33 protein-coding genes and 1 pseudogene (1 of these 34 running past the window's edge) are annotated in these 57671 nt (G+C 68.4%); 12 read left to right on the forward strand and 22 right to left on the reverse strand.

What is annotated here, in order from left to right; genetic code table 11:
* Nucleotides 1-11 precede the first annotated feature (11 nt).
* Nucleotides 12-1139 (reverse strand): hypothetical protein, encoded by a 1128-nt coding sequence (locus LLH23_06710; protein ID MCE5238167.1) that lies wholly within the window; start codon nucleotides 1137-1139, stop codon nucleotides 12-14.
* Nucleotides 1140-1254: 115 nt separating this feature from the next.
* Here LLH23_06710 and LLH23_06715 point away from each other — a divergent pair, with 115 nt between their 5' ends.
* Together LLH23_06715 and LLH23_06720 are read left to right on the forward strand one after the other, a co-directional pair.
* Entirely contained in the window at nucleotides 1255-3345 is a 2091-nt protein-coding gene (locus LLH23_06715; protein ID MCE5238168.1) for a hypothetical protein, read from the forward strand.
* 105 nt (nucleotides 3346-3450) lie between these two features.
* The gene (locus tag LLH23_06720) at nucleotides 3451-4461 is read left to right on the forward strand and encodes a M28 family peptidase (GenBank protein MCE5238169.1); all 1011 of its coding nucleotides are present in this window, start codon (nucleotides 3451-3453) and stop codon (nucleotides 4459-4461) included.
* Here LLH23_06720 and LLH23_06725 read toward each other — a convergent pair.
* From LLH23_06725 to LLH23_06740, 4 genes are all read right to left on the reverse strand, one after another.
* Entirely contained in the window at nucleotides 4458-5531 is a 1074-nt protein-coding gene (locus tag LLH23_06725; GenBank protein MCE5238170.1) for a Gfo/Idh/MocA family oxidoreductase, read from the reverse strand. The genes LLH23_06720 and LLH23_06725 overlap by 4 nt on opposite strands.
* Nucleotides 5532-5648: 117 nt before the next feature.
* Entirely contained in the window at nucleotides 5649-6617 is a 969-nt protein-coding gene (locus LLH23_06730; protein MCE5238171.1) for an alpha-ketoacid dehydrogenase subunit beta, read from the reverse strand.
* Between the two features lie 188 nt (nucleotides 6618-6805).
* Complete coding sequence (locus LLH23_06735) at nucleotides 6806-7825, reverse strand: thiamine pyrophosphate-dependent dehydrogenase E1 component subunit alpha (protein MCE5238172.1); 1020 nt, start codon at nucleotides 7823-7825, stop codon at nucleotides 6806-6808.
* Between the two features lie 27 nt (nucleotides 7826-7852).
* Nucleotides 7853-8863 carry a zinc-binding dehydrogenase gene (locus LLH23_06740; GenBank protein MCE5238173.1) on the reverse strand — a complete coding sequence of 337 codons (1011 nt, stop codon included), beginning with the start codon at nucleotides 8861-8863 and terminating at the stop codon, nucleotides 7853-7855.
* 159 nt (nucleotides 8864-9022) lie between these two features.
* Here LLH23_06740 and LLH23_06745 point away from each other — a divergent pair, with 159 nt between their 5' ends.
* Together LLH23_06745 and LLH23_06750 are read left to right on the forward strand one after the other, a co-directional pair.
* A complete protein-coding gene (locus LLH23_06745; GenBank protein ID MCE5238174.1) occupies nucleotides 9023-9520 on the forward strand; it encodes a hypothetical protein in 498 nt (165 codons plus the stop codon).
* Between the two features lie 76 nt (nucleotides 9521-9596).
* A complete protein-coding gene (locus LLH23_06750; GenBank protein ID MCE5238175.1) occupies nucleotides 9597-10172 on the forward strand; it encodes a rubrerythrin family protein in 576 nt (191 codons plus the stop codon).
* 78 nt (nucleotides 10173-10250) lie between these two features.
* Here the strand turns inward: LLH23_06750 and LLH23_06755 are convergent, their stop codons facing one another.
* The 10 genes from LLH23_06755 to LLH23_06800 form a co-directional block, all read right to left on the reverse strand.
* The gene (locus tag LLH23_06755) at nucleotides 10251-11381 is read right to left on the reverse strand and encodes a PQQ-binding-like beta-propeller repeat protein (protein MCE5238176.1); all 1131 of its coding nucleotides are present in this window, start codon (nucleotides 11379-11381) and stop codon (nucleotides 10251-10253) included.
* Nucleotides 11382-11453: 72 nt separating this feature from the next.
* Nucleotides 11454-11873 (reverse strand): carboxypeptidase-like regulatory domain-containing protein, encoded by a 420-nt coding sequence (locus tag LLH23_06760; protein ID MCE5238177.1) that lies wholly within the window; start codon nucleotides 11871-11873, stop codon nucleotides 11454-11456.
* Nucleotides 11874-11942: 69 nt separating this feature from the next.
* On the reverse strand, nucleotides 11943-25622 hold the full coding sequence (locus LLH23_06765) for a carboxypeptidase regulatory-like domain-containing protein (protein MCE5238178.1): 13680 nt from the start codon (nucleotides 25620-25622) through the stop codon (nucleotides 11943-11945).
* Nucleotides 25623-25947: 325 nt separating this feature from the next.
* Nucleotides 25948-32388 carry a carboxypeptidase regulatory-like domain-containing protein gene (locus LLH23_06770; GenBank protein ID MCE5238179.1) on the reverse strand — a complete coding sequence of 2147 codons (6441 nt, stop codon included), beginning with the start codon at nucleotides 32386-32388 and terminating at the stop codon, nucleotides 25948-25950.
* A gap of 243 nt (nucleotides 32389-32631) precedes the next feature.
* A complete protein-coding gene (locus tag LLH23_06775) occupies nucleotides 32632-33201 on the reverse strand; it encodes a methylated-DNA--[protein]-cysteine S-methyltransferase (protein MCE5238180.1) in 570 nt (189 codons plus the stop codon).
* A 201-nt stretch (nucleotides 33202-33402) separates the two neighbouring features.
* Nucleotides 33403-34449: a hypothetical protein gene (locus LLH23_06780; GenBank protein MCE5238181.1), complete on the reverse strand. Its 1047-nt coding sequence runs from the start codon at nucleotides 34447-34449 to the stop codon at nucleotides 33403-33405.
* Between the two features lie 89 nt (nucleotides 34450-34538).
* Nucleotides 34539-35942 (reverse strand): dihydrolipoyl dehydrogenase, encoded by a 1404-nt coding sequence (lpdA, locus tag LLH23_06785; protein ID MCE5238182.1) that lies wholly within the window; start codon nucleotides 35940-35942, stop codon nucleotides 34539-34541.
* Nucleotides 35943-36121: 179 nt separating this feature from the next.
* Complete coding sequence (locus LLH23_06790; GenBank protein ID MCE5238183.1) at nucleotides 36122-37219, reverse strand: hypothetical protein; 1098 nt, start codon at nucleotides 37217-37219, stop codon at nucleotides 36122-36124.
* Between the two features lie 159 nt (nucleotides 37220-37378).
* Nucleotides 37379-38686 carry an alcohol dehydrogenase catalytic domain-containing protein gene (locus LLH23_06795; protein MCE5238184.1) on the reverse strand — a complete coding sequence of 436 codons (1308 nt, stop codon included), beginning with the start codon at nucleotides 38684-38686 and terminating at the stop codon, nucleotides 37379-37381.
* A 46-nt stretch (nucleotides 38687-38732) separates the two neighbouring features.
* Nucleotides 38733-39662 (reverse strand): NAD-dependent epimerase/dehydratase family protein, encoded by a 930-nt coding sequence (locus LLH23_06800; protein MCE5238185.1) that lies wholly within the window; start codon nucleotides 39660-39662, stop codon nucleotides 38733-38735.
* A 191-nt stretch (nucleotides 39663-39853) separates the two neighbouring features.
* Between LLH23_06800 and LLH23_06805 the strand changes: the two genes are divergently transcribed.
* The 3 genes from LLH23_06805 (at nucleotide 39854) to LLH23_06815 (ending at nucleotide 41334) form a co-directional block, all read left to right on the forward strand.
* Nucleotides 39854-40156 carry a TatD family hydrolase gene (locus LLH23_06805; protein MCE5238186.1) on the forward strand — a complete coding sequence of 101 codons (303 nt, stop codon included), beginning with the start codon at nucleotides 39854-39856 and terminating at the stop codon, nucleotides 40154-40156.
* A complete protein-coding gene (locus tag LLH23_06810; GenBank protein ID MCE5238187.1) occupies nucleotides 40122-40673 on the forward strand; it encodes an amidohydrolase in 552 nt (183 codons plus the stop codon). The genes LLH23_06805 and LLH23_06810 overlap by 35 nt, the downstream gene beginning before the upstream one ends.
* A gap of 67 nt (nucleotides 40674-40740) precedes the next feature.
* Nucleotides 40741-41334 (forward strand): DUF1559 domain-containing protein, encoded by a 594-nt coding sequence (locus tag LLH23_06815; protein ID MCE5238188.1) that lies wholly within the window; start codon nucleotides 40741-40743, stop codon nucleotides 41332-41334.
* A 98-nt stretch (nucleotides 41335-41432) separates the two neighbouring features.
* On the opposite strand, the gene LLH23_06820 is transcribed toward LLH23_06815, so the two are convergent.
* Nucleotides 41433-42731, reverse strand: a complete 1299-nt coding sequence (locus LLH23_06820; GenBank protein ID MCE5238189.1) for an MFS transporter — start codon at nucleotides 42729-42731, stop codon at nucleotides 41433-41435.
* Nucleotides 42732-43179: 448 nt separating this feature from the next.
* Here LLH23_06820 and LLH23_06825 point away from each other — a divergent pair, with 448 nt between their 5' ends.
* The 5 genes from LLH23_06825 to LLH23_06845 all read left to right on the forward strand — a co-directional run bounded on the left by LLH23_06825 (nucleotide 43180) and on the right by LLH23_06845 (nucleotide 49828).
* A complete protein-coding gene (locus tag LLH23_06825) occupies nucleotides 43180-45375 on the forward strand; it encodes a TIR domain-containing protein (protein ID MCE5238190.1) in 2196 nt (731 codons plus the stop codon).
* Nucleotides 45376-45489: 114 nt separating this feature from the next.
* On the forward strand, nucleotides 45490-46896 hold the full coding sequence (locus LLH23_06830; protein ID MCE5238191.1) for a hypothetical protein: 1407 nt from the start codon (nucleotides 45490-45492) through the stop codon (nucleotides 46894-46896).
* 119 nt (nucleotides 46897-47015) lie between these two features.
* On the forward strand, nucleotides 47016-48749 hold the full coding sequence (locus LLH23_06835) for a M48 family metalloprotease (GenBank protein MCE5238192.1): 1734 nt from the start codon (nucleotides 47016-47018) through the stop codon (nucleotides 48747-48749).
* A 45-nt stretch (nucleotides 48750-48794) separates the two neighbouring features.
* On the forward strand, nucleotides 48795-49529 hold the full coding sequence (locus LLH23_06840; protein MCE5238193.1) for a metallophosphatase family protein: 735 nt from the start codon (nucleotides 48795-48797) through the stop codon (nucleotides 49527-49529).
* Nucleotides 49530-49567: 38 nt separating this feature from the next.
* Nucleotides 49568-49828: a hypothetical protein gene (locus LLH23_06845; GenBank protein ID MCE5238194.1), complete on the forward strand. Its 261-nt coding sequence runs from the start codon at nucleotides 49568-49570 to the stop codon at nucleotides 49826-49828.
* Nucleotides 49829-50001: 173 nt separating this feature from the next.
* Here the strand turns inward: LLH23_06845 and LLH23_06850 are convergent, their stop codons facing one another.
* From LLH23_06850 to LLH23_06875, 6 genes and pseudogenes are all read right to left on the reverse strand, one after another.
* Nucleotides 50002-51699, reverse strand: coding sequence for an NFACT family protein (locus tag LLH23_06850; GenBank protein MCE5238195.1), 1698 nt, complete (start codon nucleotides 51697-51699; stop codon nucleotides 50002-50004).
* 174 nt (nucleotides 51700-51873) lie between these two features.
* The gene (locus LLH23_06855) at nucleotides 51874-52281 is read right to left on the reverse strand and encodes a PaaI family thioesterase (protein ID MCE5238196.1); all 408 of its coding nucleotides are present in this window, start codon (nucleotides 52279-52281) and stop codon (nucleotides 51874-51876) included.
* Nucleotides 52282-52907: 626 nt separating this feature from the next.
* A pseudogene (locus LLH23_06860) lies at nucleotides 52908-53087 on the reverse strand (DUF1559 domain-containing protein).
* A 129-nt stretch (nucleotides 53088-53216) separates the two neighbouring features.
* A complete protein-coding gene (locus tag LLH23_06865; protein ID MCE5238197.1) occupies nucleotides 53217-55973 on the reverse strand; it encodes a hypothetical protein in 2757 nt (918 codons plus the stop codon).
* A gap of 77 nt (nucleotides 55974-56050) precedes the next feature.
* Nucleotides 56051-56509, reverse strand: a complete 459-nt coding sequence (locus LLH23_06870; protein MCE5238198.1) for a single-stranded DNA-binding protein — start codon at nucleotides 56507-56509, stop codon at nucleotides 56051-56053.
* A gap of 280 nt (nucleotides 56510-56789) precedes the next feature.
* On the reverse strand, nucleotides 56790-57671 hold the 3' end of the coding sequence (locus LLH23_06875; GenBank protein ID MCE5238199.1) for a hypothetical protein. It continues 1398 nt past the right edge of the window; only the last 882 of its 2280 coding nucleotides appear in the window; the start codon falls outside the window, past its right edge — the gene reads right to left on this strand; the stop codon is at nucleotides 56790-56792.

The raw sequence follows: 57671 nt of genomic DNA on the forward strand, positions 1-57671 counted from the left end.
GCCTCCAGGGGTCAAAGACGGCCTACCGCGCACCACTCCCGTCGGAGCGCCGCCCGAGCAAGATGTCTGACTCTGTCAAAGTGCCCCGGTTCCAATATACAAGGGGTGAGGACGCCGTTGCCGTTCACGAGCTGACACAACGTCTGCGCCCCATACAGGAACCCCTCCCGGCCCTGCGCCTCCATCACCACGCCGGCCTTGCCCACCCGCAGCCGGTACCCCTGCGCGTTCCGCCAGGGGGCCTGCTGCTTCGCCGGCCACGTCACCAGCTTCACGGGCAGCCCCGTCTTGCAGGGCCAGCCTAGCCGCTCGCGCACGATCATCTCGACGGTCGCCACCGCCTGCTTGCTGCCGGCGTCGCCCACGATCTTGAAGTCCTTGACCGGGATCTTCTCTCCCGTCAGCTTCGCCTGCTGTGGCGTGGGGATGATCGAGATGCCCTTGTCGCGCAGGAGCTTGCACAGCGCCAGCTTTTCCGCGCGCACACGCTGCTGCCGGGCCGCCTCGGCCGCCAGCGTCTGCAGTTGCGTCCGCGCGGCGGCGCTGTCAGTCGTGACGGTCACATTGTCCCACTCCGTCTGCGCCGCGGTGTCCGGCGCCTCGTCTACCAGGATCGGCGTCGTCTCTTTCCCCATGTCCTCGACGGCCACGTCGCCGCTGTCCCACAGCAGCTTCTCGCCGCCCCTCTGCTTCACCGTGTACCGCAGGCTCGTCGCCGTCAGCGTCACCTGGGCGTGGTACCACTGGCCCGCCTCGATGATCTTGGGCGAGCTGCCGCGTGCCTTCCATTCACTGCCCTGCCGCGTATGCAGGTTGATGCCGCCGCCGGGATGGACATACGCCATGTACCAGTGCGTCGAGGGCGAGGCCGAGGCGAACTCCGCGCCCTGTGACCCGAACGCTACCGGCCGAAAGTCATACTCGATCGTCCACGTGGCGCCAGGCAGGGGCAGCGGACCGATTTCCAGCCCACTGCGTTGCCACCCGGCCTGCGACCGCGTGCGCAGCACGCCGTCGGCCACCGCGGTGTCGCCCACGCATCGGAACCCGACGCCGGGCGCTCGCGCGAAGTCGGCCTGCAACGCCGGCTCGGCCAGCGCGGGACTCACAACCACCAGTGCCAGAACGAGACGCCACATGGCTCATGCTCCCTTGTCATTGCGTCCGCAGGACGCTCTGCCGTGGGTACCACTTCCTCTTCCCACGCCCGCACCCCTTGTTGACGCCACCGCCGGTTCGTGGTAGACCAGTACCATGTCAGCCACCCGGACTGTCCCGTCCTGGCAGGTCCTCGACGAGGCCGGCGAGCCGATGGCCGCGGCCTTCCTCGCCCACGCCGGCGACCCGCCTCTGCTTCGCTTCTGCCATGCCCTCAAGCGCTACTACGAGACCTGCCCCCTGCCTGCCTACGGTGGCGAGGCGCTCCATCCCTGCAGCGGCCCCCTCTACGGCGCCAGCGAGCTGATCCAGTTCCACTACTCGGCCAGCATGTGCTTCAATTGCGAGGCCCTGCAGCGCCGCCTGGGCGCGGAGGAGCGCCCCGAGGTCGCCGACGCCCTGCGCGACTTCGAGGCCGCCATCGCGGGCTACCCCGGCGTCGGTGGCTACACCCACAGCATCATCAACTACGGCCGCATCCTGCGCGAGGGCCTCAACGCGTACCGAGAGCGGGTCGTGGGAGCGGTCACCGACCGCGACCTGACTGCATCCGACGCAGCTTTCTACGAGGCGATGCTGGTGCTCCTCGACGGCATCGCCACCCTCCACCGCCGCACGGTCGAGCACCTGGATAGTCGCGTCCCCGCAGCGCTCCGCGATGCGCTGGCCCGCGTCCCCTTCGGGCCCGCGACCACCTTCTATGAAGCCATCGTCGCCACCAACTTCCTGTTCTACCTCGATGGCTGCGACGACCTCGGCCGCTTCGACCAGGACCTGTGGCCCTACTACCGCGACGACCTCGCCGCGGGCCGCGTGACCCATGACGAGGCCCTGGTATGGGTCCGGCAGCTCTTCGCCAACGTGGACACCACCTTCTCGTGGAACTGCGCCATCGGCGGCGCGGCGGCTGACGGGTCGGAGGGCAGCAACGCCCTCACGCTGGTCTGCCTGGAAGCCGCCAAGGGCCGCCGCCGCCCCAATCTGGCGCTGCGCCTGCGCCGCGACACCCCGGACGCCGTCTGGGATCAGGCGCTCGACACGATCTCGGGCGGCACGGGCATCCCGGCCCTGTACAACGAAGAGGAGTACGTGCGGGCCATCAAGCTGGCCGACCTCGGCGTGGCCGACGCGGACCTCCCGCACTTCGCCTTCGGCGGCTGTACCGAGCTGATGATCCACGGCCGCTCCAACGTCGGCTCGCTCGATGACACGTTCAACCTCGCGCTCTCCTTCGAGCACAGCCTGCACCGCCATCTGCTCGACTGTCCCACCTTCGGTCAGTTCATGGCGCGCCTGAAGGAGGACCTCACGACCGACATCGTCGCTATGTGCGACCGCGTGAGTGCCAACCAGAAGTCCAAGGCGCAATGGCAGCCGCAGCCGATCCGCACGCTGCTGATTGACGACTGTCTGGACGAGGCGATGGAGTTCAATGCCGGCGGCGCGCGCTACAACTGGAGCGTCATCTGCATCGCCGGCCTGGCCAACACCTACGACTCGCTGGCCGCGATCAAGCAGATGGTATACGACGAGGGCGCCGTGTCGGCCGAGGAGCTGCTCCAGGCCCTGCGGGACAACTTCGCGGGCCACGAGGAGCTGCGACAGCGCCTGCAGCGCTGCCCGCACTATGGCAACGACGATCCGTTCGTGGACGACCTTGCCGTGGAGGTCAGTACCCACGTCTTCCGCGAGTTCATGGGGCAGACGCCGTGGCGCGGCGGACGCTTCCTGGCCTCCTGCCTGATGTTCGTCACGTACGGGATCTTCGGCGCGCAGGTCGGCGCCACACCGGACGGTCGCCTCGCGCAGACCCCGGTCGCCGACTCCGCCGGCGCGGTCCAGGGACGCGACATCTCCGGCCCCACAGCCCTGCTGCGCTCAGTGGCGAAGGTGCCGCATTTCCTGGCCCCCGGCACGCTCGTCATTAACATCCGGTTCATGCGCCGCCTGTTCGACGACCCGGCCCTGCGCGACCAGCTCAAGGCCCTCGTCCGCACCTACTTCGACCTCGGCGGCATGCAGCTCCAGATCAACGTCGTGGACCAAGCGGTGCTGCGGGCGGCCCTGGACGATCCCGACGCCCATCGCGACCTGATCGTGCGCGTCGGGGGCTACTCGGAGTACTTCCACCTGCTCTCACGCGATCTGCAGGAGTCCGTCCTCGAGCGCGTCGAGCACGGGGCGTAGGCCCGGACACGCTCCCCGAGGTTGACACTCACCCGCAGAATCCCTATCCTATCCGCTGGGGGGGCTGATCGAGCCTGGGAACCTGGCCTGTCCGGAGTCTCCATCGTGGTTACGCTATTCCCGCGGCGCCCTCGTCTCTTAGCCCTGTCGCTCCTGTTGTTGCTGGCGCTATCCCCCCTCGCCCATGCCGATTCCATTCTGGCCTGCGTGGACCAGGTCAGCGTGGACAGCTACAGCGACTACCTGTACAACTACCTCTACACCAGCGATGGCGACAGCCGTGAGAGCGGTGCCGCGGGCTACGCCGGCGCCCAGCAGAACATCTATAACCTCTTCTCCTCCTTTGGTCTGGACACCAGCCTACAGAGCGGGAGCATCAGCGGCACCTCCTACACCAATGTCGTCGGTGTCCACTACGGCACCACCAACCCCGACCAGATCTACGTCATCGGTGCGCACTACGACTCCGTGGGGAACCCCGGGGCGGACGACGATGCCAGCGGCGTGGCCGGCGTGCTGGAAGCCGCGCGCATCCTCTCCCAGTACAACTCCGCTGCCACCATCGTCTTCGTGGCCTTCGACTCCGAGGAGGATGGGCTCATTGGGAGCCAGGGCTATGTCAGCTCCATCGCCGGGGCGAATGTCATGGGCATGGTCGAGCTCGACATGATCGCCTACAACCCCGCCGGCACCTACAACGACTACGCGCGCATTTATGGCGACAGCGCCTCCAGCGCGTGGAAGAGCGCCCTGGCCAGCGCGCTGACCACGTACACGAGTCTCACCGTCAGTGTCATGGGGGAGATGGACGCCAGCGACCACGCGTCCTTCGAGGCGGCAGGCTACGACTCTGCGCTCCTGATCGAGTACAACGCTTCCTCCAACCCCTACTACCACAGGCCCACCGACAGCGTAGACACTGCTGGTTACATTGACACCCTCTACGCCACCCAGATGACCAGTGGCGTCGTGGCCCTGATGGCCGACGAGGCTGGCACTTTCGCCCCAGAACCCACGACGACCGCGCTCATGGTCTCGGCGCTGGTGGCGCTCGGAGCCCGTGTGCGCGGCCGCCGCCGCGTCAACGTCACTGTTCTCCGCTTCCCGGGGAGCTAGCCGCCTATCCCCTGCCAGTACTCCTCCTCATACGGCAACGCCAGCGTCTGTCGCTGCGCCGACGAGTGCTCGCTCGTCTCCAGCACGCCGATCACCCGCCGCCCGAACTCCCCGGACACCGGCACCGGGCCGCCCCGCAGCAGATGGTTCGCCACGTCCTGCCAGTAGTTCACCCAGTCGGACTCGAGGTACGGCACCTCTTCCTCCTGCCGCCCCTGCGCGCCCATCGTCACGACCTTCAGGCTCCCGCCCGACGGCCCGGTGATCATCTGCTGATAGCCCACGTTCCCGCCCGCGCCCGTGTCCAGCACCCCGCCCTGCGTCCCCAGGATCCGCCACAACGGCTTGCCCACGCTGGCGATGTGTGACCACAGGATGTCCGCCACGCACCCGCCCTCAAAGCGGATGACCGCCCGCGTCTGATCCTCGTTGGTCATCTGGTGCCACACGAGCTTGTGGAAGTACCCGTCCACGCTCACCACGCGCTGGGGGATGAGATTGAGCACCCAGTCCACCGCGTGCGGCCCCCAGTAGAAGAACCCGCCGCCCGACTTCGCCTTCTCGGTGTACCAGGCCAGGTTCGGCTTGCCGAAGCCCCCGGCGCTCAGCTCGATGTGGAACACCTCGCCCAGCCGCCCGCTCCTCACGATCTGCTCGATCAGCCGGTAGTTGCCGTCATGCCGCCGGTTGTGATGCACCGACAGCATCTTCCCCGCCTCCCGCCCCGCCTCCACCATCGCGGTCGCCTCGCCCACGTTCAGGCACATGGCCTTCTCGACCACGACGTGCTTGCCGGCCTCGAACGCCGCGACCGCTACCGGGCAGTGCGTGAAATGCGGCGTGACGATGGAGACCAGCTCGATCTCCTTATCCGCCCACACGTCCTCCAGGCGGTTGTACGTGCGGATGGCCGGGAACGCCTCTTGGGCCGCGGCCGTCCGGGCCGGGTCGAGGTCGCACACCGCCACCAGGCGCAGCTCCGGCGTCGCGTCAATCCACGCCGAATGGGCCCAGCCGAAGTTGTGCTGCGGCCCATAGCCGATCACGGCACAGCCGATAGGTGCTTGCATGCCATATCCTCTGGTCGTCGCCGTTGTCGTTCCCGTGTCCGTTGTCGTTCCCCTCTCCGGAGCCCAGCCTCACCGGGCGAGGGAGAGGGGTAGGGGTGAGGAGCCGTGCCTTTGTCGCTACTGCTTCCACGCCACCAGCCGTCGCACCGCCGCCATGATGTCCTCCACCTGCGGCAGCACATGGTCCTCCAGCGGCGGGCTGTACGGCATCGCCACCGGCTTGGCGCCCAGCACCGTGGCCGGCGCCTGCAGCGGCACGAACCGCTCGGCCACGCGCCGCACAATCTCTGCCCCCGCCCCGCCCCGTTCGGGCGCCTCATGCACCACCAGCAGCCGCCCCGTCTTGGCCGCCGAGGCCGCGATCGTGTCCACATCCAGCGGCACGAGCGTCCGCGGGTCCACCACTTCGACACTGGTCTCGTCCGCCAGCGCCTCCGCCGCCTGCAGCGCCTTCGTCAGCGCCCACGAGTACGCCACCAGCGTGAGGTCGGTCCCCTCCCGCTTCACGTCGGCCTGCCCCAGCGGCACAATCCACTCGCCCTCGGGCACCTGCTGGCTCTGCGGGTGCAGCAGCCGGTGCTGGATGTAGATGACCGGCCCGTCGTCGCGGATGGCCGCCTTCAGCAGCCCCTTGGCATCGTACGCCGTCCCGGGCATGGCCACCTTCAGGCCCGGCGTGTGCATGAACCACGCCTCGAGGCTCTGGCTGTGGTGCCCGCCCTCGCGCGTCCCGCCGCCCGCCGGGGTCTTGATGACCATGGGCACATGGAACTCGCCGCCGGACATCAGGGTGATCTTCGCGGCCTGGTTGCAGATCGGGTCCATGCAGCAGGTCACGAAGTCGCAGTACATGATCTCGACCACAGGCCGCAGCCCCGCTGCCGCCGCGCCGGTCGCCAGGCCGGTGAAGCCCGACTCGGAGATGGGCGTCTGCCACACCCGCCGCTCGCGGTACTGCGCCCACAGGTCCTCGCCCGGGTCACGCACCGGCCCGATGTCCTCGCCGATCAGAAACACGCGCTCATCGCGCGCCATCTCCTCGCGCAACGCCTCGCCGACTGCCGCCGCATACGTGATCTCTCGCATCGCCGTGTCGTTCTCCAATAGGTAGTCACAAGTCCCGGTCGTCGTCGTTGCCGTCGCCGTTCCCCTCTCCGGAGCGTAGCGAGGGAGAGGGGTAGGGGTGAGGACGCCGTTGCCGTTGCCGTTGCCGTCGCCGTTGCCCCTCCCCCGTGGGGAGGGGCCGGCCCGCAGGGCCGGGGGTGGGCCGCCGTTCAGAACGCGAACCGCTCCACCTCATTCGCCTCCGGCAACGGGCTGCTCACCGCGAACGCTTCCGCCTCATCCAGCTCCTCCCCCACCTGTGCCTCCACCCGCGCCACGTCTGCCGGCTCCAGCTTCGCCTTCAGCAGCTCAATCGGGTCGCGCTGCCGCCACTCCGCGCACTCGTCGGGGAAGGCGTGATCGCTCTCGGCGCCGCAGTGCCCGTGGAAGCGATACGTCTTGGCCTCGATGAAGGTCGGCCCGTCGCCGCTCCGTGCCCGCCGCACGGCCTCGCCGGCCACCTCGTACACTGCCAGCACGTCCTGCCCGTCCACGATGGCCCCCGGCATCCCGAAGCCCTCTGCCCGCGGCGCGAGGTCCGGCAGCGGCGACGAGATGCGCTGCGGCGTCGTGGCGGCATACAGGTTGTTCTCGCACACGAACAGCACCGGGAGCTTCCACAGTGCGGCGATGTTCATGGCCTCATACAGCGTGCCCTGGTTGGCCCCGCCGTCGCCGAAGAAGGCCACCGACACGCCGTCCTCGCCCCGGTACTTGGCTGCGAAGGCGGGCCCCAGCGCCAGCGGAATCTGCGCCCCGATGATGCCGTTGCCGCCCAGGAACCCCTTGGCCGGGTCGAACAGGTGCATCGAGCCGCCATAGCCGTGCGAGCACCCGCCGCTGCGCCCCATCAGCTCCGCCAGCGCCCCACGCAGGCTGCCGCCTTTGGCGATGAAATGCCCGTGCCCGCGGTGGGAGCCCGTCACATAGTCATCGTCGCGCAGGTGCGCGCATACCCCTGTGGCCACGGCCTCCTGCCCCACGTACAGGTGCACCGCCCCGCCGATCATCCCCGAGCTGGCGAAGTCGTAGAGCGTGCTGGTCAGCAGCGCGGCCGTGCGGTCGCTCTCGCGTCGCCCGCCCAAGTTGGCGTACGCGCTGTAGTTGTAGTACTTGCCCAGCCGGTGCTCGAACCCCCGGATGCGCAGCATCGTGGTGAGCAGCCTCAGCATCTCGCTCTGGTCAGGCATCATCGTCATTCCTCTCCCTGATTCCGGTCAGACCTGCTCCCAGTCGAAGACCACGCCGACGGTCGCGCCGCGGTCGTGGAGCAACATCTTGTATACCTCGGCAGCCTCCTGCGGGCGGAAGCGGTGGGTGATGAGGTCGCTCACCCGCATCTGCCCGCGCCGCACGTAGTCGAAGAACAGCCGCGCCATGTTCTTGCGCGTCCAGAAGTGGTGGTCGGTCTCATCCGGCGGCGGGTCGCCACTGAAGGCCCCGATGATCCGCAGACCCCGCCAGAGGAAGTCGTTGACCAGCCGCTGCTGCGAGGGCGTGCCGGTGTCGCCCAACAGGACGAGCCGCCCGAAGCGCCGGGCCAGCCGCTGGGCCGGCGCGAACACCTCCGGGTTGCCCGTCACATCGTAGACCACATCCGCCAACCGCCCGCCCGTGAGGTCGGCGAGGGGCTCGCGCGCGGCGTCAGCGCCCATGCACAACGTCGCCGTCGCCCCGTGCTCTGCCGCCATGGCCAGACGTCCCTCGGACAGGTCCACGGCGATGACCTCGCGCGCCCCCATCAGCCGCGCGTACTGCACCACGAGCTGCCCCAGGATCCCCAGCCCGACGACCACGACGGTGTCACCCAGCTCATGCTCGGCCTTGCGGATCGCGTTCTGCACCACCGTGGTCAGCGCGTAGAAGGTGCCTTCCTCGTCGGTGACGCCCTCCGGCACCGGCAGAAAGCTCTCCGCCGGCCCCCACGCATACTGGCTATGCCGGTGGAAACTGGCCACGCGGTCCCCGGGGCGCAGGTCGGCGACACCCTCCCCCACCGCCTCGACCACACCCGCATGGCTGTAGCCGGCGGCCCACGGGTACTGCACCATGCGCTCCCAGTTCGTGCCGGGCTCGATCAGGTGGGCGTAGGCAATGCACTCGGTCCCGGTGCTGATCAGCGTCTTCGTGGTGCGCACCAGCACCTCGCCCCGGCCCGGATCGGGCACGCGGACCCTCCGCAGCTCCACCGTCTGCGGGCCCGTGAAGAAGATGGCGAGCGACTCCATGCCGTCGTTCCTCTCACTGCCCGCCGCCGGCGCAGTCCTCTCCGGCCGACGGCGGTGCAAACGGCGCCCTCTTCTCCGCCTGTCCGGATGCACCTCCCGGCAGGACTCGGCTTTTTGCGCGTGGAATTGCCTTCCACTACTGCCCTCACGGAGCCATGGATGCACCCGATCAAGCCCTGCAACCCGTACACTGCCCGTCCCGCCGGCCAGGCCCTCTACCGTCGCGACCTGCACGTCTTCAAGATCTACTACGTGGACATCGTCGGCCGCAGCCAGCCCGAGCGCTATGAGTGGGATCGCTGCGGGCGCAGCCGCGAGGCCCTCCTCGAGGCTCTCACCGACGCCGACATCGAGGGCGTCGGCTTTGTCGCGTCCTTCCCGCACATCACCAAGGTCTTCCGCTTTGCCCCCTCGGCCGAGACCATCATGCACGTCCGCGCCTTCAACACCGCGGACTTCGCCGAGATCAACCTCCAGCGCGAGGAGGGCTACCTGGAGTTCGCCTGCTACGCCGAGGCTCTCATCGCCGCCGACGAGTACCGCTTCTGGGCGGAGGCTGATTCCGTCGCCGCGTACCTCGAGCAATGGTCGCCCTGGGCCGAGGCACCGGTGCGGGATCACCAGAAGCTGGCGCGGTACTTCACAGCGAATGGGTAAATATGTTATTCTTCGCGGACCACGATACGCTCACAATCTCAGAGCTGCCACTAGAGGCTAACCGAGGAGGACAGACATGGCCAGTCTGAAGGGCTCACAGACCGAGAAGAACCTGCTCGCCTCATTCGCAGGCGAGTCGCAGGCGCGCAACCGCTATACCTACTTCGCCAGTGTCGCCAGGAAGGAAGGCTACGAGCAGATCGCGTTCCTCTTCGAGGACACCGCCAACAACGAGAAAGAGCACGCCAAGGTCTTCTTCAAGTACCTCGAGGGCGGCGACGTGGAGATCACTGCGGCCTACCCCGCCGGTGCCATCGGCGACACGCTCGCCAACCTCAAGGCCGCTGCCGCGGGCGAGAAGATGGAGTGGGGCACCATCTACCCGGAGGCGGCCCGCGTCGCCAAGGAAGAGGGCTTCACCGACATCGCCAGCTCGTTCACCCAGATTGCCGCCGTCGAGGCCGAGCACGAGGCCCGCTACAACATCCTCGCCGAGCGCGTGGAGAAGGGCGGGGTCTTCTCGCGCCCCGAGCCCATCAAGTGGCGCTGCCGCAACTGCGGCCGCGTCATGGAGGGCAAGGAAGCCCCGCAGCTCTGCCCGGCGTGCAAGCACCCGCAGGCCCACTACGAGCCGTTCTGCCCCAACTACTGAGCGCCCCGGCGCCGAGAACGCAACGGGCCTCCCGCCACATGGCGGGAGGCCCAATCTCTTCTCCAGGGAGCGCCGCGCCTACTTCAGGCACACGACCCGGCCCCCCTGCACGCCAATGTACAGATGTCCGTCCACCAGCGCCGGGCTCGAGAACATCTTCCCCTCCATGGCCAGCGCCTGCGTGATGGTCCCGGTGTCCTTGTCCACGACACAGAAGTTCGCGTCGTGCGTCCCGAGCAGCAGCACCCCGCCTGCCAGCACCGGCGAGCTGTCCGCGACGCCGCCCAGCCGCCGCTTCCACATCTCCACCCCGTCGCTCAGCCGCAAGGCCAGCAACTCCGTGTCGGACAGGTAACCGCTCACCACCGCGAAGTAGACGTTCGTGCCGTCGCACACGGGCGTGTGCATCACCGACGAGGCCCGCTTGCAGGACCAGACCTCGTTGCCGGTGTGACGGTCCAGCACCAACAGGCAGCGGATCTCCGGCGGCGATAGCGCCGTCGGCGACATCACCGGCACGATCAACTGCTCCCCGACCACGCACGGCGCCGCGACGATCCCGCCCGCTACTTTGGTGCTCCACGCTGCCTTGCCGTCGCTGCCCGCCCGGGCGACGACGTTGCCCGCCTCGTCCCCCAGGTACACCAGGTCGCCGGCGCTGGCGGCGCCGGCGCTCACACCGCCCTGCTCGCGCGTCCGCCACAGCTCCTTGCCGTCCGCCGCGCTCAGGCACCGGAACGTCCCGTCCATGCTCCCGCAGTACACCCGGTCGCCCACGACCAGCGGCGACGCCACGACGGCCCCACGCGTCCGCACGGTCCAGAGCCGCTTGCCGTCGGCGAGGCTGAAGGCATACAGGCAGCGGTCGGCCGAACCCACAAACAGCCGGTCGCCCGCCACTGCCGGTGAGGACATCACGGCCCCGCCCGTCTGCGCGCGCCACACAATGGCGCCGTCCGCGGCGCTCAGGCACACCACGGCTCCGCCTGCCGTGCCGACGAACACCCGCCCGCCGACGACCGCCGGCGATGCATCCACGCTCTCCTCGTCCGCCGCCACGCTCCACGCCACCTGCAGGTTCCGCGGGGCCCACGTCTCACCGGACACGCCCGAGCGCGCCCCATCGCGGTGGAGCGTGGGCCAGTCCTCCGCCGGCAGCGGAGTGATCGCGAGGAGCATCAAGCTCAGTATGGGCAGCAGACGTGTCATGGGCCTCTCGACGGCGCGACGCCGCCCGGGCTAGGGACGGCGTCGCAAGCTTCCCCCCGCCGGTAGTCGGTCCTATCCCGGCGGATCCGGCACCCCATCGTCGGTGACGAGGATGTTCGGGATGGTTGTCTGCGCGTTGGTGATGACAGTGACCTCAATCGGGTCGGTCGTCGCGCGCTCGAAGCCGAGGTCCTCGTCTATCACAACCTCGACGTCATACGTCCCGGCCGGGACGTTGGTGATGGTGAAGTTCCCATCGCCATCGGTTGTGCCCGAGGCTACGAGCGCCGCAGTGGCGTCCTGCGTCCGCAGTTCGATCACGACGCCGCCCAGGCCGACGTTGTCGTCAATGCTGATGACGCTGCCCCGGACCGTTCCGCCCGTCACCACTTCGCCGCCGCCATCGTCATCGCCGCCACCACAGCCGGCGAGGAGTCCGAGCGCCAGCAGCGCCACGATCGCCCAAGTTAGGAGTGCGACCCGCTTCATCATGTCACCTCGTGGTATTGCGTAACCATCTCGGGCGGGGCCTCAACCGACGAAGCCCCGCCCGTTCCCGTTCTACCGCGTGACCCGCACCTGGGTCATCGTCCGCACGCGCTGCCCCGTATCCGTCACGGCCTCAAGCTGCAGCAGATACAGGCCGGACGGAACCATCGTACCGTTGGCGGCACACAGGTTCCACAGCTCGGTCTGCACACCCGCCGTAACCGCCTTCTCCGTTACCAGCTGGCGGACGCACCGACCCGCGATGTTCAGCACCCGCACGTTCATGCTGCAGGCCCGGGTGACCGTGTAGGTCAGCGCGACGTTGCTGCCGCGTGTCTGGGCCGCGCTGGCCGTCACCGCCAGGGCGCCGATGGTGCGCGGCGAGACCGTCAGCTCGAAGGTCCGCTCGCTGCTGTCGCCGCTGCTGCGGTACGCGTAGCTCGGCACCGTCCGGGCATAGAGCGTCTTGCCCGTCTGCTTGTCGGTCAGCAGCACCTGGTAGCCGTTCGGCACGTTGCTCAGGTCCGGTAGCGTCACCGTCACGTCGGCGTCGGCGACACTGCAGGCCACGACGAAGGCGAAGGTCTGCGACCCCAGGCTCGAGCGCACATCATGCGCCAGCTTCGCGCCCGAGCTGTCCGTGAAGTACACATCCACGGTGTGCGACAGGGCCGGCGGATTCTCCACGTTCTGCGCGCCGTCCGAGCCGGGCACCACACCCGCCAGCGAACTCGAGTCCGCGCGGCTGCCCGCTCGGGCCACGATGGGCAACGTCCAGCCACCGTTGAGGTCCGCCTGCGTGGGCTTCATGCTGCTCTTGTCCGCGGCCGTGCCGGCAGTGGCGGCGACTGTCAGCGATACACCGCTGCTGGTCGCGCGCACCCAGGCACCCTCCCACCCCAGGATGCTGCTCCGGGCCGCGCCCAGGCTCGCATCCGACGACACCATCTGGTAGCTGCCGGTGGTGTTGTCGTACACGAAGGCGTAGTTCTTGACGGCATCCGACACCGTCGGGATGAAGTTGCTGAACTTGACCGGCTGCGACAGCGGGTTCGCGATCATGTTCCAGCCGTTCGTGAGCCCGATGCTCGTCGAGCTGCTGGTCGGAGTACCGGACACACGTAGCGTCCTCACGCCGGCGAAGTTCACGAAGAACCCGCGCCCTGCCCGCACCTGGACCGCCGAAGCCGTCGGGTCGTTCTGCGCCACCAGATACTGCGGCGGGATGGCCGCCGGGTTCCAGCGGTAGCAGATCTCGCCATTCGTCGGGTCGAGATCGAACACGTGCATCGGGTTCGTATCCAGTGGCAACCCCGGCACGCCGATGAAGTTCAGCCCCGCCGGGAACGTGCTGCTCATCTCGATGTTGGCCGTGAAGTCCGCGGTGGTGGTGGTGGGCGGTACCGTGACACTGATCGTGGCGCTATCGCTGTCGTCGGCATCCACGATCTGGTAGCCGTCCCTCGCCGCCGAGACGGTGTACGTTCCGGCGCGCAGACCCGCTACGACATATGTCCCGGCCGCGTCGGTGACGGTGCTCTTCGTCCCGCACGTGATCTGGACACCCTCCACCGCCGCGCCGGTGTTGTCCTTCACCTGGCCGCCGATCGAGAAGGTATCGGCCACCGCCTCGAAGTCCACCCCGGTCAGGTCCGCACTGATGATCTGCGCGGCCTTCGTGGCCGGCTGGAAGTGGTAGTTCTTCAGGGCCGGCGTCACCGTGTACGTCCCGTTCGGCAGGCCCGCGATCCGGTACGTGCCGTTGGCGTCGGTGGTGGCCGTCAGCCCGTTGCAGGTGACTGTCACGCCGGCCACGGCCGTCGTGCCCTCCTTGATCGTTCCGGACAGCGCGTACGTCTGCAGCGCGCCGGTGAAGCTGGCCACGGCGTCATCCGGCCCCAGCGTGACCGAGGCCGTCGTCGGCGTGAACACATACTCCGCCCGCGCCGGTATGACCACATAGTTACCGGCCAGCAGTCCGCCGATACGGTACGAGCCGTTCCCGTCGGTCGTCGCCGTCTGGCCGCCCGCCGTCACTGTCACGCCGGGGATGGCGACGCCCGCGGCGGTCGTGATGATACCCGACACGTTGTACGTCGGCGCATCCGTCGTGCGGAAGCTATAGGTCATGTCCGTCACGTTCCCGACCCGGTCCTCGGCGTACAGCCGCACCGCCACGTCAGTCGAGTACGCGAAGTCCGTCGACGGGTTGTAGCTCACCGCCATGGTGGTCGGGTGATCGGAGTCTGCCGGCACCTTGACGATCGTCAGATCGGCGCTGCCGGTCACCTCCGACCCCGCCACCCACAGGCGGAACGAGGAGGCCACGATGCCCGCCAGCGAGTCACTCAGTCGGAAGGACACGTTAGTGTTGATCGGGACGCCCACGGCGTTCCGCGCCGGGTCGAACAGGTCGGCCGTCACCGCACCGGCGTCCACCGCCGTGTTGAAGCTCCAGTTCACCGGCCCAGTGCTGTTTCCGGCGTTGTCGAAGCCCGTCGCCGAGACGGTGTACTGCGAGTTGTAGAGCAGGTCCGTCGTCGGGTTGTACGTCGCCCGCCACCCGTCCGTCAGGGCCGTGAAGGTCAGGCTCGACGACACGTCGGTCCCGTTGAAGATGAGCTGCGTCGCGGCCTGGTTGATGCCCGAGCCGCCGTCATGCAGCGAGAACGAGATGTTCGTCGTGACAGGCACATTCGTGGCGTCCGCCGTCGGGGCCCGATCGTCCAGTGTCGGCAGCACCGTGTCCGTGACCGTCTTGAAGCTCCACGGACTGAGGGTGTCGTTGACCAGCAACTGGTTCCCATCGAAGTCCTTGACGTCCACCCACACTTTGACCGTCGCGTTCCACGCGAACGCCGCGCTCGGCACCACCGTGACTTGGTAGGAGTACTGGTCGCCGGTCAACGTCGGCGTGGCGTGCCCGATCACCGTGGTGCCCTGCCACAGCGTGACCACCAGCGTGCTCTGGTCTATGCCCACGCCGGGGTCATCCAGGCTGAAGGTGATCGGCGTGTTGCGGGCAACCTCGGTCGAGCCGGGCGCCGGGCTCTGCGCGGCGATCGTCGGTGCCGTGCTATCGCGCGTCACGATGCTCTGGGACGTGACCGCCGTCCGCTCGTTCGGCACCTCGTCGAACGCGGTCACCGCAATCCAGTACGTCGTGTTCGGCGCCAGCGCCGTGCCCGACGGCAGTTGCGTCACGGTCAGCGTCTGCGTCCCGGCCGCGAGGGCGGGCAGGGCCGTCAGCCCGGCGGTGGTCGTGAACTGGCTGGTGCTGATCCACACATGGTAGCCCGCCACGTCCACTTGCTTATCTTCGGAGTAGCTCGTCCAGTCCACATGGACTGACCGGCCGTGGATCCCGCTGGTCAGGATCGGCAGCGCGTTGACGGCTGCCGGTGGCGTGGTGTCCACGATCCCGGCGGCGTCGGTGCCCGTGTCCGGCGTCGGGTTGCCGCCGTCGTCCGGGTCGGTGTACGTCAGCGTGACCGTGTTGCCCGAGGTTCCGGCGATGGCGTTCAGCACCCCGTCGCCGCTCGCACCGGCGCGGCCCAGCGACTGAATCGAGCCGTGGAAGTTGCCGGTGGCGACATTGGTCTCGGTCAGGACGACATCCTCGGTATCACCGTTCTGCTCCGTCACGGTAACCGTCACGGTCTCCCGCGTCGCCAGGTCGAGGTTCTGATCAGCGTCGATCACCTCGATCCAGATCACGCTACCCTCTTCGTACTGCGTGACGTCCGCGCTGTGGCTGTCCATCAGCCGCACGCGGCTCTTGACGCCGATCGTCGGCCCGGTCAGCCAGTCTGCAGCCAACGCCGGCAGGCGGATGCCCGCCTGGCAGGTGAAGGCATGGTGGTGCGCGCCCAGGCCCAGCGTCGAGCCCGCCACGCCCACGACGTACTGGATGCCGTTTGTGGCGTCGTTGTCGGCCGCGTTGACCTTCCGCATGTCCAGCGGCCCGACGCCGTTGTCGAACGTGCACCGCACCCAACCGGGGGCGTCGTTCTCGGCGTCCCTATACGTGACGTAGAGCTGGTAGTAATCGCCCAGCGCGCCGTACGGCTGCACGACCTGCGGATCCTCCAGCGTCGGCATCTGGTTACCCTTATCCAGGTAGAAGTTCTGGATGGCGCTCCAGCCCGATACCGCGCCGTCATTGTCCACCGTCCGCACGTGCCAGTACCACATCGTCCGGTCCGTCAATGCCGCCGTCGGCGTGACCTGCGTCACACCATCAGCCGTGGTGTACTGGTAGGACACCGTGGCGAGTGTCGGCGAAGTGGACAACTCGACGATGTAGTGCAGTGTCCCGGCTGTGTCGTCCGGATCGGCGTCCGTCGCGGCAATCCAGCTCATCAGCGGCGTGTCGTCGCTGACCTGCTCACCATCAGCCGGGTCGAAGCCGGAGTCCGGCGCCGCCGGTGCCTGGTTGGACAGGTTGATCCAGAAGGTCTGTACGTCGCTCCAGTCCGAGGTCGCGCTCTGCGCGTCCACCGACCGTACGCGCCACCAGTACTGCGCGTTGTCCGCCAAGTTCACCGTGCAGACAGCCTGCATCACGTTCACGAGCGTCGTGGCCGTGAACACATACGGGCCGTTCGCCAGGTCCTCCTTGTTGTTGAGCTGCACCTCGTACTTGAGCGTGTCAATGGTGTCGTTCGGGTCGGGGTCCGGTGTCGCCGGCATGCTCCACGTCAGCGTCGGGTTGGCCGTGTTGATCGGCGGCCAGCTCACCGGCGTGAAGACGGCGATCGGTGCGTACGGCGCCCGGTTCGCGATGACGTGGAAGTTCTGCACCGCCGACCAGGCGGACAGCGCCCCGGCCGCGTCCTGCGTCTGCACGCGCCAGTAGTAGGTCACGCCCTCGGCGAGCCCACCGGCGGGAGTGCACTCGATGCTCGTCTGCCCGTAGGCCGTCGTCGCCCTGAAGGTCGGGCTGCTGAAGTCGCTGTTGTCGTCTACCTGCAGGTTGTAGCGCAGCACGTTCGCCGTGTCGTTGGCGTCCGGGTCGGTGCCCGCATTCCAACTCATGGTGGGCGTGCGATCCGATACGCCGATACCGCCCGCCGGCGAGAAGCCCGACGTGGGTGCATTCGGCGCCTGGTTCGCGCCGACCACAAAGGTCTGCGTAGCGCTCCAGGCTGCGGACACCAGCCCGCCGCTATCCACCGTCCGCACGTGCCAGTAGTAGGTGGTGCCCGTCGTCAGCGCGTTGGCGGCCGGCACGGTGACCGTCACGATGCCATCTGCCGTCGTGACGCTGTAGAAGTACGTCCCCGCCGGCGCCGGGCTCGGGAAGGTGTTGTCGCTGGACAACTGCACCTCGTAGTGCAGCGTATCCGGCGTATCCGTCGGGTTGGGATCGGTTGCGGCATTCCACGACAGGTTCGGCGTCGTGTCGCTCACGTTGACGCCGCCACTGGGAACGAACCCGCTCAGCGGCGCGTCCGGCGCGTTGTTGGAGGTGTTGAGGTTGAACCGCAGCGTCGTGCTCCAGGCCGACACCGCGCCATCGTTGTCTATCGCCGCCACGTGCCAGTACCACGTGGTGTTGTCGGTCAGGGCGCTCGGCACATCCAGGAAGGTGCGCCCCGCCACCGCCACGTTGTAGGTGTAGGCCACCGTCGCGAAGTTGTCCTTCGACAGCGCCACGCGATAGGTCAGCGTCGTCGCCGGATCGCTCTGGTCCGGGTCTGTCGCAGGATCCCACGACAGCCGCGGCGTGGAGTCGTTCACACCCGACTGGTCAGCCGGTGAGAACCCTGACGTGGGCGGGTTGGGCGCATCGTTGCCCGTGTTGCACCAGAAGTCCTGGATCGCGGTCCAGGCCGACGTCAGCCCTTCACGATCCACTGCCCGCACACGCCAGTAGTACTGCGTATCGTCCATCCACGTGCCAGCCGGCACGACCAGGTACGCCTCACCCTCGGCCGTCTGCCCGCTGTAGACCAGCGTCCCGGAGAAGTCCGTGGAGCCGCTCACCTGGACATCGTACTTGATTGTGTCAATCGTGTCCGAAGCGTTCGGGTCCGGCGGGCTCGGCGGGTTCGGATCATTCCAGGTCAGCGTCGGCGGACCGACCTCGATCCCGCCGCTCGGGGTGAACGTCCCCAGCGGTGTCGCCGGCGCCTGGTCCGTCACGATCCGGAAGTTCTGCGTGGCCGACCAGTTCGTGGCCTGCAGGTTCTTGGCGTCCATCGCCTTGACGTGCCAGTAGTACGTCACGCCCACCGGCAGCGTCGTCGTCACCGTGATGCTCGGGGTCGTCGGATCAGCCAGCGGCAGCGTCGTCAGGGCCGGTCCGAACTCCGGTGACCGGAAGTCGGCGTTGTTGTCCACTTCCACGGTGTACCGCATCGTCGCGGCCGTGTCATCGGCGTCCGGGTCCGGCGGCGAGGCGGCGCTCCATGCCAGCACCGGCGTCCGATCCGTGATCGTGCTGCCGCTTGCCGGGTCGAACCCGTTCACAACCTGGTTCGGGGCGCGGTTCGTCACGACCGTGAACTGCTGACCGGCGCTCCACGCCGAGTACAGATTGGTCGTGTCCACGGTGCGGACACGCCAGTAGTAGGTGCTGCCCTGCGTCAGCGGGCTGCTGGCCGCAACGTATACATACGTCTGCCCGGCCGGCGTCAGTCCGCTCGTCCAGTAGTACGGCGTCGTCGCGAACGTCGCGCTCGAGGCCACCTGCACCTCGTAGCGCAGGGCGGCAGCCGTATCGGCCGCATCAACGTCGGTGCCGGCCGTCCACGACAGCAGCGGCGTTGTGCTGCTGACCGAGGCGCCTGTCCCCGGCGTCAGCCCGGTCGGTGTCGTCGGCGCGTTCGCGGTGCTGTTGACAAACAGCGCCTGCGCCGGGCCGTAGCCCGACGGCGTGCCGTCATCGTCTATCGTCTGGACCCGCCAGTACCACTGCACCCCGTCCGTCAGCGTCCCGCACTGGACCGACGACACGCCCGGCGCCGTGGTGTAGGTGTCGAAGAGCGGATCGAAGACGTTCGACCGGCTCACCTGCACCTCGAAGTGCACACCCACCACCGGAGCCGCGGTCACTGCCCCGTCGAACGGATCCGGGTCGGGATCGGTGCTGTTGTCCCACGATAGCAACGGCGTCGTGTCGTTGGTCATCGAGCCGCTCGGCGGATTGAAGCCCGTGGTCGGCGCCGTCGGCGCATTGTTGCCCGTGTTGACGTAGAAGTGTGTCAGCGTTGACGTTGTCCACGGCGAAGTCAGCCCGCCGTCGTCAACCGTGCGGATGCGGTAGTAGAAGTGACCGTTGTCCGGCAGCGGGGTCGTCACGTCCACATAGGTCTGGCCACCCACCGTGGTGACCGTCGCGAAGGCATACGGGCCGCTGCTCAGGTCTGGGTCGGCCTTCACCTGGATCTCGTACGTCAGCGTCGCGGCCGTGTCGTCGGTGTTCGGGTCCGTGCCGGCATTCCACTGGATGCGCGGCGTCGCGGTCGTGATCTCCTCACCATCGCTGGGGTCGAACCCGGACGTCGGCGCCGCCGGCGCCTGGTTCGCCACGATCCGGAAGTCCTGCGTCGCCGACCATGCCGTCGCCGCCAGGCCCTTGCGGTCCACCGGCAGTACGCGCCAGTAGTACCGGACGCCCACGGTGAGCGTCGTCGTCACATTGATGGTCGTGGCCCCCGTCGCCGTCGTGCCTGTGAACTCGGGGCTCGTGAAGGCGGAGTTGTCGTCCACCTGCACCTGGTACGTCATCGTCGCCGCCGTGTCATCGGCATCCGGGTCGGGCGGGGTCGCCGCGTTCCAGGTCAGGTCCGGGTTCGGTTCGCTGATCTGCTGCGTCCCCGTCGGCGCGAAGCCGGTCGTCACCGCATACGGCGCGCGGTTGGCGACCACCGTGAAGGTCTGCGTCGTGCTCCAGCCCGAGCGCAGGCAGTTCTTGTCCACCGTGCGCACGTGCCAGTAGTAGATCGTCCCGGCTGTCAGCACCGGCGTGGCCGGCACGTCCACATACGTCCGCGCCGCCGTCCCCAGTCCGCTGGCCCAGTAGTACCCCGGCGTCGCCGTGAACGTGTTGTTGCTGGACAGCTCCACCTCGTAGCGGAGCTGCTCGACCGGGTCCTCGGTGTCAGCGCCGGGGCCCCACTCGAGCCGCAGCGCGTGCGTGGCGTCCGGGCTGATGCTGCTGCCGGTCGCCGGTACGAAGCCGCTGGTCGGCGGTGTCGGCGGGTTGTAGTCGCTCCGCACCCGGAAGTGCTGCAGCGTGCTCCAGGTCGTGGACCGCGCCCCGTCGTTGTCCACCGCCTTCACGTGCCAGTACCACCACACGTTCTCCGTCAGCGGCGTGGTCACGGCCAGCGACGGACGTCCCGCCGCGGCCAGCGGGCCGGTGGTGTACGTGTATTGCGGCGTGGTGAAGGAGCCGTCCGCGTTCGTCGCCGGCGCGGCGCCCCCGATCGCGCCTGACGCCAGTTCCACCACCCACGATACGCCCACGATCGGTGGCGTCGCCGCCGCGTTCGTGTACGCGCCGTCTGTGATGTCCACGTCCGGATCGCGGCTATTGTCCCACGACAGGGTCGGCGTCGAGTCGTTCGTCGTCGCCTCCTGGGCCGGATCCCAACCCGTCGTCGGCGGGCTGGGCGTGTCGTTGATGCTGTTGACCCAGAAGTCCTGCACCGCCGACCACGCCGACTTCAGGCCCTGGTCGTCCACCGACCGCACCCGCCAGTAGTAGTGCGTGTCATCTACCAGGCTGACCACGCCGTTCACCGTCGCGGTCAGCGTGTTGACGGCCGTCGTCGTCTCGAACGTGAACGTGGTCACCGTCGCCAGGTCCGCGCTGGTCGCCAGTTGCACGTCGTACTTGATGTTGGCCAACCGGTCCGACGGGCTGTCCGGGTCCGGCGTCCCCGGCATGTTCCACGTCAGCACCGGGTTCGCGCTGAAGACCTCCGCCGACCCGCTCGGGGCGAACGCAGCGACCGGCGTAGCCGGCGCCCGGTTCACCACCGGCGTGAACGACAGCGTGGCCGACCACGCCAGCGAGGTCGCCCCTTGGTCGTCAACTGTCTGAACCCGCCAGTAGTAAGTCACCCCGACCTTCAGCCCCGCGCTCGCCAGCACGTCCGTCGTGGTGACCCCATCTGCGCCGGCGGCGTTCCACAGAGGACTGCTGAAGTCGTTGTTGTCGTCCACTTGCACGACGTAATGCAGCGTGCCGGACGGGTCGCCCGGATCCGGATCGGTCGCCGCCGTCCACGACAGCCTCGGGGTCGGCGTGTCCGTCGCGTTCACCACCGTCACCACGGTGCCGTTCGCCGGGTCGAACCCCGTCGTCACCGCGTTGGGTGGGCTGTTGAGCTGCACCTGGAAGACCTGGGTGTCGCTCCAATCGGTGGCGTACGCCCCATGGTTGTCCCTGGTCATCACATGCCAGTAGTACGTCCCCGCCGCCAGTGGCGGCGCCGGCACAGGCCACTCGGTCGTTCCGTCCGGCGAGGTCGTGTTCACGTTGCGGATGACGTTCGTGAAGCTGCCGTCCGTCGCCAGTTCGACACGGTACGAGAGCGTGTCCGCCGTGTCCGCGGGGTCCGGGTCCGTCGCCGCGTCCCAGCTCAGCACCGGGCTCTGGTTGAACACGGTCAGCGTGGGGCTCTCGGCGAGGCCGTCCACCTTGAAGCCGCTGGTCACACGGTTCGGCGCCTGGTTCGGCGCCACGATCTTCATGGCCTCAGTCGTCGGCCCTGACTGCATCGGGAAGTTGGTGGCCGCCACGCTATCCTGGTAGGCCGCCGTCATGCTGGGGTTCTGGGTCAGCTCGACGAAGGTGGTGTCCACCATCCGAAGTTGGACATGCGTGTCAACGGTGGAGCCCGAGTTCAGGCTGACGCCCACGATCAGGTCCTGCGGGTCCCCGCCGGAGACTGTCAGGTTCACGTTCTGGAAGGTGACCTGCTCTACGCCGGCGTTGACGGTGAAGCTGGCCTCCTTCAGCGGCGAAGCGATCTCAGCCGCATCCAGAACGTGGTCCTTGTCGGTGTCCTTGTAAAGCCGCGCCAGCTTCAGATCGGTGGTCGCGGTGCAGTCCCCCACCTCGTTCAGGGTGATCTGCTTGATGTTCACACTGTCAGCCGGTGGCACATCCGCCACGTTGACAGCCAGGTTCAGGCCGAGCAACCCGATATCAGGGGTGCCCTGCGGCGACGTCGCGGGCGCCATGTCCGTCGGTGTGACCGTCAGCACATCGGGCCGCTCGTATATCTGTACGGTGCTCTTCGCTCCGATCGGGAACCGGTACACCCCGAACTGGTAATCGCCCAGGCGCTCCCGTTCCTGCACCGCTCCGGGCACCTCGGGGGTGATCTGCTTGTAGTCGGCCAGGTCGGCGCCGACCGTGATCACCGGGTTCGACTGCGCCGTCGGCGAGATGTCATACGTCAGGTAGATGATGCGCGCCTCGTTGAGAGGGATCCCAAATCCCAGGTTGGTGAAGGTGGAGTAGTCCCCTGAGAGGGTCGTGGTCGCGACGCGCGTATCCCCGCCAGCCCCGACCTGGAGTCCCGCACTGCCGTTCGTCTCCACGAAGAGCGAGGACCGCTTGACGGTCAGGTCCGTGCCGTTCGTCCCCGCCTCGCGGATGCGGACCTGGTTGACGACCACGTTGCCCGTCGAAAGGTTGTTCCCGGCTGAGCTGTTGTCCAGCTTGAGGGCCAGAATCGGCACATCCGTGTCCCCCTGCTGCGCGAACGTCGGGGGCGTCACGCTGTCGTCGCGCGTCACGACAATCTCACGCGGCATGACGTAGATGTCGGCCGTCATCGTGGCGGCCGGGGTGCTGATGTTGACCACGCGCACGAAGCTGTCCGTAGGCGTCTCGGGCTTGATGATCAGCGTACCGACCCCCGCCTGGGAGTCGCCATGGCTCCAGCTCGACGGGGTGCTGAGCTGGGTGAAGCTGCGGTTGTTGGCGGTACCGGGGAAAGGATCGCCCGCTGTGTCCGTGGTGGCGCCCCTGGGGCTGTTCTCCAGTTCGTTCAGCCCGTCGGCCTGCTCCATCGCCACCGACAGGGCCCGCTCCTCGACCTGGAAGGTCGTGAAGCCGCGCGGCAGGTAGTGGAAGTCCCGCCGGTCCACGTGGTAGATGTACAGGCCCTGCGCGGATGGGTCGCCGAAGTAGTTGGGCCCCGTCGTGTACCGGTTCTCGATCAGGAAGTACTCTTCCCAGTCATCCGGGGCCACGCCGTCCCGCAGGTAATACGGGTTCGCCGGCAGCTTCAGAATGACCGGGTCCTGCAGCGCCAGTTCCGACTGCGGGATCTGGATGCTGATGCGGTCCTGCTGAACGGGCACGACCTGCGCCCACGGACCGTTTTGCAGGTCCACACCGGCCGGCTCCACCAGGTGCCACGCGTCAATGCGCCCAGTGTTCGTGGCCATGAGGCTGAACGGCCCCAGGGTATCGCACAGATAGAACGACGGGTTGGGCGGTGGCTGTACCTTCGTATTGTTGTACAAGTCGTTGTCGTAGAGATCGACAAGGCCGAAGTTGTGCCCCAACTCGTGCCGCGCCAGGCCAGCGCTCGCGCTGTCCGGGATCACCACGTACTTGCCGTTCAGGGCGGCATGGGGGGTGATCGGCATGCCGGGGCTGTGCTCGTCGCCTCCGCCGTTGTGCGGGTAGATATAGACCCTGTTATTGTAGTCGCCCAGAGTGATGCCCTGGTCGGCGCACACGCGATCTATGTCAGCCCGCATGTTGTCGGACGTGTGGCCGGCATCACCCGGGCTCCGGTAGAACCCCTGGTTGCTGCGGCCGTTGTCAGCCAGACAGTAGTTGAAGGGGTACGGGCGGTCCACGCGGTCGGACGTGCTCTCATTGGTGCCGCCGGCATCGTCGGTGTAGTTCGTGTTGGCCGCCCGGAGATGCCGCAACTGGTACGGGTAGCCGGCCACCGTCTGGTAGAAGGCATGCGTGTGGCAGTAGTAGTTGAAGTGCTTCAGTCGGTTGCCCACATCATCGGACATCAGCCGCACCGGCTTGGTGTTGGGCTCGGTCGCCTGGCCGGTCTGCCGATCCAGCAGTGAGAACGGCGGGTACTCGACCGGGGCGCCGACCGGGTTGTCAATTCCCGGGAAGGACTGCCACTCCGTATCGTCGTTGGAGAACACGTCGTTGACGGTAAAGATCGTGGAGTTGCTGCCGAACGTGTCATCCAGATTGGGCGACCCGTGTCGCTGGGTGCGTGCCTCGGTGGTGACGGCGCTGCCGGTCGTCGGCGTAATGACCGTCCCGGTCAACTGCTGCCGTGCCGACACCGTGATTGTCCAGTCGCCGCCGTCCTCGTCGTCGTACGTCCGCGGGGTGGCGCCGCCGCCCGCGTCAGGGTAGATCGCGGTGCCAACGTTCGTCAGCGTCCAGCGGCGCGCGTCGTACGGGTCAACCACCCAGTTCCAGGTCGTCCCCGACGCCGGGCTAAGGGTGGCGGTGCCGGCCTGGTTGCCCGAGGCACTGCTCACATCGGCCTGGTGCGCCTGCAGCGTGGTCGTGCTTACCGAACTGGTGTCCTGCGTGAACAGGATGGTGAGACCGTCCTGGCTCATGCTGGCGCGCAGCACAGCATAGGTGGCATCCCACGGCAGCGGACGGATGATGGGAGTGCCGGGCTGGATCGTGTAGTCCTGCGAGCCGCCAAATGGGTAGCGGTCCAGCATGTGGTGGGTGCGCAGCCATCCCTGGGCCGCGCTACCCGGACCGGAGATCGAGATGTGGTTGTGCGTGTTCTGGTAGAAGAACTCGCGTACGGAAGTTGTGTTGGCGAGGTCGAAGAAGAAGTTGTTCCAGTAGTTGCGGACCTTCAGGTCGGTGTTCCGGTTCTCGGGGGTGTTGTAGTAACCCGCTTCGCTGTCCCAGGTCGGGCCGCAACCGTAGTGGTACTCGTCCCACTGCATGGACGTGCCGACCGGGTACCCGCCCGACAGCGCACCGCCCGCGGAGTCGGCGTAGGCGGTCGGCGCCCACTGGCCAAACTCGCTGTTCAGCTTGGCGTCGTTGATGTTGCCCAACATCGCGTATTCGGCCCTGGCGGAGTAGGTGCCGGTCCACGATGCGCCCCCCTGCGGGTAGAAGATATCGTCACCGGAGGTCTCGGTGCCACGGGCATTCAGTGGCGGGAAGTTCTCAGGCGAGAGGTCGCGCCACGCTGGGAACTCCGCGATCAGGACGGCGATCTTCACCACTTCGCTGGCGCGCGTGCCAGCCATGGCGCTGTTCCCGGCCATCTGGGCCAGGGGCGATCCTGAGACGCCGGTGAACCCCAACGGAATGACGACCCAATCGCGCGGATGGAACAGGTCGGCGAACCACATCGCCAGCCGCACCGGCCACGGCTGCTCCTGCTTGAGCTTCCGCACATAGCTCTGGCCCAGACGCGAGCCCCTGTCCACGAGGTAACCCGAGCCCTCATAGGTGGCGCTGGGGGCGCTGAGCATCTGGCTCTGCTTGACGCGGTAGAAGTCGAGTTGCGCGCCGTCCCTGACGCGGAACTCCTCGATGACCTGCTTCTTGTCGCGGTGCTCGACCTCGCTCAGGAACTGCTCGGCCGCGCTGGTGCTGACGCCCTGTTCCTCGGCGACAGTGCGCACCGCATCCTGGCGAGTGGCCCCGGTCGTGATGGTCACGCCGGCCACAGCCGCGTGGTTAGGCAGATATGCCACTAGGAGTAGGGCGAAGAGGAAGTGTGCACCAAGCCTCACGCGGGTCTTCTCGGTCATCTTGAGGCCTCCTCAAGGGTTCACGACCACGGCAACGACTGGTCAGGGCACGGCCGAGCGACATGGCTGGACGTCTACGACCCGTTGCGTCACGGCTACGGCTGGGGCGGCACTGGCTGCCCCCGTACGGCATTCGGTCCCCCGTGGCGTTCTCTCCCGCAAGAGACCGCCTGGACCCAGATAGGGATGATGACTCCCCCGTCTGGCGCCCCACCCGGCGGGAAGCGGGCCCGCCGCGCCTGGTGCGTCTCATCCCGGGCCGCCTTACCCGCGCGGCCCGGGATGCCCCGATCAGTTGTGTCCGTCTGCGCTGGCCAACCGGCGCCTACTGCACCAGTAGCGGCGCCACCGTCGTCACCTGCTGCCCGTCCTCGGCCGAAGCCTGTACGCGCACCAGGTACCGGCCCGCTGGCACCCGCAGCCCGCTGTCGCTGCGCAGGTCCCAGGCGGCGGTGTTCACGCCGGCCTGACCCGCCGCGTCACGCGTCAGCACGCGGATCTGGCGGCCGGCCACGTTCATGATGGTCATCTGCACGCTCGCCGGGCGCGACAGCGTGTACGTCAGTGCCACGCCGCCGCCCTTGGCCGCCGTGGGCGATACCACGACGCTCAGCCCACCGCTCACGTTCGGCACGACGTCCAGCCGGAACTGGCGCTCGCCACCCGTGCCGGAGTTGTATGTGTACCCGCTGAGCGTCCGCGCCCACAGGCGCTTGCCCGACGCGACATCGGTCAGGTAGACCGCCTTGTCCCGCGATACTTGGGACAGGTCGGGCAGCGACACCTTCACCGGCACGTTCTGCAGGTCCGTCTTGACCGTGAAGTTGTAGGTGAGGCTGCTGGCCGACGCGCCGCGGATGTCACACGTCAGCGCCGTCCCCTTGCTGTCGGTGAAGTAGACATCCACCGAGTTGCTGATGAACGGCGGGTTCTCCATGACGTAGGCGGCCGGGTTGGAGGCCGCGCATGTCACCATGCCCGCGCGCGCCGTCGTGTCCATGGTGCCGCCGGCCTGCGCATGGATCGGGATGACGAACTCGCCGCTGCTCCGCGTCCAAGTCGGCTGCTCGGCGGTGATCGTGGTCGTGAGGGCGCTCACCGTCACCGCGCGCGCGCTCGTGGACTTCATCCACATGGCCGAGTGCTGCGGCACCGAAGTCAGGGCGCCCACGCCACTGGCGTCACTCACCAGGACATAGCCGGTTCCGGGCTGGTAGATGTAGGCATAGTCGGAGACCGGCCCGCCAGCCGTCACACCCACGTTCCCCCACGGCAGCGCCGCGGCGTACGGGTTGCCCGTCATGTTCCAGCCGGCGTACACCAGCAGCGTGTAGTTCACGCTCGTGCGCGTCGGCGTCCCGGCGACATTGAGGACCGTCGCCGCATCGGTCCGCACCCAGAACCCGCGCCCCACCTTGACCTGCACCAGCTCCAGGGTCGGGTCGGTGTTCCCGGCGTGGTACTGCTCGCCGCTGGGATCCCACCGGAAGGTCGGCAGCGCGCCGAACACGGCTACCGGCGAGGTGTTCTCGGGTGTGATCGGCAGGGACAGGAAGCTCAGCCCTGCCGGTAGGTTCACCGTGTAGATCGGCACCCCGACGAAGTCCACCTCGGTCACGCTGGCATCCAGGGCGACGCTCTCGGAGGTCGGCCGGAACACGTACCCCGTCAGCGCCGGCTGCACCGTCCAGGTGCCAGGGAGCAGGCCGGATATGGTGTAGGTGCCGGCATCGTTCGACACCGCTGTCCCAGTGCCCGTATCCCCGGTCGCCGTGACGGTGACCCCGCCCAGGCGGCCGCCGCTCAGATCGGTGATCACGCCGCTGATACTGAAGGTCTCCAGCGCGCCCACGAAGTTCTGGTTCGTCGCCGCCGGCCCGAGCGTCACCGACCGCGACGCGGGGGTGAACACGTAGCGTGACAGCGACGGCTCGATAGTGTAGTCACCCGCCGGCAGGTCCAGCAACTGGTACACCCCGGCCGCGTTGGTGACGGCCGTCCGTGAGCCGACTGTCACGGTCACGCCCTGCATGCCGGCGCCGTTGCCATCCGTGATGATGCCGGTGATGTCAAAGGCCGCCTGCCACACGAAGTCCACGCCGGTGGCGTTGGCGTCCGCAATGGTCGCTGTCTTGGACGTGGGCGTGAAGGCATAGCCCCGCAGCGTGGGGGTCACCGTGTACGTCCCGTTGACCATCCCCACGATGGTGTAGTCGCCGGCGGCGTTGGTGAGCGCCCACTGGTCACCGGTAGACACCACGACGTTCTCCAACCCCACTCCGGTGCTGCTCCTCACCGAGCCCGAGATCGTGTACGTCGGCGGCCCGGCGATGGTGAACCGCCACGAACTCGTGGCCGTCTTCCCGCCCAGGTCATAGGCCACAACGGTGACGTTGACCACCGCGCGGTAGGCAAAGTCATTGGCCGGGTTGTACACCACGGTGTACTTGGCGGCCGTGCCGGTGATCGTCGGCGTGCCGACATCCACCGCCACCCCGTCCGCGGTCACGGTCGTCGTCAGCTTGGTGCGGTCCACGCCCGTGCCGCTGTCACTCACCGTGAAGCTGATGTTGGTCCCCGGCGCGATGTCCAGCGCCCGATCCGCCGGGAACTGGTCGGCGATGACCGGAGGCTGCTGGTCCGTGGACTGCACCGGGCCAAACACGTTGGAGTCGACCGACTCGTTGGTGCCGTCGTAGGCGCGGACCATGTAGTAGTAGTCCGTCCCATCCGCCGCCGTAGTGTCAGCGTAGCTCGTCTGCCCCGCCGCGGCTGTCCCCAGCATGGTGCTGAAGCCCGTTGCGGTCGCGTCCCGCCGGTAGATGTGGTATTCCTTCACATCGTTCTGCCCGCCGCCGTCATCCGGCGACAGCGTCCACGTGACCGCGATCGTGCCGCCCAGACCCGGATCAATCGCCGCCACGTTCGACGGCGGCTCCGGCGGGATGTTGTCTATCGCCGAGACCGGCCCGGCCGGGGTCGAGTCGGCCGACTCGTTCGCCCCGTCCCACGCCCGCACCACGTAGTAGTACAGTGTGCCGGTCACAGCCGTTGTGTCCTGCAGCGTGTAGGCCGCCGACTTGGTGGCAGTGATCGTCTGCAACGGCGTCGTCGGGTAGCTCCCGGATGTGGTCGTGCGGTACAGCCGGTACTCCGTCACGTCGTCGGCGCCGCCGCCGTCGTCCTGGCTGGCGTTGAAGGTCAGGTCAATGACCCCGCCGTTGTCGTTCGGGTGGTCCTGGGCCAGCAGCGACTGCGGCGCACCCGGCGGCTCGTCCACCACCGGGCCATTGTAGTAACTCGGCGTCACGCCCTGGATCGGCAGCCGTGCCCGGTCCAGCCCGTCGGAGGCGATGAACCAGTACCGATGCGGCGTGCCCTCCACCAGCCCGGTGACCGAGTACTGGTAGACCGCTCCGTCGGTGTAGTCCTCGTCGGTCGAGTCCACCTTCGTCATGTCGTACTCGGTCCCGTCAATCACCACCCGCACGTAGTCGGGCGGATTGCCGGCTACACCGGCGAACTGGTCGATATCGGTGTAGATGACCGTGTAGGTGAACGTGGTGCTGACCCGCCCGGTGTTCGGATCAAGCCCCGGCGGGTTGGTCGCGTCGCTGCCGTTGTCCGTGGACTGGAAGCTCAGCGTCGGCGGCGTGTTGGCCTTGACATTGGGGCCGTCCTCGTAGGCGTTCGGCGTGGACGTCGGGTCCGCCGGGTTGCTTGGTTCACCGGCGAAGGTGAACGTCGCGTTCGAGGCCGAGGCCGGGTAGCGCAGCGAGCCGTCCGAAGCCTGTGCCCGGAAGATGTGCTGCCCCTCCGTGAGCTTCACTGCCACGGTCTTGTAGACCGCGCCGTCGGTGTAGACCGTGTCGCCGGTGTTGTCCGGGGACATGTTCAGCACGGTCGCCGGGGCGTCCACCGTCCCGTCAATGCCCAGCCGAATGGCCGCCGGCATGTTGTTCTCTTGGTCGGTGTAGGTCACCGAGAAGATGAATGGGGTCGCCGTGGTGCCGTCATACCCGGTCGCCGCGTCGGGAGTGAAGCGGAAGTCGGTCAGGACCGGGGCCGTGTTCTGGATGACCTCCGGGCCGTCGAAGGCGCCGCTGAGCGGCAGGCGTACCGTCTCGCCCTCCACCTTCATGTTGCTGTCGGTGGGGTCTATCCAGCAGCCCCAGTCATCCACGAACACGAAGTAGTAGCGATGCACGCCCGGCCCCAACTCGACATACGTGGCGCTGTTGAACACGTAGTCCTTGCCATCCGAGTAGTCCGTGTCGGCGGAGCTGGCCGGCAGCATCGTGCCGTGGAACCAGTTCGAGATGCGGAAGCGGTTCGTCGCGGCTACCCCATCGGTGAGCGCTGTCGAGCCGGACGCGAGCACGATCTGGGTGGCCGTGTTGCTGGTGATGGCATAGGTCTTCCCCGTCGCCGGCCCCGACAGTATCTCTGCCCTGTAGTTCCCCCCCGCCAACTCGTTGACCGCGTAGCCCGTCCCGCCGGTCGTCGTGTAGTTGATCGTCGTCTCATTGGATACCGACGACACCCGGCCCTCGCCGTTGGGGTTCCCGAACAGGTCCAGGTAGATCGAGGTCTCGAAGGGCCGGTCACCATCGGAACTGGTGTCCAGCATCTGGCCATCGGGGTCGGTATAGGTGACCTTGAACGTGAAGTCGTCGCCCGTGGCCCCGCCCGTCTGGGTGACGCTCTGCCCCGTCAGCGCTGGCGCGGCGTTGACGCGGAACGAGTAGAAGTCGTTCTCGCCCGTGCTGTCGCTGGCCACACCCATGTCGCCGGGGTCGTCGAGGCTCCCGCCATTGTACGTGTACCGCGCCGGGCGATTCGGGAAAGTCGCCTGCCGAATGCCGTCGCTGGTCACGAAGTAGTAGTTGTAGTCGCCCGCGCCGCCGCCACCCGGAAGCTGGTCCGGCGTCGTCACATACTGGTAGACGCACCCGTCACGGTAGTTCGTGTCCGTCGCGTCCAGCTTCTCCATCGTGTAGCCAGACCAGCTACCCAGGGAGACGCCATCGTCGTTCCTGCGGATCATCACGCGGATGTAGGCGGGGGGCAGGTTGCTCGACTGCCAGTAGTTGACCCGCAGCGTGTAGGTGCTGGCTGACGTCCACTTGCCACCCCGGAACGGCGCCGTGGCGTCCGTCTCGGGCCGGATGTTCGCGAAGTTGGGCAGGATGGTGTCGTCGTTGGTCACGCGCCACGGGCCGACCGGGGTGAATGTGGGGTCAGGGCCCGCGCCCAGTTCGGGCAGGAAGGGGTTAGCGGCGGCCTGAGGCGGGTTCACGCCCAGCGCGCTGCCGCTTTGGAACGGCTCAATCGAGCCACGGGGGAAGTACGGATGCGCGGTCAGCATCGGGTTGATGGCGGGGTACAAGCCGCTCTGCGAGCTGTACGGGTACCCGTGGCCCCCGTTGGCGCCGTCCGCATCGTCGTACCGCTGCACCACCGGGGTGACTTCCATGTCGCCCGTGCCGCCGCGGATCGGGCGCATGTACTCGTTGGCGAGCTCATCGCCGGGACGCCCGACCTGCAGCCACACGCGGTTGCCGTCCGGCGGGCTGAAGTCGGCACTCGCCAGGAACTCATACGTGTGGCCCCCCACCTGCATCGAGACGTAGTTGTTGGATGCGGGGCGCCCCTGCAGCCCGGCGGCATAGTAGTCGTTCAACTCGTCCCCGGGAGCGTCGAACGGGTACAGGAACAAGTTGTCCATGAAGTTCTGGTAGTCGGTCGGCAACAGCGTGTAGAAGTAGATGATGCCGTTGCCGTCATGTGGCTCGCTGTCGTTGGGGTTCTCGCGGATCATGTAGTGCGGCCGCGAGCGGTCACCGTCAATGATCAGCACGACCTCCGGCGCCTGCCAGATGTGTGACTCGCCCGTCTGGTCGGCGAAGTCGTCCATCCGTGGGCGCAGGGACGACCAGGCGCCCGTCGGCGTGGACCAAGACCATGCGCCTGCCCCATAGGTCCACCAGTCCGCACTCCAGTCCGTGTCCCGCGTGGCGTTCGCCCGACCGTTGTCGAAGTTGGCGAAGGTCCCCCGCGGCAATCCAGGCGCAGTGTTCGTGCCAAACCGCGGCAGCAGGTCCAGGCTCTGGTGTAGGTCCATCCGGTACTGCACCCGGAAGGTGAAGGTGCTGCTGCTGGAGCCATAGTCCTGACCGGCTACCGGCCCGTCCACCGACAGCGGGTCCACCCCGACGGCCATGCCGGACCACCAGTCCAGAATCGCGGCGTTGTCCCACCCGGTATTGTAGGTGCCTGCGGCACTGATGGTCGTCGCCGTCCCGCCAGATGCGGGGACGGTGGTGGCGTAGATCGTGAAGGCGAAGTCCTCGGCGCCGTTCCCCTGACGGACCTGCCCGATGACCTCGGTCGGACAGTGCGCGGCGCCCCTGTAGTCATATCCCGCATACGGGCCGATCGTGTAGGCCCAGACGCTGCTCGAGCCCCCGCTGATCAGGTAGCGCGTGACGCCGTCCGAGACGTCGTTCCAGTCGCCGTTGGGCTTGGGGAAGATCTGCGTGGTGCCGCCGACGCCCACGATGTGCATGTCCGTGAGGACTTCCGTGTTCGCGATCGTCAGAACCGCGCGGAAGTACCGCTCGGAGTTGCCCGTGGCATTCTGAGGGTATACCCCGTCCCCCCCATACCCCAAGACCAGGGTCGCGCCGTGTGCGGCGCAGCCTGTCACGATGAGTGCGAGCACGAGCAGAGGAAGCGATGAGTACTTGCGCACTGGATGGATCACGGGATCCCCATCCTCCTGTCTTGAGGTGCAGGCCCGACGTACCACCGCCGCAGCCCACCAACTGCCACCGCTCTTGCCGTCGGCCCCACGGAGCCCCGACGGTCGCATGGCAGGCACACAAAAACCTACTGGCGGCCCGGCTGGGCGCCGGTCGCAGTCGTCCCGACCTGAGCAAAGCCTGTGCTATGCCTGTAAATCAACCTGCGATAACCCCGTGTATTGTAGTTCAACAGGGCACCCAAGTCAACGTCGGAATGTCGCGCCCAGACCGGCCCAGACGCTGGCGCTGTCGGCTCCCTGTCCCGCCACCTCCGCCCAGCCCGCTTGCTGCCTCTCCATCGCCAGCAGAGCCTCCTTCAGGGCCGTGCCATACCCATACCCACCCAGCCCTCCCCCGGCCGCTATGACCCGGTGACAGGGCACCACCAGCGGCAGCCGGTTGGTGGCCATCACCTGCCCCACTGCCCGCGCCGCCCCCGGCTGCCCGCAGCGCCGGGCCAACTCACCGTAACTGACGGTCTCACCGTACGGAACCTCCGCGCACGCCCGCAGCACCCGCTCCTGGAACGCCGTCCCGCCCGCCAGGTCCACAGGGATCTCGAACCGCCGGCGGCGCCCGCCGAAGTACGCCCGCAGTTGCTCTGCCGCTTCTTGCACGATGGCCCGCGCCTCCGCAGGCCCGCCTGCCCCCTGCAGCTCGGCCGCTACCGCTTCCCGGGCCACCAGCCGCACTGACGCCAACCCACTCCGCGTGGCCATGAGCACACACGGCCCTGGCGGCAGCTCAACTGTCAGGATGGCATGTTCCCGCATATCGCGGAGGCTCTTCCAACTGCTTGAGTTAGGGAACTCGACCAGGGGACAACGCAACAGACTACTACACGCGAAACATAGTTACCTACTTCGGCCGATAGATAGTAACAACCGAGGCTCTGCAAAGGGTCCCTCTGCTTTTCCGCACGGCTCCAGGGAACTGTGCAGCCCTTCCGTGTCCCTGTCCCCCCTGACTGAGGCTCAGCCACGTACGGCGCGGCTGATCGCCAGGAAATTGGCCTGCCAGCGGTCCTCGGGCACATCCTCCGTGATCCCGATCAGGAACCGGTCCGCCTCCCCGTTCTGGGCGATCAAGTCTCGGGTCGTCTCGTACACCACCTCCGCCGATGACAGGTGCACCGAGGAGGGGAAGTTGATCCACAGCACCTTGTCCGGCCACGCCGCCCGTGCCTCGGCCAGTGTCATGTCCGTATCCGGGGCCGGCGTGAAGGCCTCAACGATATCTATACCCGAATCAGCGATCTCTTGCGCAAAAAGTCTGCAGTTTGCATCAAGATGCACCAGGAGCTGCTTTCCCTGTCGGTGCAACTCCTCCGCCAGCTCGTTGTAGTGTGGTAGGACGTAGTTGCGGAACCGTTCTGTTCCCACAATCTCGGGGCTGACGTTCCCGCCGTACTGGACTACCTGGTGCGGGCTCTCGGCCAGGATCTTGTAGCAGCGCCGGTTCCGCTCGTGCAGGGCCCGATAGAGCCGCATCAACTCATCCCGCCGCTCCATCCACTCGATCGTGAACGTCTCGACACCCATATAGGTGTAGATGAGCCCCTGCAGCGGCGAATACCCCGGCATCCCGCCCCGCAGGTACACATCCTCCCCCAGCCACTCCTGCGCCTTGATGACGCTGGCGTAGTCCGCCACGAACTGCGTGTCATTCGCCTGGAAGATCAGCTTCTCGTAGTCCTCGGGGCCCTTGAAGGGCAACTCATGGCGCCACGAAGTGAAATCCGCTGGTTCTGACAGGCTCGTCAGGTCCCCCTTGGGCGTGTGCGTGACCGTCCGCACCATGCCTTTGCCCGTTCTCTCATCAGTATAAGAGTATGTGTCCGTCGTACAGTTGGGGGTCACCGTGCTGTAGCCGACATAGCGCCGGTTCATGATGCACAGGCCCTCGTTGCGCAGTTGGCGCTCGACGGCGCACTGGGGGATCTTGTACTCATAGACGGTGAAGGGCACGTGATCGGGCTTCTGCCCGGCAATGACCATCTCGACGCGCTGTCGGGGTGTCATCGAGCTGCTCACCTCACGGGTTCCGGCGCCGTAGGAGCGCCGGCTTCCAGCCGGCAAGTCGTCCCGTAGTGCGGGCTTCCATCCCGCCATCACTTCCTGGGCGCCTGGTGGATGCCCTGGCCCAGCGCGTCCATCGCCGCCTCGCCGATCGCCTCGGCCAGCGTCGGGTGGGCGTGCATCGTCTCGGCCATGTCGGCCACGGTCAGCCCGTTCTGGGCTGCCAGGCCGATCTCGGCCACCAGGTCGGTCGCCGACGGCCCCACGACCGTCCCGCCCAGCACCCGGCCGTCGCCGGCGTCGGCCACGATCTTGACAAACCCCTCCCGGGCGCGGATCGCCGCGGCCTTGCCGAGGGCCTGGAAGGGGAACTTCCCGACCACCACGGCCGTCCCGGCGGCCTTCGCCTCGTGCTCGCGCAGGCCCACCGACCCGATCTCCGGGTGGGTGAAGACCACGCCCGGCACCAGCGCGTCGTGGACATGGTCGGCGCCGCCGAACAGGTAGTTCGCCACGGCGATGCCCTCATGCGACGCCCAGTGCGCCAGTCCGATGCCCCGGACGACATCGCCGATGGCGTAGACGCCGTCGAGGCTGGTCTTCCGGTTCGCATCCACGGTCAGCCGCCCGCGATCCAGCGCCGCTCCGGCTTCCTCCAGGCCCATGTTGGCCGTATTGGCCCGCCGCCCGGCGGCCATCAGCACCATGTCGGCCGCCACGGTCTTCTCCTCCCCCTCCTGCTCGAAGACCAGCACCTTCTTGCCCTCGCGCTCCTCAATGGCCTGGGCCTTGGCCCCGGTGGCGATCTTCACGCCGCTCTTCTTGAGCGAGCTGGCCAGCACGTCGCTGGCCTCGGGGTCCTCGGTGGGCAGGATACGGGGCAGCATCTCCACGATGGTCACTTTGGTGCCAAAGCGCGAATAGACATAGGCGAACTCGCAGCCGATGGCCCCGCCGCCGATGATCGCCAGGCTCTCGGGCGGGCCGGGCAGCGCCACGGCCTCATCGCTGGTGAACACGCCCTCGCTGTCATGGCCGGGGATCGGCAGCACGAAGGGCACGGAGCCGGTGGCCCAGATGATGTGCTTGCCGCTGATCCGCTCGGTCCCGCCAGCGGCAGTCACTTCCACTTCCGTGGGCGACAGCAGCTTCCCGCGGCCGCTATGCACCTGCACCTGCCGGGCCTTCAGCAGCCCCTCCACGCCGGCCACGAGCTGTTTGACCGTGCGGTCCTTGTGCTTGCGCACCCCGTCGAAGTCAATCTGCACCTCTCCGGCGGTGATGCCGAAGGTCTTGGCGCCCTTGATCTCCTCGACGACTTCGGCGCACTTGATGAGCGCCTTGGAGGGGATGCAGCCACGGTTCAGGCACGTCCCGCCGACCTCCCGCTCCTCGACCAGGGCCACCTTCGCGCCCAGATCCCCGGCCCGAATGGCCGACACGTAACCGCCCGGCCCGCCCCCAACGATGATCAGATCGAACGAACTGTCGCTCATATCATGGTATCCTTTCGGATGGCAACTTCGCCCCGTCAGGCGGCGGGGTGCCACGGCCAGGCCCCCTGGCCGTGCCCGGACCACTTTGGCCCGTAGGGCAGGCGGCCTCGCCTGCCCGCCCCGACGCGCGGGCGAGGCCGCCCGCGCTACTGAGTGCCATGTGACGTCCCGGTCGCGCCCTACCCGGGCGCCACCCACGAGAACGCCCGCTCCATCTCCGGGAACGGGCTCACATCGAACCGCCGCTCGGGCACGATCCCCTTCAAATGCCAGTCGGCGAAGTCCATGAACGCCTGCCAGTCTGCCGGCCCGTGCTCATGCCCACCCTCGCGGAACCAGATACCGACGCGCTCCTCGGCCCCCAGGAAGCGGTACACTTCCCGCGCGGCGTCATAGGTCTGGTATGTTCCCGTCGGATTGGCCCACAGGTCCCCCAGCGCCTCCATCGTGAGCAGGCCCCGGGGCGCCACGAGCGCCTTCAGGGCGTGCTGGTCGAAGGGCAACTCCGCCACCCGGCCGACGTAGTCGTGCATCGGCGGGGCGTACCAGTACGGGATGGCGCGCATGTTGTCGGCGATCGTCTCGGACTCCTCGCCCTGCCAGCGGTAGCACCCGGCCCCGCCGGCCCCGGAGTTGTTCGCCCCGGTCAGCGCGATCCGCTCATCCGTTGCGCCGGCCAGCAGGGAGGTCTTCCCGCCCCGGGAGTGCCCGACCACGGCCAAGCGCGCCGGATCGGCCCAATCCTGGGTCAGCAGGAAGTCCACGACCCGGTGGTAGCCCCATGCCCACGCCGCCAGGGCCCCGAAGCCGCAGTCGGGGAAGACGGTGTACAGGCCCGTGGTGCGCTCGCTGTGGTAGGCATCGGGGGCCAGTTCGGTGCGGTTGAAGGTCACCAGCGCATAGCCCCGCCCGATGACACCCTCGATGACCTCGTCCCGCAGCGCCCCCCAGCACATGTCCCCATCCATGACGACCGGGAAGGGGCCGTCGCCTTCGGGCACCAGTGCATCAACAATGAACCAGAAGGGATGCGCGCCACCCTCGATGTTCAGGCGGTAGCCGAACCGCCGGGGCTTGCCGGCCAGGCGCCGGGCCACATTCGGGTGCAGCAACTCGGAGGTCACGGCCTCGGGCCGGGGCGGCATCCCGCCATACTCGATCGGGATAACGAGGTCATACCATTCCTGGCGCTTGCGCCGCCAGGCCTGCACGCTGTCCACGCGCGAGCCATCGCCGAACGCGAAGAGATCAGGCAGTTCACCGGCTAGTGTGTGCATGGTCAGCTCCCGGCGGCTCCTGGGCCGCACCTGAGAATAGTCGTCAGTCGGGCACCGCGCCCGGCCTTGCCAGTAGGGCAGGCGGCCTCGCCTGCCCGTGGGGTCTCGACTGCCCCGCGGGCGGGCCGCCCGCGGTACTGGGAGAGGCGTGCCACTCCCCTACTCCGGCGTCAGCACCACCTTGATCGCCTGCTTCTCCCGCAGCAGCCGCAGTCCCTCGTTGGCCTGCTCCAGGGGCAGCACATGGGTCACCAGCGCATCGAGGGGATAGCGGCGAGAGTGCGCGATCGTCAGCGCCTGGTGCAGATGCCGCACGTTCGAGGTCCAGACGCCCTGCAGGCGCACCTGCTTGCGGGATACCACGTAGGGGTCGAAGGTGAAGCCGGGCAGCGGCGTGGCCAGGCCGGGAATCGTGACGGTCCCGCCGGGCGCGACCAGCTCCAGGGCCTCGCGGATCGTGTCAGCCGTCCCGGCACAGTCCACGACCGCCCCGGCGCCGACGCCCCGGGTCAGGCCCCGCACCAGCTCAAGCCGGTCGGCCAGATCGGTGTCGCCCGTGCTGACAGGGAGGCAGCCGGCCGTCTCGGCCAGGTCCAGCCGCCGCCCGCTCCGCGCGGTGCCGATCATGACGACCTGGTCGGCGCCCCGGGAAAAGGCCAGCGCCGCCGCATACAGCCCGAGCGGACCCGGTCCGATGACGACGACCACCTCCGCGGGCTCGATGCCGGCCAGCTCGATGGCATGGGCGGCCGTGGCCCCCGAGCACGTCGCGGCCACTAGCCCAATCGGCTCGGCCTCAGGCGGCAGCTTGATGGTCTCCGTCCCCGCCCGCAGCACGATCATCTCGGCATAGCAGCCCTGTAGGGCGGGAGCGCCGCCGTTGCCGTCGCCGTTCCCGCCGCCGTTGCCGTCGCCGTTCCCGCCGCCGTTGCCGTTGCCGTCGCCGTTCCCCTCTCCGGAGCGCAGCGCAGCGGAGCGAGGGAGAGGGGCAGGGGTGAGGACGCCGTTGCCTTTGCCGTCGCCGTTGCCGTCGCCGTTCCCCCCCTCCCCCGTGGGGAGGGGGCCGGGGGGTGGGACGCCGTCCCCGCCTCCCAGCGAGATCCCATACGTCACCCGCTCCTGGCACAGCTCCGGCTGCCCCCGCAGCGTGCAATACGGGCAGTGCCCGCACGTCAGCCCCCGGTTGAAGGCCACCAGGTCGCCCACGCGCAGGCTCTCGCCGAAGACGTCAGCCTTGTCGCCCCCCAGGGCGGCAATCCCGCCGATCCCTTCGTGCCCGGGCACGAGCGGCAGCGGCACGCGGGGGTCATCGCCGGCGACGATGTCGAGATCGGAGCCGCAGATGCCGCTGGCCAGCAGGCGCAGCAGCACCTCGCCGGGCGCCAACTCGGGGACCGGAAGCTCGTGCAGTTCGAGCGGTTGCCCGAACTGCGTGAGGACCATGGCTTTGGCGGTGTGCTTTATCATCGTCGCTTCACTGGCTCTGGGAGCTGTCGGTCGCGGTCGGCGGCCGCTACCCCGCCAACTGCTTCCGGTTGAACTCCACGGTCATCTTCACGCCCTCGCGGAAGCTGACCTTGGGCTCCCAGCCCAGAACGCGCTTGGCCTTGGTGATGTCCAGGGCGATGTGGCGCACCTCGCCCTTGCGCTCCTCGGTGTAGATCGGGGGCTCGCCGTACCCGGTGGCGGCGGCGATGGCGTCGTAGACCTCCTGATCGGTGGTCTGGACGCTTGTCCCGATGTTCACAATCTCCCCGTCGCCGCGCTCCAGGGCCAGCACATTGGCCTCCACGACGTCCCCGACAAACACGTAGTCGCGCGTCTTGTCGCCCTTGCCGAAGATCGTGGGGCGCTTGCCCTCGAGCATCAGCCCGGTGAAGATGGCGTTGACGCCGGCTTCACCCTTGGGGTCCTGCCGGGGGCCGAAGACGTTGGCGTACCGCAAGACGGTGTAGTGGAGCCCCTCGATGATCGAGTACATCTCCAGGTAGTGCTCCAGCACGTGCTTGGTCAGGCCATAGGGCGAGATGGGGCGGATGGGGTGGTCCTCGGTGCAGGGGATGACCTCGGGATTGCCGTAGATCGCCCCGCCGGTCGAGGCGTAGACGAACTTGCCGACCTGGGCCGCCAGCGCCGCCCGCACCACATTGATCCCGCCGAGCACATTGACGCTGGCATCGAAGACGGGGTCTTCCACGGCCTTGCGCACGTCAATCTGGGCGGCATGGTGGCAGACGATCTCGGGCCCGAAGGCCTCGAACGCCTGCTGAACGGCCTCCCGGTCGGTGATGTCCACCTCATGGAAGGTGGCGCGCGCATCGAGGTTCTGGCGCTTGCCGGTGATCAGGTTGTCCACGATGGCGACCTCGTGCCCGAGGTCCACGAAGCGGTTCACAACGTTCGAGCCGATGAACCCGGCGCCGCCTGTCACGAGAATTCTCATTCGCAGCCATCCTCACATTCGCATTCATGCATGGTCGTGCCGGCCATGCGCTGACCGGCCCGCAGATGTTAGTTTCGCCGGCGCCACAGCCATCCCTCCCCGCGCCCCGCCGGGGAGGTCCGGCCCCTTCTGACGCCGAACTCGCCCCCGCACACACCACCCCCCGCCATGACGGCCACAGGAGACACGCCATGGACGCCCCGCGCGTGCTGGACACCCATTGCCACTACCAGAAGACCGACGGCTTCCTCGAGCAGATGCTGGAGCAGGGGCAGGCCGCCGGGGTGGAGGTCTTCTGCCTCAACGGGGGCGGTCCGCGGTGGCGTCAGCACGACAACAACGGCGTGATGGCCGCGGCCGAGCAGCACCCTGACCGCATCCTGCCCTTCGCCTTCTGCAACCTGGGCGAGGACACCGGCTCACAGGTCTACGCCTGGTACCGGGCCGGCTTCCGGGGGGGTGAAGACCCAGTGTCCGACCGGGACGTACGATGATGAGGCCTTCTTCCCGGTCTATGCCGCCGCCGAGGAGTGCCGCCTGCCCATCCTGTTCCACACCGGCATCAGCGCCCGCTTCGCCAACCACGACCACTGGAACACGTCCTCGCGGTTCATGATGCCCCTGACGCTGGACCGCCTCGCCCGTTGCTTCCCGGGCCTCACCATCTGGGCGGGGCACCTGGGCGTGCCGGACACCTGGCACGCGGCCATGCTCATGCGCATCCACGCCCACGTGCACTTCGACCTGTGCGGCATTGACGTGACGGGACGGCGGTGGACGACGATCTGCAGTCACGGCGAGATGTTCTATGGCGGGGCGGACCACTTCGGCAAGCTGGTGTTCGGCAGCGAAGGGTCTCCCGGCGGCTTTGTCCCGCTCTCAAACGCCTACCGCGAGCTGCTGGACGCCCATCACGTGCCGGCCGAGGTCTGCACACGCATCCTGTGGGGCAACGCCGCGGAGGCGCTCAGACTGACAGTTGACTCTTCAGGTAGGAATGTGGCAAGGTGAGGTCGAAGAACTACCATACAAGGTGGCTCTAAGACCACTCATCAACGACCTCGGAGGTTATGCCACAATGACGCAACGTGGATTTACGCTCATCGAGTTGTTGGTTGTCATCGCCATCATCGCCATTCTCGCTGCCATTCTGTTTCCCGTGTTTGCCAAGGCCCGCGAGAAGGCCCGACAGAGCAGTTGTCTGTCCAACGTCAAGCAGTTGATGCTCGCCTTCATGCAGTACAAGCAGGACTACGACGAGCGCTGGCCACAGATGTACTGGGGGGGCAGTAGCTGGGAGCCCGCTGCGTCAGGCTGGTGGGGCGGCGAGATCGAGCCTTACATCAAGAACAAGCAGATCTTCCTGTGCCCCAGCAAGAGTGATACCGTCTGCAGCTACATCTACAACAGCGGCTACCTGAGCCGGAGGGCTGACGGGGACATCACGGTGCCTGCCGAGTTGGTGGCTCTGGCCGACAGCACTGGCAACGGCTGGTGGGGTATTGACGGGAACACCCCGGGCAACAGCCAGTGTCTCTTCGGGAACGCGAACTGCCGCATCAAGCCCGGGCACAACGACGGCGCCAACTTCGGCTACTGCGATGGTCACGGCAAGTGGCAGGCCGCCACCGGCTGGAAGGCGAGCTGGTGGAACCCGACCTGGACGCCGTAGTGGCCGCACCATGGGGGGGAACGAACGAGTAGTCAAAACACCGGGCGCTGCCACTGGCAGCGCCCGCTTCGTTGCTGCCGGCCGGGGGAAGCCCAAACCTACGTCCGCCCCACGCCCGTCCCCATGATCTCGTCGGCCTCTTCTTCCATTTCGCTCTGGCATGCCGCCGTGGCCAGCGTCAGGTCGGCCATCGGCTGCGCGACGATCTGCTGCAGCACCCGCGGCGCCATCCAGGCGACCAGACCGGAGATGAGCACGAACGCCAGCCCGACGATGAGGAACGGCATGGCCATGCCGAAGTGGGCCGCCAGGGTACTGCCGACCAGCGGCCCGAAGCCCCAGCCCAGGCACGAGAGGGTCTGCACCAGCCCGAAGGCCCTGCCGCAAGCCTGCCGGGGCACCATGTGGCGGATCAGGGCGTTGATCGCCGGAATCGTGCCGGCCCCGGAGGCGGCTGTGAGCAGCCGCCAGAAGAGCAGTTGGCCCGTATTGTGCACGTAGGCGTGCGGGATGAGCGTCAGGCCGGTCAGGAGGGTGCAGATGGTCAGAACCTTGCCGTAGCCGATCCGGTCCCCCATGCGCCCCAGGATCGTGGCGGCGACGGCCGCGGCGATCGCGGCCAGCATGAGGATGTCGCCGGTCACCATCGAGGCGTTCTTGGCGCCCGCGCCCGATAGCTTCTCGATGTACAGCGGCAGAACCGGCCCCACGAATGAGCCGGCGAACATCACCAGGAACAGCAGCCCGGCCAGGGTCGTGAAGCCCCTGAGGGTCACGACCTCGCGGATCGTGGCCGGCCCGCGCTCCTCCTCTTCATCCTCGGTCTGCTCAAAGTCCTCATGGACGCCCAGCACGGTCAGCAGCCCGGCCAGCAGCAGGAACCCCGCGGCAAACAGGAAGGGCAGACGGAGGCCGTATTCGGCCGCCAGCCGCCCGCCGACGCCCGGCCCGACCGAGTTGCCGATGTACTGCGCGGTGTGCATCAGCCCCAGCGCAAACCCGGCGCGCCGGATGGGGACGACGCTGCCCACCAGCGCCACCGAGGCGGCGACGGTGCCGGTCAGGATGCCCTGCATCACGCGGAGCGCCAGGAGTTGGTGGACGTTCTGCACGTACGCCATGGCCCCGAGCACGACCATCCCGCCGAACATCGAGCGCATGACCATGAGCTTGCGCCCGTGGCGGTCGGCGAGCAGGCCCCACAGCGGCGCGACCGCAGCCATCACCAGCCCGGCGGCCGTGGATAGCCACCCGGACCAGATGAGCACGGCCGGTCCGTCAGGGACTCCCAGCGAGCGCACATAGTACGGCAGGAAGGGGATGCACATGGCGAAGCCCATGATCGAGCAGATCTGGGCTACCCAGGACGCGGCTAGGGTGGACTTCCATCGCGGCACGGCGAGAACCACGCTTCGTAGGCGGTACGGCATCGGGTGGCAGACGCGGGCATGCCACCACAAACCGGACAGTCTACTCCTTTACCACCATTTGTCAAACTCCGGCTCCTCCCCTGTGTCGCTCCTAAGTAGTAATGTCCCCTTCGTGCAAAGTAGGAATGTCCTTCGGCGAACAGAGGGGCATGAAGCTACTGACATGGGTGACGAGGAACCCGGACACGGCGAGGTTCTGGAGCAGTTGCAGCAGGGGCTGTGCCAGCGCCAGCCCAGCCGTCTGCGTGCGCGGGCGCGGACGTCCCGGACGCGCCAGGCAGGGCTCTGTGCGCGTGAGGACACGCCCGCCCACGCCGCCGGCCGCGGCGGAAGGATGTGGACGCGAGAGCAGCGAACAACGTGTTCCGTGCCGACGCCCCGGGCTTCGGAGGCCATGCCGCAGTGAGAGTCAGCCATGCAGACCCGTATTGACATCTTTGTCAGCTATGCTCAGAACGACCGGGAGGTCGCCGAGGCCGTCGCGGCCAGTTTGGAGGATGCCGGAGCGTTCTGCTGGATCGCCCCGCGCGACATCCTGCCGGGGGCCGACTATGGGGCCGAGATCGTGCGCGGGATCGCCAGCGCGGCCATGTTCGTGCTCGTGTTCTCCCAGCACGCGGACCGCTCGCCATACGTGCTGCGGGAGGTGGACTTCGCCCTCGCCGAGGGCAAGGTGATCCTACCGATCCGCATTGACGAGACGAAGCCTTCGGCGGGCATGGACTTCCGTCTGCGCACCGTGCAGTGGGTCGAGGCGCCGGATGTCCCCGTGGCTGACCATATCATCCAGGGGGCCCTGCGAGTGCTGGCGGCAGTGCAGGGGCGCGAAACCCCGCCGGCCGCGTCGTCCCCACCGGCCGCCCCGGCACGGCCGGAGCCGCGTGATGGGGACGAGCCGCCATCCGTGGCGCCGGTGACGGCCTCCCTGACGGGTCCGTACCCCCTGCCGCCGGCCGAGCTGCTGAGCGACCTGCCGACCGAGGCCGCCGCGGTCAGCGACGACGCGGCCGCCGACCGGGAGGCGTGCGCCCGCCTGCAGGTCCTGCTCCACAGCCTCCGTCTCAAGGGGCAGGTCACCCACTGCGTGCGCGGACCGATCGTGACGACGTTCGCGGTGGAGCCGGCGCCCCGGGCCCGCGTGACCGACTTCGTGCGTCGTGCCTACGAACTGAATCAGGCGCTCGGGGCCGCCGGTGTGCGCATCGAGGCCGCCGCCGGCGACGGCAAGGCGACTGCGGCCAACATGATCTGGATCGAGGTCGCGAGCGACACGGAGGCCCAGGTGGGCCTCAAACCACTGCTGAGCGAGGGCACGTACTCGTCTCCGGTCGCCTTCGCCCTGGGCCGCTACGCCTGCGGCCTGCCGCTGGTGCTGGACCTGGCGCAGGCCGCGCACGTGCTGATCGGCGGAGTCGCCGGCTCGGGCAAGAGCGCCTGCCTGCACGCCGCCGTGGTCAGCATGCTCATGCGCACCACGCCCGACGAGGTGCGGCTGCTGCTCATTGACCCCAAGCGGGTCGAGTTCCCGGTCTATGATGGCCTCCCGCAGTTGCTGGCGCCGGTCATCAGCGAAGCCGGCCCCGCCCGCGACGCGCTGGCGTGGGCCGCGGCGCAGCTCGACACCCGGTACGAGGCCCTGGCGCGGGCCGAGGTGCGCAACCTCGACGAGTACAACGCGCTGGCCCTCGCCCGCCTCGGCGACGTCCCGGCCCCCGAGCCGCCCCTGCCGCGTCTCGTGATTGCCATAGACGAGTTGGCCGACCTCATGATGCAGGCCGCCACCGACGTGGAGTACCACGTATGCCGCATCGCCCAGCTCGGCCGCGCGGTCGGCGTGCACTTGCTCATCTCCACCGTCCGCCCGTCGCCGAAGGTGCTCACCGGCCCGATCCGGGCCAACATCCCCACCCGGATCGCGCTGAAGACGGCGACGGCGGCCGATTCGCGGGTGATCCTGGACGAGGCCGGGGCCGAGCGGCTGCAGGGCCGCGGGGACATGCTCTACTTCCCGATCGGCGCCCCCGAGCCAGTGCGCGCTCAGGGGGCGCTTGTCAGGTCGGAGGACATCGTGCGGGTCGCCCGGTTCGCGCGCACCCAGTGCGGGCCGCAGTACGTGCCGGAGCTGCTGACCGCCACCGCAAGCCCGGCTGGCGGTGGGCCGGCTGACGAGTTGTACGCGGACGCGGAAGCCTTCGTCGTGGCCGAACAGACCGCGACCATCGCGGCGCTCCAGCGGCACTTCGGCATCGGCTACGCTCGGGCCGCTCGCCTGATGGACGAACTGGAATGGTGGGGCGTGGTCGGGCCGCAGCAGGGCAGCCAGCCCCGACAGGTGCTCCGCAGGCCCCCCGCCCCCCATGGACCAGGCGGGCCCGCTGAAGACGCCGATGACGACCTGTACGCCGCGGCCGAGGCGTATGTCGTCGCGCAGCAGACGGCGTCGCTGTCGGCCCTGCAGCGGCGTTTCCTGATCGGCTACGCCCGGGCCGGACGCCTGATGGACGAGTTGGAGCAGCGGGGCGTCATCGGACCGCGGGACGGCAGCAAGCCGCGGCAGGTCCTGCGCCGCCCCGACCCGGACGGGGGCACCCACGGCGGCACCCCGGCCTAGCGAGGCGCCAGGGCCGGGGCATGCGCATGTGAGGGCACGTCGGCCCACGCGACACGTGCGCGCCTGCGCGATGCACCGCAGGTGGCGACCAGATTGGTGTGGAATAGCTGAGACATGTTCACTCGCCCACTGGGCCTATGCATCCTGCTGGCATTCGCGGCGAGCGCCATGGCGGCGCCGCTGCCCGTGCGCTGGTCGCTTGACCTCGCCACCGGGGAGCTGGGCTGGCGGTTCCGGCAGGACTTCGCCGTCTGGCCGGGCCCGTACTGGCGCGGCCAGGGCCAGCCACCCGTTGCCGCCAGACCCGAGGATCCGGCCACCTGGGGCCTGCTGCGCCTCGGCGGCCAGGCTGATACGCCGCCGACGCCCCAGAGCGCCACAACTGAGCTGACCGCGCCGCTGGTGGCGGACCGGCCGTTGGTGGATGGCCTCCTGGGAGGGGACGAGTGGGATGGGGCCGCGCAGGCCGTGGAGCCGCTCGACCTGGGCGAGGCCTGGGCGATCTACGCCCAGCACACCGCCGACACCCTCTATGTCTGTGTCGCCTGCCCCTCGGCGCTGACGCTGCGGCAGGGGCAGATGGCCGAGCTGTACCTGGCCCCCACCGGCGCGGAGGGGGCGCCCATGGCCTCCGCCGCACGGCAACTGCGCGTGCGGGCCGACCGCGACCAGCGGGCCGCATTGCAGACCGGCACGCTCGCCGGCGGCCAGTGGGACCTGCGGGGTGAGACCCGCGACGACTCGCAGGGCTGGCGCGGGGCCGCCTCCCCCCGGGGGGATGGCGGCTGGGCCTTTGCGGTCTATGAGTTCGCGGTACCGCTGAGCCTGTGCTGCCCCCCGGCGGCCGCGGCGCCGGAGACCCTCCGCTTCCTGGTGCGCCTGCAAACCGTGAGCCACGGGGGCTCAGTGGACGGCCCCAGGAACGCCGATCCCGAGGCGGTCATCTGGCCGGACGGTCGCACCTCATGTGCCAGTGTCGCCCCGGCGGCAGGGCCGCGTCCCGATTCCTGGCAGCGTCTGCTGCTGCGAGCGGGCGATGCGGCCGAGGGCACGGCGGTGCCGGCGACCACCCGCCCGGTCAAGATTGACGGGCAGATCGGCCTCAAGGAGTGGGGCGACGCCCGCGTGACGGCCTACAGCCTGCCCGGCGACCAGTGGCGGCGGGTGTGGCTGATGCGCGACGACCGGAACCTGTACGTGGCGGTGCGCCTGCATGTCGCGCGGGGCCTCCGGCAGCAGGAGGCCTGTCAGGTCTATGTAGACCCCTGCGGCGACGGGGGCCTGCAGCCGCGTGGGGACGACCTGGAGGTCCGGCTGCCGCTGGGGCCTGACAGTGTGGTCGAGACGCTCCGCTGCCAGGACCAGCAGTGGCGGCCCGGCGCCCTGCCCGATGTCCAGGGTGCGTCCTACCCGGTCAGCGCGACCGAGAGCACCTACGAGGTGGCTTTGCCCCTGGCGGTCCTGGGGCCGGACTTGCGCCCCCATCTGGCGGTGGAAGTGGTCTACGGGTTGCCCCGATGAGCACCCGCGCGCCGTGCCCCGGGGGTGATCCCACGCACAGGTGGCGCCATCCGCCGGCGGCGTCACGACGACCCGTTGCTCGTCGCCTCCTCCCCCCACTCCTGCCGCTCCTCGCCCTGTTGACCCCCGGCCACAGTCCCGCCGCCGTCTGGACCGAGTTTGAGAAACGCCTCGGCCAGCTCACCCTCCGCGAGATGGAACTGCGCAACGGCCGCGTCCAAGACGCGCTGCTGCAGGACTGGGTGGACCGGGTGGCGGCGCCCGTGGCCGCGCAGTCCACGCGCCAGTTCACCTTCGAGTTCGTCATCCTGGGCAGCTACGACAACAACGCCTTCTCCCTCCCCGGCGGCATTGTGTGCGTCACACGCGGGCTCCTGTGCCATGTGACCTCGGACGAGGAGCTGGCCGGGGTGCTCGCTCACGAAGTCGCTCATGCCCAGGACCAGGACGTCCGGCGCATGCTGCAGATGCAGCTGGCTTACCTGGCGGCGGTGGGCCTCCTGCGCGAGCACGTCGGACGGGACTGGATCTATGTGGCGCAGATCGTGCAATTGCTCGACAGCTTGCGCTCCCAGCGCGCCCACGAGACCCAGGCGGATCTCAAGGGAGCCGAACTGGCCTTCGCGGCGGGCTACGACCCCGAGGGTGTGGCCACATTCCTGCAGCAGATTCCCGACGCCAGCGGCCTGGGCGGTGACCTGCTGGCGACCCACCCACGGGCCTCGCGGCGCCTGCGGGCGGTCCGCCGGCAGATCGAGCAACTCGAGGCCCCGGAGTATGACCGTCTGGTCGCGGTCGGCGACCGCCTGCGGGACAGGCTGCACTACCGCCGCGCCCTGGCCGTCTATGAACAGGCGGCGCGCCGACAGCCCGACCGCGCCGAGGCGCCGGCGCGCATGGCCGACGTGCGCGGGCGCCTCGCCCCGGACCGGGACGGGGCTGAGGTCGAGTTGGCCCTCGGTCCCGAGGAGAGCGCCCGCTTGACCGCGACGCGGGAGGAACTGTGCCGCTGCGAGCAGGACCTGATCCGGGCCGAGACGCGCCTGCGCAAGCAGCTCCGGGCGTACCAGAAGGACCGGGACATCGCCCGGGCGCTCGAGTTGAGCCAGGTCATTGTGCCCGAGGTTGGCGAGGTGCAGTACCTGGCCACCCTCGCCCGGGCCCACTACGCCCTCGCGGCCTCGTGGAATGAGATCATCCGGCAGGCGGAGATCCTGTCGCGCAGCATGGCCCTGCGCACCGGCTGGGACCGCAGCGCGACAGACCTGCAGGACCCCCACAAGGTGAAGGGTGCGACCGTGGCGAATGAGACGGAGTGGCGGCTGGCAGCGGCGCAGTTCGACGGCGCCGTGCCGGCGGTCGCCGCGGCGACGGCAGCCGTGACGCGGACGGCCCGCACGTCGGCCGACCTGACGCAGGCCACGCGCATGTTGGCGTTGGCGTTCCTGGCGCTGGTTGCGTCGGGCTCCGAGCAGCCTCTGGGGCGCCTGAACTTCACGCGGTTCATGGTGCTGCAGAGCGATGTCTTCGCCGCGGACAGGCTGATCCAGCGGGCAGCCAGGGCGGGGCGGGAAGCACACGCCGAGATCGTGCGGCAGCACCTGGTGGCGCTCGCGGAGCAGATGTCCGTGCTGCACGCGACGGCGGGGCCTGCCCTGCGGGAGCTGGATGGGGGGCTGGTGGCGCAGCGGCTGGGGGGAGCGCAGCCTCCGCCCGTGCAGACGCCGCAACTGCTGGGGCAGGCGCTCCTGGTATGCCACGCGCCGCCGGAGGCGACCGTCGAGAGCCTGCAAGCCGTGGACACAGTCCTGCGCATGTGCTACCTGGACATGCGCGCCGAGCGGGGGCAGTAGCCCCAATCCCGGATCCCGAACCCCGGATCCCGAATCCCGGCCTCCATGACCTACGCCATCCTGTCGGACATCCACGCCAACTTCCACGCGCTGCAGCGCGTGCTGGACGATGCGGAGCGCCTGCACATCGAGCAGTTCATCGTGTGCGGCGATATCGTCGGCTACGGCGCGCAGCCCAATGAGTGCTGCCGGGCCATCCGCGAGCTGAGCGCAGTGATCGTGCGGGGGAACCACGACGAGGCGGCGGTGCGCTCGGCCAAGGAGGAGTGGTTCACCGCGGCGGCGCGGGCTTGCATCCAGTGGACGCGTTCGGCCCTGGAGGAGGAGCATCTGGCCTTCTTGGCCGAGCTGCAGCCCGTGCGCCAGTTGCCCGGCGCGCACGTCTGCCACGGCTCGCTCCCTGACCCGGACCTGTACACGACCGGGCCGCTGGAGGCCATGGCCTCGGTGACAGTGATGGAGGAGCAGATCTGCTTTCTTGGGCACACACACTTCGCGGAGTGGTATACTTACCGCAACGACGGTCGTCCGCCCAGCCAGCACCCACGCCCCGAGGGTGGCCACTTCGACCTCGTCGAGGGCCGCACGTATGTCATCAACCCCGGGGGCGTCGGCCAGCCGCGTGACGGCAACAGCCAGGCTAGCTACGCCGTCTGGGACCAGGAGGCGCGGACCGTCGAGATCCGCCGCGTCAGCTATGACGTGGCGGCGGCCCAGCGGCTGATCTACGAGGCGGACCTGCCGCCCAGCATGGCCGAACGGCTGCGCTACGGCATATAGAGCCAGGCCGGACCAACCCCAGCCCAGAGGTGGTCACGATGCCCCTTGAGGACAAGATTCTGCGCCACACGGTCGAGCGCGAGATCGCCAAGCTGACCCAGAACATTGACACCAGCCTCATGACCACCGCCGTCATCAACGGGGTGGTGTACCTGGGCGGGCGCATCAAGCCCTGGCGGGGCACGGCAGGCCGCGGCGTGGACGTCAAGCGCCAGGTCGCGGTCCTGCAGGACGCCCTGGGCAACGTGCGCGGGGTCACCCAGGTCGTGGTGGATGCGACCATCGAGGAACGGGTGTAGGGGCTGTCCGCGGGAGGCCCCGCGAACCAGTAGGGCAGGCGGCCTCGCAGATCAGTAGGGCAGGCGGCCTCGCCTGCCCGGTGGAAGTGCGCGGGCGAGGCCGCCCGCGCTACGTGAGGTCTACTGCGGGCGTGGGGACACGCCCGCCCACGCGACTTTCGTGCCCGCGCGGCTTAGGGCTTCACCAGCAGCGTCCTGAACTCGCGGTAGACGACATGCCCCGGGGGGCCGTGGCGCATGTGCTGCAGGTGCTTGACCAGCGTCACATCCACCTCCACCACCGTATCGCGGCGCCGGCGACTCTGCCTCGCCGCCAGCCTCGCCGCCTCCATCAGGGCTGACTGGGGGACCTCGTCGGGCCGGTTGTTGGTGCGGATGACGACATGCCCGCCGGGGCAGCCCTGCACGTGCAGCCACAGGTCATCCGGCCGTGCTGCCCGCAGCACCGCGGCGTTCTCCAGGGCGCTGCGCCCGTAGATCACCGCATACCCCTCGGGTGTCTCCGTGCTCCGGTAGTCGGCCTTCGTGGTCGGGCGGCGCCGCGGGGCCTTCAGCAGGCCCTGGCCTGTCATCTCCTCTTCGACCAGCCGCAGGTCGCGCAGCTCCCCCTCGGCGACCTGATCCAGCAAGTCCTCCAGCTCCTGCCGCTCCGTCCGGGCCTGCTCCAGCAGGGCCGGCACGCGCTCCCGGACGCGCTGCAGCTTCTTGTAGCGCCGGAACTGCTCCTGGGCCTGTTCCTGGGGCGTCTGGCGCGGGTCGAGGGGGATCGTCACCTCGGCCCCACTCTCCCAGTCCTCGGCCACGAGTTCGCTTTGCCCCGGCTCCAGGGCCCACACGTGGGCCAGGATGATCTCCCCGCGCCGCCGCCACTCGTCGGCCCGCTCGGCCTTCGTCAGCGCCGCCGCGCGCTCGCTCTCCCGGCGGCGGACCTTCTCCAGGGCTGCGCGCAGCACCCCCGCCAGCCGCTCCCGCAGTTGCCGCAGCTCGGCTGCCTCGGCGGCCCGGTGCGCGAGGGACCGGCACGCCGCGCTGAGCGACCCCTCCTCCCCCAGCACCTCCCAGCCGTGGGGCAGGGCCACCGGATAGGCCACGGGACGCTGCTGGCCCCGCCGCCCCACATGCGCCGGCCCCGGCTGCTCCGCGGCGTTGATGAGCGCCTGCAGAGCCGACAGGAGTTGATCCGGGCCTCCCGGGTCGGGCAGCGCCGCCGTCGTGGCATCCTCAGGCAGTCCCAGCCGGTCGAGCAGCACCGCGAGCAGCACGTCGCTGGCCCCCTGCAGCGTCTGGCGCACCCAGGCAGTCAGCAGCGCGGGCTCGTCGGGCCACCGGGCCGCCAGAGCGGCGGGGGTGGCGGTCGTGGGGTCGAGCTTGCCGAAGTCGGGGACTGCAGCGTAGGCCTCGCCGGGGAGCGACTCGCGCACGCGGTTGACGCGGGTCGTGACGTGCCGAGAGCATTCGAGAATGAAGTCGCGTTCGTCCAGCAGGAGCAGGTTGGAGAGGCGGCCCATGACCTCGGCCACGAGCGTACGGCGCGCGCCCGGGCCCATGCCCTCGGCGTTGGCGAACTCCAGGCAGAGCACGCGGTCGAACTGCACCTGCCGGGCCGACAGCAGCGTGGCCCCGCGCAGGTGCCGCCGCAACACATCGGCCAGGGGGGTATCGGCGCCGAGGGCCGGCTCGCGGTCGTCATCGCGATGGGCGCGGCCGGCGTCGGCGGAGACGTTGATGACGATCTGTGGCAGCGGCGCGCGGAGGGCCAGCTCCAGCACGATCTCCTGGCGCGACGTCGGGAAGACGCGCTGCACCCGCGCGCCGGCCAGTTCGTTGATCTCGGCGACCATGCGCCGCAGCATGAGGCTGTCGTAGGTCATATCGAGGCATCATGAAACATGTTCACGTAGTGCGGGCTTCCAGGCCGCCGCCCGCCCCTTCGGGCGCACGGCTGTGGGAGCGGTCACCGACCGCGATAGTGGCCATCCGGTCGCGGTCGGTGACCGCGCCCACGCCCGCCTCATCCCCTCATCCCCTCATCCCGCCCTCCCGCCCTACCTGCCGTTGCCCTCCATGTACTTCGCCGTGGCTGTTGCCGTGACGGTGCCATCGGGGAGCGTGATCTCGCCCTCGACCTCGTAGATGTTCCGTCGCTGGCTGACCACTCGCGCGCGGATCGTCAGCTCCTGGTCCAGCGGCGTCGGCGCCTTCAGGCGCACGGTCATCTCGGCCGTCACGACCCAGTGGCCGCGAGACACCAGCCGCCAGGTCATCACCTCATCCAGCAGCGTGCTTACGAGCCCGCCGTGGAGGATCTTGTGCCAGCCCTGGTGGTGGGGCTGGGGCGTCCAGCGGCAGACGTAGTCCTCGCCCTCCTCGGCGAACTGCATGTGCAGCCCATACGGGTTGTCCTTGCCGCAGGCAAAGCAGAAAGTGTCAGCAACGAGTTCTGGTGCGCTCACAGGTCTACCTCACAGATGATCCAGGGGCAGAAGCATAGCAGCAATGCGCCGAAAAGTAAAAGCAACACCCCACGCCGGGGGCGTGGGGTGTTGAAGGCGCGCGGGTGGTCAGGGGAGGGTTACCATTCCCAGATCTGCGTGCCGTTCTCGGCGACGAGGCCGGAGAAGGGCACGGACTTGACGTGGCCGTCGAGGTAGCACACGTTCCACTGGCTATTGTGGACACCATCGCCGCCCACACCGCTGGTGGGCTTGGTGCCGCAGTGGATGGTGTTGGGCAGCATGGCGCCGGCGTTGGCCCAGGTGACGCAGTCGAAGGCGACGGGAGAGGCAGTGGCGGAGTACGTGGCGCCGGGGATGATCCAGGTCGTGCCGCCCTGGCCGCGCCGGCAGGTTACGGTCCAGTAGTTGATCCGCGGCCACTGGTTCACATCCGGGCCGCCGCTGGGGCAGTAGAAGATCTGGCGGTTCTTGACATAGGGCATCAGCACCGCGCCGGCGCTCTTGCCGATGTCACCGTAGCCGCCGTTGGAGTCCGCGGCGTAGTACTGCGCCATCCCGCAGATTTGCCCGCCGCAGGCCCCGGCGTTCAGGCGGCCGTTGGAGCAGTAGATCGGGCCCCGTTCATCGAAATCCTGGCAGTACTGCAACAGAGCCAGGCCGATCTGCTTGAGGTTGCTCTGGCAACTGGCCTGACGCGCCTTTTCGCGCGCTTTGGCAAAGACCGGGAAGAGGATCGCCGCGAGAATCGCGATGATGGCAATGACGACCAGCAGTTCAATGAGTGTGAAGCCCTTACGTCTCATTTCCGACCTCCTTCGGACTCCTGTGTCCCCGTTTGTTGCTAGCTACGTACCACGATTATGCGTCTACGCCGCACTAATAGTCAATGGACGCTCTTGTTGCGCAGGTATTCCCAAGATCGTGGTCGGGGGCTACTCGTCGCTCGCGGAGGCGGTGAGGGGGGTAGGACCGGCATGGGCCAGCCAGGCGCGGGCTTCGGCCAGGCAGTCCTCCAGCGACAGGCGGCTGAGCGCACAGCGCTGGATCGAGCGGAAGAAGCGCCGCCCGTAGTGGCGCGTCCACAGGCGCGGGTCGAGCACGAAGACGATGCCGCGGTCGGTGCGGGTGCGGATTAGGCGCCCCACGCCCTGCTTGAAGCCCACGATGGCCTCGGGGATGTAGTAATCCCCGACGGGGTCGCCGCCGTGCCGCCGCACGTGCTCCTTGCGGGCCTCGACGATGGGGTCATCCGGCACCGCGAAGGGCAGCTTGGCCAGGATGACGCAGCGCAGCGCCGAGCCCGGCACATCCACGCCCTCCCAGAAGCTCTTGAGGCCAAACAGAACGGTGTTGTCATGTTGCCGGAGCTGGTCCAGCAGCCACCAGCGCGGCCCGGAGAGGTCCTGACATAGCGGCCGCAGGCCCCCCGCCGACAGGCCCGGCGCCAGCGCCTCGAAGGCCTTCTCCATGCGGTTGCGGGCGGTGAACAGTACGAGCGTGCCGCCCCTGGAGATGGCGCAGATGTCGCCGATGGCCCGCTGGACGACCTCGTTGAACTCGTACTCACGCGGGTCGGGCAAGTCCGTCGGCACGCACAGCAGCAGTTGCCGCTCCAGATCGAAGGGCGAGGGAAAGCTCTCCTCCCGCACCTGCTCGGGCTCGAGCATCAGCCCCAGGCGGCGCTTGAAGTGGCCGAACTCCCCGCCGACCGAGAGCGTGGCCGAGGTGAAGATGACGGCCTCCTTGGGCTGGTAGAACAGGGCCTGCAGAAGCTGCCCCACCTCAATGGGGGCGGCGCGCAACGACCAGCCCGGCCCGCCGCGCCCTTCCCACACCTCGGCCCAGGTCACGTAGTCCTCCTCATCGCCCTCGGACGACAGGATCACCTGCGCGGCCAGCTTGAGCTTCTCGGCGCGGGAGGCCAGGGCCGCGGCCTCGGCGCTGAGGCCCTTCAGGTCGGGCCCGCCATGCTCCTCGATGTCCGTGAGCTTCTCAGCCAGCGCCGCAAAGCCCTGCTGCACGGCCTCGGCCTCCAGGATGAAGGCCTCGCCGGCACGCTGCACCGGGGCGAACTCCTCGGCCTCGCGCACCGGGCGCGTCAGGCGCAGGGAAGTGCGTCCGGCCTCACGGGCGTCGCGGCCGTCGGTCAGGCCCTGCACCAGCTCTTCGCCGAGGGCATCGCCGGCGGCGATCAGCTCGGAGACGCCTTCGCCCAACACGACGAAGCTCTCGCGGATGAGGTCCACGCTGGGCAGGCCGTCGGCGGCCTGCAGGCGGCGCTGCATCATCTCCAGCGCCCCGGAGCGCCCCCCCACCCCGACGAGGCGCCCGAAGTTCGACAGCAGCGGCCCGCTCAGCTCCGAGGCGAGGCCGTCGGTGGCCACCGACTCGATGTTCTGCGCCTCGTCGAAGATGATGTGGCTGTATTCGGGCAGCACCGGCCCCTGCGCATCGGCAAAGACCAGGGCGTGGTTGACCACGACGACATCGGCGGAGCGCGCCAGCTCGCGCGCGTGCTCGACCAGGCACACCTTGTGGAAGCTGCAGGCCCGACCGAGGCACGACTCGCCCTGGGAGCGCATCCGGTCCACGGTGGCGCTCAGCGCGTCTATCTCCTCGTATGCAGCCGGGGATATGCCTTCCAGATCGCCGGTCGGCCGACCCGCCAGCCAGGCCAGCAGGTGCATCACCGCCAGGCGCTCGGACCAGAACAGGCTGCCGGTGGCATCATCGAGCAGCCACGACAGGGCGCGCAGGCAAGGGTAGTTGCCCCGGCCCTTCAGCAGCGCCGCCCGGAAGCTCACCGGCAGCGCCGCCGCCAGCAGCGGCAGGTCCTGCGACAGCAACTGCTCCTGCAGGTTGCGCGTGTTGGTGGACACGATGACAGGCTTGCCGTGCTCGCGGGCCCACAGCACAGCAGGCGCCAGATAGGCCAGCGACTTGCCGACCCCCGTGCCGGCCTCCACCACCAACACACCGCCATCCACCAGCGTCTGCGCCACCGACCGCGCCATGTCAATCTGCGCCTGGCGCTCTTCATACTTGGGGTGCGCCTGCGCAATGGCCCCGCCCGGAGAGAACAGCTCGCCCATGAGCTGCGGTAGCGGCTCGGGCCCGCCCTCCTGCGCAGGGCGCTCGATCTTCTCGACCTCGGGCACCAGCCGTCCCAGATGTGCCAGCGGCGTCTGCCGCTCCAGCGCTGTCAGCTCCGGCCACGGCAGCCAGGGCAGGTTGCTCCCATCGCCCCGCAGGGCGCTCAGCAGCACCAGCAGACTGCGCGGCAGGGCGCGGAAGCGTTCGCCGAGCGCCTCGTGCAGGATGGGGAGCAGATCGAGATCGGTCTTCTGCGGGGGGAGGTCCAGATGCTCGGCCAGGGCGGGCAGCGCGAAGTCAGGCGCGTCGGCCGCGGCCACCAGCGCCCCCTCGAACAGGTCCACCAGCGTGCCCAGCAGCTTGCGCGTGCGGGAGAGCAGTTGCGTGTGGGAGAGCAGGTCGGTCAGCTCCCCGCCGCGATAGCAGATCAGGGGCCCCTCGCCGGCCCACTCGACGAACTTCTGCAGCTCGCGCAACTGCTGGGCACGCTTGCTCCAGCGCCAGCGCTTGCGCTCGTGCCCGCGGGCAGCCTGCAGGCAGGCGTGCTCGTCTTCCGACGAGAGCACGACATAGATGGGGGGATGTTCGTCGCTCATGGGAGGGCCCCGGCGCCGCCTGCGCAAAGAAGAACAGCCACCATCGCTGGTGGCTGTCGGCTCATGGCTCCTGGCGGCTACTGGGCACAGGCTGCGGAGGAGGCGCTCTTCCCGTCAGCCAGGGCTTCCTGGACCAGGCCGATGGCGTTCTGCAGCAACTCGCCCGACCAACAGTCCCGCTTCAGTTCGTCCACATTCACATCGCCGCTGAGCAGGGGCTTGTCCAGGGGCTGGATGTACTTGGCCTTGACGATGGTGAGGTGTTCGCGGCCCCCGCGCGTGCTGTAGCTTTCCTTATTGAGGGTGCCGATGACGAGCATCCGCGTGCCCTCTTTGATGTTGTCCACAGCCCAGCGTCCGAGGTCTTCCCAGACATCCACCAGGAACAGGTCCGAGACCGGTTCCCCTGTCGCCCGGTTGAACGGCCGGTCCACCTCAAAGCTGAATTCGGCCTTCACCTGCCCCGACGACTTCTGTCTCAACGTTGCGTCTCGCGTCGCGAAACCCGACAAGAGCACCAGGTTCAGATCTGCCACTGCACCCACCTCCGCGGGGGTCCACCCTCTTCTTCGGCCACGCCCCACACAGGTGGGTGACTGCGGCGAAGAGGCTCCTTGCAGGCGTAAACAACTTGCGCGGACGACCGGAAAGACTCGTCAACGGGCGTTCAGGGTACAGCAAAGAGCTTACCCCTGTCAACGAGGAGAACCGAGAATTCGTCACAATTCGCAAATAGCCTGTCAGGGCCGGACAGGCCCCTCAGGATTGATTTTCGCTGAGATGGCGGCCGGCGGCCCGAGGCCGCCAGGGCAGGCGTCAGCGGCCCATGTATACCCGCACACCGTGCGGCTCGAGTTGGTCGGCGAACTCCCCGGCCGCCACCCCCTGCACCTTGCGGGTGTCGAAGGCGACTTCGAGCAGGGCCGTCTTCATCCCCGGCACGCTGAGCTTCAGCGGCGCGGCCACCGAGAGCGGGTTGGCGGCCAGCACATAGCAGGCGTCGTTGTAGCGGAACCCGCGCACGGCGACCTGCGGGTTGTCGCACTGCACCGCTACCGGCTCGCCCTCCAGCAGCACGGGGGTCAGCGCGCGCAGCTCCTGGTTGACGCGCTTGACGCCCTGCCACAGGTCGGGGGCGTCGCGGGGCGCGAGGTAGTCAAGCTGTGTGCGCGAGGCCGCCACGCGGTAGGAGAACGAGAACAGCCCGTTGGCGCCCCGGGCGAGGCTCTGGTAGGCCATGCAGCGGTACTCGTCGGCGGTCGGCGGCCGGCCGTTGCCCTTGGGGTCCAGGCGGCTGTCGGTGGCGTATGCCGCGCCGGTGATCTGGATCAGGGGCCAGATCGGTCGCCGGTTGGCGCACAGCTCCTGGGCCCGGGTCAGCAGCACATCCACCGCGCGCAGGTCGCCCGGCGGCTCCGGCTCGGTCCAGGGCATCAGGACGTCACAGAAGGAGCTGTAGTGCTCGAGGCGTGAGAGCGACCCGACGGCCAGGCACACCGGGTGGCGCGGGTCGAGTTCTGCCACCATGCCGTACACGGCATCCATGAGCGCGGGCGGGGCCGGCGGCGACTCGGTCTCCGGGCGCTGCAGCACGTACCAGCCGACCAGGTTGGGCACACTGGCGTGCCGTTGCATCTGGGTCTGCCAGAAGTCGCGCTCCGTGTTGGCCGAGGACACGATGGCGGCCAGCCCGAGCTT

This window comes from bacterium (assembly GCA_021372615.1).
Classification (GTDB): Bacteria; Armatimonadota; Zipacnadia; order Zipacnadales; family UBA11051; genus JAJFUB01.

Coding starts and splice junctions, on each gene's coding strand:
- LLH23_06710 (MCE5238167.1), bottom strand. CDS start 1,139: ATGTGGCGTCTCGTTCTGGCACTGGTGGTTGTGAGTCCCGCGCTGGCC.
- LLH23_06715 (MCE5238168.1), top strand. CDS start 1,255: ATGTCAGCCACCCGGACTGTCCCGTCCTGGCAGGTCCTCGACGAGGCC.
- LLH23_06725 (MCE5238170.1), bottom strand. CDS start 5,531: ATGCAAGCACCTATCGGCTGTGCCGTGATCGGCTATGGGCCGCAGCAC.
- LLH23_06730 (MCE5238171.1), bottom strand. CDS start 6,617: ATGCGAGAGATCACGTATGCGGCGGCAGTCGGCGAGGCGTTGCGCGAG.
- LLH23_06735 (MCE5238172.1), bottom strand. CDS start 7,825: ATGCCTGACCAGAGCGAGATGCTGAGGCTGCTCACCACGATGCTGCGC.
- LLH23_06740 (MCE5238173.1), bottom strand. CDS start 8,863: ATGGAGTCGCTCGCCATCTTCTTCACGGGCCCGCAGACGGTGGAGCTG.
- LLH23_06745 (MCE5238174.1), top strand. CDS start 9,023: ATGCACCCGATCAAGCCCTGCAACCCGTACACTGCCCGTCCCGCCGGC.
- LLH23_06750 (MCE5238175.1), top strand. CDS start 9,597: ATGGCCAGTCTGAAGGGCTCACAGACCGAGAAGAACCTGCTCGCCTCA.
- LLH23_06755 (MCE5238176.1), bottom strand. CDS start 11,381: ATGACACGTCTGCTGCCCATACTGAGCTTGATGCTCCTCGCGATCACT.
- LLH23_06760 (MCE5238177.1), bottom strand. CDS start 11,873: ATGATGAAGCGGGTCGCACTCCTAACTTGGGCGATCGTGGCGCTGCTG.
- LLH23_06765 (MCE5238178.1), bottom strand. CDS start 25,622: ATGACCGAGAAGACCCGCGTGAGGCTTGGTGCACACTTCCTCTTCGCC.
- LLH23_06775 (MCE5238180.1), bottom strand. CDS start 33,201: ATGCGGGAACATGCCATCCTGACAGTTGAGCTGCCGCCAGGGCCGTGT.
- LLH23_06780 (MCE5238181.1), bottom strand. CDS start 34,449: ATGACACCCCGACAGCGCGTCGAGATGGTCATTGCCGGGCAGAAGCCC.
- lpdA (MCE5238182.1), bottom strand. CDS start 35,942: ATGAGCGACAGTTCGTTCGATCTGATCATCGTTGGGGGCGGGCCGGGC.
- LLH23_06790 (MCE5238183.1), bottom strand. CDS start 37,219: ATGCACACACTAGCCGGTGAACTGCCTGATCTCTTCGCGTTCGGCGAT.
- LLH23_06795 (MCE5238184.1), bottom strand. CDS start 38,686: ATGATAAAGCACACCGCCAAAGCCATGGTCCTCACGCAGTTCGGGCAA.
- LLH23_06800 (MCE5238185.1), bottom strand. CDS start 39,662: ATGAGAATTCTCGTGACAGGCGGCGCCGGGTTCATCGGCTCGAACGTT.
- LLH23_06805 (MCE5238186.1), top strand. CDS start 39,854: ATGGACGCCCCGCGCGTGCTGGACACCCATTGCCACTACCAGAAGACC.
- LLH23_06815 (MCE5238188.1), top strand. CDS start 40,741: ATGACGCAACGTGGATTTACGCTCATCGAGTTGTTGGTTGTCATCGCC.
- LLH23_06825 (MCE5238190.1), top strand. CDS start 43,180: ATGCAGACCCGTATTGACATCTTTGTCAGCTATGCTCAGAACGACCGG.
- LLH23_06830 (MCE5238191.1), top strand. CDS start 45,490: ATGTTCACTCGCCCACTGGGCCTATGCATCCTGCTGGCATTCGCGGCG.
- LLH23_06840 (MCE5238193.1), top strand. CDS start 48,795: ATGACCTACGCCATCCTGTCGGACATCCACGCCAACTTCCACGCGCTG.
- LLH23_06845 (MCE5238194.1), top strand. CDS start 49,568: ATGCCCCTTGAGGACAAGATTCTGCGCCACACGGTCGAGCGCGAGATC.
- LLH23_06850 (MCE5238195.1), bottom strand. CDS start 51,699: ATGACCTACGACAGCCTCATGCTGCGGCGCATGGTCGCCGAGATCAAC.
- LLH23_06865 (MCE5238197.1), bottom strand. CDS start 55,973: ATGAGCGACGAACATCCCCCCATCTATGTCGTGCTCTCGTCGGAAGAC.